Annotated in this window: 53 protein-coding genes and 1 pseudogene (1 of these 54 running past the window's edge); 23 read left to right on the top strand and 31 right to left on the bottom strand. The window is 62.6% G+C overall.

Features of this window, described 5'->3' with window-relative positions; translation table 11 throughout:
• The 9 genes from AC1Q61_RS27090 to AC1Q61_RS27050 all read right to left on the bottom strand — a co-directional run.
• Positions 1 to 372: the start of an SMP-30/gluconolactonase/LRE family protein gene (locus AC1Q61_RS27090; protein ID WP_492651256.1), read on the bottom strand. Its footprint begins 543 nt before the window's first position; the window shows 372 of its 915 coding nt (coding positions 1-372); its start codon is at positions 370 to 372; its stop codon lies off the left edge, out of view.
• Between the two features lie 31 nt (positions 373 to 403).
• Positions 404 to 1,603 carry a zinc metallochaperone GTPase ZigA gene (gene zigA, locus AC1Q61_RS27085; protein WP_042450649.1) on the bottom strand — a complete coding sequence of 400 codons (1,200 nt, stop codon included), beginning with the start codon at positions 1,601 to 1,603 and terminating at the stop codon, positions 404 to 406.
• 98 nt (positions 1,604 to 1,701) lie between these two features.
• Positions 1,702 to 2,340 (bottom strand): nitrile hydratase subunit beta, encoded by a 639-nt coding sequence (nthB, locus tag AC1Q61_RS27080; RefSeq protein WP_003946075.1) that lies wholly within the window; start codon positions 2,338 to 2,340, stop codon positions 1,702 to 1,704.
• Between the two features lie 26 nt (positions 2,341 to 2,366).
• Entirely contained in the window at positions 2,367 to 2,990 is a 624-nt protein-coding gene (gene nthA / locus AC1Q61_RS27075; RefSeq protein WP_042450854.1) for a nitrile hydratase subunit alpha, read from the bottom strand.
• A gap of 73 nt (positions 2,991 to 3,063) precedes the next feature.
• Positions 3,064 to 4,629, bottom strand: coding sequence for an amidase (locus tag AC1Q61_RS27070; RefSeq protein WP_445388236.1), 1,566 nt, complete (start codon positions 4,627 to 4,629; stop codon positions 3,064 to 3,066).
• Positions 4,630 to 4,743: 114 nt separating this feature from the next.
• Complete coding sequence (locus AC1Q61_RS27065) at positions 4,744 to 6,150, bottom strand: substrate-binding protein (RefSeq protein WP_492651255.1); 1,407 nt, start codon at positions 6,148 to 6,150, stop codon at positions 4,744 to 4,746.
• Between the two features lie 45 nt (positions 6,151 to 6,195).
• Entirely contained in the window at positions 6,196 to 6,564 is a 369-nt protein-coding gene (locus AC1Q61_RS27060; protein ID WP_070386716.1) for an ArsR/SmtB family transcription factor, read from the bottom strand.
• A gap of 115 nt (positions 6,565 to 6,679) precedes the next feature.
• Positions 6,680 to 7,741 carry an aliphatic aldoxime dehydratase gene (oxdA, locus tag AC1Q61_RS27055; RefSeq protein ID WP_020971427.1) on the bottom strand — a complete coding sequence of 354 codons (1,062 nt, stop codon included), beginning with the start codon at positions 7,739 to 7,741 and terminating at the stop codon, positions 6,680 to 6,682.
• A 204-nt stretch (positions 7,742 to 7,945) separates the two neighbouring features.
• Positions 7,946 to 8,926, bottom strand: coding sequence for a helix-turn-helix domain-containing protein (locus AC1Q61_RS27050; protein ID WP_472795775.1), 981 nt, complete (start codon positions 8,924 to 8,926; stop codon positions 7,946 to 7,948).
• A 175-nt stretch (positions 8,927 to 9,101) separates the two neighbouring features.
• On the opposite strand from AC1Q61_RS27050, the gene AC1Q61_RS27045 reads away from it, so the two are divergent.
• The 3 genes from AC1Q61_RS27045 to AC1Q61_RS27035 are packed head-to-tail and all read left to right on the top strand — an operon-like array spanning position 9,102 to position 12,981.
• Positions 9,102 to 9,737, top strand: coding sequence for a TetR/AcrR family transcriptional regulator C-terminal domain-containing protein (locus AC1Q61_RS27045; protein ID WP_007735239.1), 636 nt, complete (start codon positions 9,102 to 9,104; stop codon positions 9,735 to 9,737).
• 36 nt (positions 9,738 to 9,773) lie between these two features.
• Entirely contained in the window at positions 9,774 to 11,279 is a 1,506-nt protein-coding gene (locus AC1Q61_RS27040) for a class I adenylate-forming enzyme family protein (protein ID WP_472795774.1), read from the top strand.
• Positions 11,280 to 11,289: 10 nt separating this feature from the next.
• The gene (locus AC1Q61_RS27035; protein WP_472795773.1) at positions 11,290 to 12,981 is read left to right on the top strand and encodes an acyl-CoA dehydrogenase family protein; all 1,692 of its coding nucleotides are present in this window, start codon (positions 11,290 to 11,292) and stop codon (positions 12,979 to 12,981) included.
• Here the strand turns inward: AC1Q61_RS27035 and AC1Q61_RS27030 are convergent.
• Complete coding sequence (locus AC1Q61_RS27030; protein WP_031333904.1) at positions 12,978 to 13,856, bottom strand: LysR family transcriptional regulator; 879 nt, start codon at positions 13,854 to 13,856, stop codon at positions 12,978 to 12,980. The two genes, AC1Q61_RS27035 and AC1Q61_RS27030, sit on opposite strands and share 4 nt — an antisense overlap.
• A 146-nt stretch (positions 13,857 to 14,002) precedes the next feature.
• Between AC1Q61_RS27030 and AC1Q61_RS27025 the strand changes: the two genes are divergently transcribed.
• From AC1Q61_RS27025 to AC1Q61_RS27015, 3 genes are read left to right on the top strand one after another with little or no spacing between them, the layout of a single operon-like run.
• Complete coding sequence (locus AC1Q61_RS27025; RefSeq protein WP_021346126.1) at positions 14,003 to 15,373, top strand: MFS transporter; 1,371 nt, start codon at positions 14,003 to 14,005, stop codon at positions 15,371 to 15,373.
• Complete coding sequence (locus AC1Q61_RS27020; protein ID WP_492651254.1) at positions 15,373 to 17,088, top strand: acyl-CoA dehydrogenase family protein; 1,716 nt, start codon at positions 15,373 to 15,375, stop codon at positions 17,086 to 17,088. The genes AC1Q61_RS27025 and AC1Q61_RS27020 overlap by 1 nt, the downstream gene beginning before the upstream one ends.
• Complete coding sequence (locus AC1Q61_RS27015) at positions 17,085 to 18,314, top strand: CaiB/BaiF CoA transferase family protein (protein WP_492651253.1); 1,230 nt, start codon at positions 17,085 to 17,087, stop codon at positions 18,312 to 18,314. Before AC1Q61_RS27020 ends, AC1Q61_RS27015 begins: the two co-directional genes overlap by 4 nt.
• Here AC1Q61_RS27015 and AC1Q61_RS27010 read toward each other — a convergent pair.
• The 7 genes from AC1Q61_RS27010 to AC1Q61_RS26980 all read right to left on the bottom strand — a co-directional run bounded on the left by AC1Q61_RS27010 (position 18,236) and on the right by AC1Q61_RS26980 (position 24,475).
• Positions 18,236 to 19,030, bottom strand: a complete 795-nt coding sequence (locus AC1Q61_RS27010; RefSeq protein ID WP_030537640.1) for an LLM class F420-dependent oxidoreductase — start codon at positions 19,028 to 19,030, stop codon at positions 18,236 to 18,238. The genes AC1Q61_RS27015 and AC1Q61_RS27010 overlap by 79 nt on opposite strands.
• Positions 19,031 to 19,119: 89 nt before the next feature.
• A complete protein-coding gene (locus AC1Q61_RS27005) occupies positions 19,120 to 19,845 on the bottom strand; it encodes an ABC transporter ATP-binding protein (protein ID WP_003946013.1) in 726 nt (241 codons plus the stop codon).
• Positions 19,842 to 20,696 (bottom strand): ABC transporter permease, encoded by an 855-nt coding sequence (locus tag AC1Q61_RS27000; RefSeq protein WP_492651252.1) that lies wholly within the window; start codon positions 20,694 to 20,696, stop codon positions 19,842 to 19,844. The genes AC1Q61_RS27005 and AC1Q61_RS27000 overlap by 4 nt, the downstream gene beginning before the upstream one ends.
• Complete coding sequence (locus tag AC1Q61_RS26995; RefSeq protein WP_054831701.1) at positions 20,693 to 21,694, bottom strand: ABC transporter substrate-binding protein; 1,002 nt, start codon at positions 21,692 to 21,694, stop codon at positions 20,693 to 20,695. The genes AC1Q61_RS27000 and AC1Q61_RS26995 overlap by 4 nt, the downstream gene beginning before the upstream one ends.
• A complete protein-coding gene (locus AC1Q61_RS26990) occupies positions 21,691 to 22,044 on the bottom strand; it encodes a 4Fe-4S dicluster domain-containing protein (RefSeq protein WP_492651251.1) in 354 nt (117 codons plus the stop codon). Before AC1Q61_RS26990 ends, AC1Q61_RS26995 begins: the two co-directional genes overlap by 4 nt.
• Complete coding sequence (locus AC1Q61_RS26985) at positions 22,041 to 23,717, bottom strand: FAD-binding protein (RefSeq protein WP_492651250.1); 1,677 nt, start codon at positions 23,715 to 23,717, stop codon at positions 22,041 to 22,043. The genes AC1Q61_RS26990 and AC1Q61_RS26985 overlap by 4 nt, the downstream gene beginning before the upstream one ends.
• A gap of 56 nt (positions 23,718 to 23,773) precedes the next feature.
• Entirely contained in the window at positions 23,774 to 24,475 is a 702-nt protein-coding gene (locus AC1Q61_RS26980; RefSeq protein ID WP_003946017.1) for a Clp protease N-terminal domain-containing protein, read from the bottom strand.
• Between the two features lie 227 nt (positions 24,476 to 24,702).
• Here AC1Q61_RS26980 and AC1Q61_RS26975 point away from each other — a divergent pair, with 227 nt between their 5' ends.
• On the top strand, positions 24,703 to 25,311 hold the full coding sequence (locus tag AC1Q61_RS26975) for a ClpP family protease (protein WP_007735229.1): 609 nt from the start codon (positions 24,703 to 24,705) through the stop codon (positions 25,309 to 25,311).
• A gap of 4 nt (positions 25,312 to 25,315) precedes the next feature.
• Positions 25,316 to 25,903, top strand: a complete 588-nt coding sequence (locus tag AC1Q61_RS26970) for an ATP-dependent Clp protease proteolytic subunit (RefSeq protein WP_003945993.1) — start codon at positions 25,316 to 25,318, stop codon at positions 25,901 to 25,903.
• Here AC1Q61_RS26970 and AC1Q61_RS26965 read toward each other — a convergent pair whose 3' ends face one another.
• The 3 genes from AC1Q61_RS26965 to AC1Q61_RS26955 are packed head-to-tail and all read right to left on the bottom strand — an operon-like array spanning position 25,904 to position 27,649.
• Positions 25,904 to 26,272 carry a helix-turn-helix domain-containing protein gene (locus AC1Q61_RS26965; RefSeq protein WP_003946041.1) on the bottom strand — a complete coding sequence of 123 codons (369 nt, stop codon included), beginning with the start codon at positions 26,270 to 26,272 and terminating at the stop codon, positions 25,904 to 25,906.
• Between the two features lie 58 nt (positions 26,273 to 26,330).
• On the bottom strand, positions 26,331 to 26,828 hold the full coding sequence (locus AC1Q61_RS26960; RefSeq protein ID WP_042450620.1) for a TIGR04338 family metallohydrolase: 498 nt from the start codon (positions 26,826 to 26,828) through the stop codon (positions 26,331 to 26,333).
• Positions 26,825 to 27,649 (bottom strand): DUF2786 domain-containing protein, encoded by an 825-nt coding sequence (locus AC1Q61_RS26955; protein ID WP_030537724.1) that lies wholly within the window; start codon positions 27,647 to 27,649, stop codon positions 26,825 to 26,827. The genes AC1Q61_RS26960 and AC1Q61_RS26955 overlap by 4 nt, the downstream gene beginning before the upstream one ends.
• Positions 27,650 to 27,763: 114 nt before the next feature.
• Between AC1Q61_RS26955 and AC1Q61_RS26950 the strand changes: the two genes are divergently transcribed.
• From AC1Q61_RS26950 to AC1Q61_RS26925, 6 genes are all read left to right on the top strand, one after another.
• A complete protein-coding gene (locus AC1Q61_RS26950) occupies positions 27,764 to 28,837 on the top strand; it encodes an ABC transporter ATP-binding protein (RefSeq protein ID WP_003946073.1) in 1,074 nt (357 codons plus the stop codon).
• Positions 28,838 to 29,007: 170 nt separating this feature from the next.
• Positions 29,008 to 30,297, top strand: a complete 1,290-nt coding sequence (locus AC1Q61_RS26945) for an ABC transporter substrate-binding protein (RefSeq protein ID WP_007735225.1) — start codon at positions 29,008 to 29,010, stop codon at positions 30,295 to 30,297.
• Positions 30,298 to 30,317: 20 nt separating this feature from the next.
• Positions 30,318 to 31,493, top strand: a complete 1,176-nt coding sequence (locus AC1Q61_RS26940) for a carbohydrate ABC transporter permease (RefSeq protein WP_007735224.1) — start codon at positions 30,318 to 30,320, stop codon at positions 31,491 to 31,493.
• Positions 31,490 to 32,326, top strand: a complete 837-nt coding sequence (locus AC1Q61_RS26935) for a carbohydrate ABC transporter permease (RefSeq protein ID WP_003946046.1) — start codon at positions 31,490 to 31,492, stop codon at positions 32,324 to 32,326. The genes AC1Q61_RS26940 and AC1Q61_RS26935 overlap by 4 nt, the downstream gene beginning before the upstream one ends.
• Positions 32,327 to 32,345: 19 nt before the next feature.
• Positions 32,346 to 32,555 (top strand): hypothetical protein, encoded by a 210-nt coding sequence (locus AC1Q61_RS26930; RefSeq protein WP_019746112.1) that lies wholly within the window; start codon positions 32,346 to 32,348, stop codon positions 32,553 to 32,555.
• A 112-nt stretch (positions 32,556 to 32,667) separates the two neighbouring features.
• A complete protein-coding gene (locus AC1Q61_RS26925) occupies positions 32,668 to 34,857 on the top strand; it encodes a transglycosylase domain-containing protein (RefSeq protein ID WP_042926150.1) in 2,190 nt (729 codons plus the stop codon).
• Positions 34,858 to 34,881: 24 nt separating this feature from the next.
• Here AC1Q61_RS26925 and AC1Q61_RS26920 read toward each other — a convergent pair whose 3' ends face one another.
• Both AC1Q61_RS26920 and AC1Q61_RS26915 read right to left on the bottom strand, forming a co-directional pair.
• Positions 34,882 to 36,180 (bottom strand): T3SS (YopN, CesT) and YbjN peptide-binding chaperone 1, encoded by a 1,299-nt coding sequence (locus AC1Q61_RS26920; protein WP_003946055.1) that lies wholly within the window; start codon positions 36,178 to 36,180, stop codon positions 34,882 to 34,884.
• 139 nt (positions 36,181 to 36,319) lie between these two features.
• Positions 36,320 to 37,378: an SDR family oxidoreductase gene (locus tag AC1Q61_RS26915; RefSeq protein WP_492651249.1), complete on the bottom strand. Its 1,059-nt coding sequence runs from the start codon at positions 37,376 to 37,378 to the stop codon at positions 36,320 to 36,322.
• 91 nt (positions 37,379 to 37,469) lie between these two features.
• Between AC1Q61_RS26915 and AC1Q61_RS26910 the strand changes: the two genes are divergently transcribed.
• Positions 37,470 to 37,781 (top strand): ArsR/SmtB family transcription factor, encoded by a 312-nt coding sequence (locus AC1Q61_RS26910; protein ID WP_007735219.1) that lies wholly within the window; start codon positions 37,470 to 37,472, stop codon positions 37,779 to 37,781.
• 150 nt (positions 37,782 to 37,931) lie between these two features.
• Positions 37,932 to 39,323, top strand: coding sequence for an amidase (locus tag AC1Q61_RS26905; protein WP_042926157.1), 1,392 nt, complete (start codon positions 37,932 to 37,934; stop codon positions 39,321 to 39,323).
• Here AC1Q61_RS26905 and AC1Q61_RS26900 read toward each other — a convergent pair.
• On the bottom strand, positions 39,315 to 40,046 hold the full coding sequence (locus tag AC1Q61_RS26900) for an MBL fold metallo-hydrolase (RefSeq protein WP_030537720.1): 732 nt from the start codon (positions 40,044 to 40,046) through the stop codon (positions 39,315 to 39,317). The two genes, AC1Q61_RS26905 and AC1Q61_RS26900, sit on opposite strands and share 9 nt — an antisense overlap.
• On the opposite strand from AC1Q61_RS26900, the gene AC1Q61_RS26895 reads away from it, so the two are divergent.
• Positions 40,012 to 40,707, top strand: a complete 696-nt coding sequence (locus tag AC1Q61_RS26895) for an ATP-binding protein (RefSeq protein ID WP_235808504.1) — start codon at positions 40,012 to 40,014, stop codon at positions 40,705 to 40,707. The two genes, AC1Q61_RS26900 and AC1Q61_RS26895, sit on opposite strands and share 35 nt — an antisense overlap.
• Here AC1Q61_RS26895 and AC1Q61_RS26890 read toward each other — a convergent pair.
• From AC1Q61_RS26890 to AC1Q61_RS26880, 3 genes are read right to left on the bottom strand one after another with little or no spacing between them, the layout of a single operon-like run.
• Entirely contained in the window at positions 40,675 to 41,334 is a 660-nt protein-coding gene (locus tag AC1Q61_RS26890) for an enoyl-CoA hydratase-related protein (protein ID WP_007735215.1), read from the bottom strand. The genes AC1Q61_RS26895 and AC1Q61_RS26890 overlap by 33 nt on opposite strands.
• Positions 41,331 to 41,990: a TetR/AcrR family transcriptional regulator gene (locus AC1Q61_RS26885; RefSeq protein ID WP_003946066.1), complete on the bottom strand. Its 660-nt coding sequence runs from the start codon at positions 41,988 to 41,990 to the stop codon at positions 41,331 to 41,333. Before AC1Q61_RS26885 ends, AC1Q61_RS26890 begins: the two co-directional genes overlap by 4 nt.
• A 43-nt stretch (positions 41,991 to 42,033) precedes the next feature.
• Positions 42,034 to 43,221: a CaiB/BaiF CoA transferase family protein gene (locus AC1Q61_RS26880; protein ID WP_003946016.1), complete on the bottom strand. Its 1,188-nt coding sequence runs from the start codon at positions 43,219 to 43,221 to the stop codon at positions 42,034 to 42,036.
• 282 nt (positions 43,222 to 43,503) lie between these two features.
• On the opposite strand from AC1Q61_RS26880, the gene AC1Q61_RS26875 reads away from it, so the two are divergent.
• The 3 genes from AC1Q61_RS26875 (at position 43,504) to AC1Q61_RS26865 (ending at position 47,947) form a co-directional block, all read left to right on the top strand.
• Positions 43,504 to 44,619, top strand: a complete 1,116-nt coding sequence (locus AC1Q61_RS26875) for an XdhC family protein (protein WP_042926172.1) — start codon at positions 43,504 to 43,506, stop codon at positions 44,617 to 44,619.
• A gap of 102 nt (positions 44,620 to 44,721) precedes the next feature.
• On the top strand, positions 44,722 to 46,365 hold the full coding sequence (locus tag AC1Q61_RS26870) for a PucR family transcriptional regulator (RefSeq protein ID WP_042926160.1): 1,644 nt from the start codon (positions 44,722 to 44,724) through the stop codon (positions 46,363 to 46,365).
• 148 nt (positions 46,366 to 46,513) lie between these two features.
• On the top strand, positions 46,514 to 47,947 hold the full coding sequence (locus AC1Q61_RS26865; protein ID WP_215516208.1) for a uracil-xanthine permease family protein: 1,434 nt from the start codon (positions 46,514 to 46,516) through the stop codon (positions 47,945 to 47,947).
• Positions 47,948 to 48,060: 113 nt separating this feature from the next.
• Here AC1Q61_RS26865 and AC1Q61_RS26860 read toward each other — a convergent pair whose 3' ends face one another.
• From AC1Q61_RS26860 to upp, 4 genes are all read right to left on the bottom strand, one after another.
• Positions 48,061 to 49,572, bottom strand: coding sequence for a carboxyl transferase domain-containing protein (locus AC1Q61_RS26860; RefSeq protein WP_030537717.1), 1,512 nt, complete (start codon positions 49,570 to 49,572; stop codon positions 48,061 to 48,063).
• A complete protein-coding gene (locus tag AC1Q61_RS26855; RefSeq protein ID WP_007735210.1) occupies positions 49,569 to 50,795 on the bottom strand; it encodes a CaiB/BaiF CoA transferase family protein in 1,227 nt (408 codons plus the stop codon). Before AC1Q61_RS26855 ends, AC1Q61_RS26860 begins: the two co-directional genes overlap by 4 nt.
• 289 nt (positions 50,796 to 51,084) lie before the next feature.
• Positions 51,085 to 52,782, bottom strand: a complete 1,698-nt coding sequence (locus tag AC1Q61_RS26850) for a PucR family transcriptional regulator (protein ID WP_039973473.1) — start codon at positions 52,780 to 52,782, stop codon at positions 51,085 to 51,087.
• A gap of 92 nt (positions 52,783 to 52,874) precedes the next feature.
• Positions 52,875 to 53,498 (bottom strand): uracil phosphoribosyltransferase, encoded by a 624-nt coding sequence (upp, locus tag AC1Q61_RS26845; RefSeq protein WP_007735207.1) that lies wholly within the window; start codon positions 53,496 to 53,498, stop codon positions 52,875 to 52,877.
• 223 nt (positions 53,499 to 53,721) lie between these two features.
• On the opposite strand from upp, the gene bar reads away from it, so the two are divergent.
• The gene (bar, locus tag AC1Q61_RS26840; RefSeq protein WP_050655951.1) at positions 53,722 to 54,831 is read left to right on the top strand and encodes a barbiturase; all 1,110 of its coding nucleotides are present in this window, start codon (positions 53,722 to 53,724) and stop codon (positions 54,829 to 54,831) included.
• Here bar and AC1Q61_RS26835 read toward each other — a convergent pair.
• Positions 54,825 to 54,965, bottom strand: coding sequence for a hypothetical protein (locus AC1Q61_RS26835; protein ID WP_155277953.1), 141 nt, complete (start codon positions 54,963 to 54,965; stop codon positions 54,825 to 54,827). The two genes, bar and AC1Q61_RS26835, sit on opposite strands and share 7 nt — an antisense overlap.
• On the opposite strand from AC1Q61_RS26835, the gene AC1Q61_RS26830 reads away from it, so the two are divergent.
• Both AC1Q61_RS26830 and AC1Q61_RS26825 read left to right on the top strand, forming a co-directional pair.
• Complete coding sequence (locus tag AC1Q61_RS26830; protein WP_042926166.1) at positions 54,957 to 56,435, top strand: amidase; 1,479 nt, start codon at positions 54,957 to 54,959, stop codon at positions 56,433 to 56,435. The two genes, AC1Q61_RS26835 and AC1Q61_RS26830, sit on opposite strands and share 9 nt — an antisense overlap.
• Before the next feature lie 40 nt (positions 56,436 to 56,475).
• Positions 56,476 to 56,624, top strand: a pseudogene (locus AC1Q61_RS26825) (aspartate aminotransferase family protein); the annotation flags it as partial.

Below are 56,624 nucleotides of genomic sequence, written 5' to 3'. Positions count from 1 at the left end.
GGGGGCGGACAGCTGATCCGTCGTGGTGTCCAGTTGCCACAGCTTGCCGTCCTGTCTGGTGAGGAAGGACAGCCTCGAACCGTCGAGCTGCAAACCGCCAGGAGCAGCAATGCCGTCGAGGACGGTTCGTACCTGTCCTTCGGCGTCGACGTGATAGATCTTCGACTCGCCGGAGAGGTAGAACCCGCCGTTGTCATCGGTCTCGAGGTTTTCGAGCTGTTCCAACCCCTGGGCTACGGTCTCGACCTGCCAATCGCCGCACATCGGCGCGGTTGTCCAGGTGGCCTCCGCCGGCGTCGCCGCGGCAGCGGTCCCGGCTGCGATTGCCGCGACGATCAACAACGCCCGAGTTCGGTTGCGTGATAGCCCCATTGCGCACAACTTACGGCAAATCGGACCAATATCAAACGGTCTGGTCGGTATAGCCGACGCCCAGGGGGTCGCTCCAGGTGGTCCACACGTCTGGCCCGAGTTCGATCTCGGCTGTGGTGAGTAGACACGCGTCGAGTTCTCGGTGCAGTCGAGACGGGTCGATGGATTGGCCGATGAAGACGAGTTCTTGTCGGCAGTCACCGACAGGTTCTTCCCACTTGTCGAGGATTCCGTCGCGACGGTAGTCGTCGGCCGGCCACTCGTCACGGGGTAGAAACTTCCACCAACGGCCGACGTATCCGTGGCGAATGAGATGACCGGCCTGAGAAATACTCCCGATCTCGGTGAACCGGCCGGCATTCCAGTAGTAGCCCTTGGCCCGAAGTAACTTTCCGTTGGTCCACTCGCTGCTGAGGAAATCATGCAGCCGTTGGGGGTGGAAGGGTGCGCGCTCGCGGTACACCACCGAACTGATTCCGTACTCTTCGGTTTCGGGGATGTGTTCACCTTGGAGTTCTTGTAACCATCCGGGGGCCTGTGCAGCCTTTTCGAGTGAGAACAAACCGGTGTCGAGAATCGTGTCGAGTGGGATGCGACCGAGCGTCATCGGAACTATCGCAGCGGATGCGTTCAAAGAGCGCAGGACTGCGGTCAATTCGACCAGGTGCTGGTGCGAGACGAGATCGGCCTTGCTCACCAGGATGACGTCGGCAAATTCGATCTGATCGACAAGCAGATCCGCGATGTCTCGTTCGTCTTCCGGGGCATCGGCTTCGACGCGGCCCCCAGCCGTGTAGTCGCGCAGAAAACTGTGGCCGTCGACGACGGTGACCATGGTGTCGAGTCGGGCGACGTCGGCCAGGGCATGGCCGTCGGTATCGATGAAGGTGAACGTCTCCGCGACGGGCAGCGGTTCGGAGATGCCCGAAGATTCGATGAGAAGGTAGTCGAATCGGCCATCGGCGGCCAAGGCGCTTATCTCGGAAAGAAGATCCTCTCGCAGAGTGCAGCAGATGCAGCCGTTGGTCATCTCGACCAGTTTCTCCTCGGAGCGACTGAGCGAGATCTCACGCTCGACTTCTGCACTGTCGATGTTGATTTCGCTCATGTCGTTGACGATCACCGCAACCCGGCGGCCCTCCCGATTTCGCAGGATCTCGTTGAGTAGTGTCGTCTTCCCGGCGCCCAGGAAACCTGACAGCACCGTGACCGGAAGTCGTGTGTCGACCATGATTTCCAGTGTCCTTCCGAATGAGAGAATCGCTGTGATCAGGCGGCGGTCACGCGAAACGCTGTGATCGCGTGACCGCCGCCCGGAATGTTGGACGATCAGGCCGCAGGCTCGAGGTAACCCTCGAAAAGGTCGACTACGACGCTGCCGCCGTCGGTGTCGCTGCCGAACAATTCCTCCGCAGCGAACGTCACGTGGTAGGTGGGTTCTTCGCCGGCGTCGTTGCGGCCGTGACCGATTGCGTCGGGGAACGGCCACTTCTCGGTGGTCCGGTGAGCGATGGTCCCCACCCGTCCTCGGCAGTAAGCAGGCATTCGAATATGCCCGGGAACGTATTCGTCTCGCACACGTACTCGCTGACCGACCTCGAAGGTGGTTGTGTCGACGCGAGCCGGTCGGCCTTCGGATTCGCTTGGCCGTGAGAGTGGGAACGGTCCTCCTGCAAGGCTTTCGAGCTCTTCCTGCGTCAGGATTCCCTTTTCGACCATCAGCGCCGCGACGCCGATGACGTACCGCTCGTAGTACGGGGTCATCATGTAGTGGCGGGGCTCCATCCGCTCGACGACGTATCGAACTTCGTCGACGCTGAAGGCCCCGAGTTCGGCGACACCGGCGAACATCAGGCTGTACGGCAGGTGTTCCCACTCGGCGTGGAAGGTGGGGCCGATGTCGGCGTTGACGGTATGCGGGACTTTGCCGAAGCCTTGAACTCCGGCAAGATCGTGTACTCCATCCATGGTGTGCTTCTTTCTTGTCGGGGTGGTCAGACGGTGGGGACCTGCGGGACTGCGACGCCGATTAGGCAGTCCTTGGTGACGATTTCCTGCAGTTGTTCCTGGCTCCAGCCTTCGGTGCCTGCGGGACGTTGCGGTAGGACCATGTACCGAGTTTCGGCGGTGGTGTCGTAGACGCGGATCTCGACGTCCGACGCGATCTCGGTTCCCATCTCGGAGAGAACCTTCCGTGGCTCGCGGACCACGCGTGCACGGTATTCGAAACTCTTGTACCAGGTCGGCGGCAGACCGAGGATGGGCCACGCGGTGCATGAACACAGCGAGCACACGATCACGTTCTTGAGGGTCGGGGTGTCTTCGACTGCCACGATGTATTCGCCCTGGGGGCCCAGATATCCGTACTGGGCAACCGCGGCGGTACCGTCGGTGAGAAGCAGTTGCCGGAACTCGGGGTCGGTCCAAGCCCGCGCGACCAATTCCGCTCCGCGCCTTGGACTGAAGTCCTCCTCGAAGGTCTTCTTCCATCCCTCGACGTAACCGTCGGGTACCAATCCCTTACCGTCGAGTGCGCGGAACAGGGCCCACGCGCGATCGGAGACCGGCGCCTGGGCCGGTGCGGCGTTCTCCGTTGTGTGGTCGATCGTTACTGACATCTGGTTCACCTTTTCTATGCGGGCTGATCATGTGTGAATCGGTGGAATTTGTTGTGCAAGTGCGGATACAGGACTAGGTGAGGCTGAGTTGTGGTGCGGAGTCGGAGATGTGGTCGGCAGGCGTCGGAAACGCGCCGCGAAGCTTTTCGAATGCGCGCCCGACCCGGAGGACCGTCGCATCGTCGAAGGTTTTGCCGGTGATCATCATTCCGACCGGAAGCCCGTTTACCAGGCCGGCCGGAACGGACAGGGACGGATGTCCGGTCACGTCGAATGGTGCCGTGTTGGCGATCATCCCGAGAGCCTTCGTGATGAAGGTTGCACGATCCACGTCCTTCGCCGGCAATTCGGATGCGACGTAGGGCAGTGTGGGCATCACCAGGACGTCGAATTGTCTCAAGGCAGTGTCGTAGGCGGCGCGGGCGAGCGGTACGAGGTTCCGGGCTTTGCCGTAGCTCGCACCGCCGAGGGTGGTGATGCCGTGGTGGCCGGTCAGGGCCACTAGTTTGACGGTTTCGGACAGAGCGTCGGCGTGCTGAATGCGTCGAGAAGCAAAGTGTGCCATCAGTTCCGGATCGTACAAACCTTCGGCGTTCATGCCGTATCCGTTGCCGTCCAACATCTGGTAGGCACCGCCGTCCGTGGCGATCACGTTCCAGATGTGGAAAGCATGCAGGTGCCACGGGATGTTGACTTCCTCTACCGTGCAACCGATTTCGGTCAGACTGTGTGCCGCTGCGCGGACTGCGTCGTCGACCTCGGGCTGTGAGACCGCGTGCCCGAAACCTTCTCGAACGATCCCGATTCGCAGACCATCCACATCGGAGTCGAGGGTGGACAGATAGTCACCTGCTTCGACGCTGTCGGCTTGGCGTGGGTCGTTACCGTCGCGACCGGCGATGACCGAGAGCATCAGTGCGGCATCGTGGACCGTGCGTGTGATCGGGCCGAGATGGTCGATTGTTCGCTCGATGGGAAATGCACCGGTATACGGGACGAGCCCGAACGTCGGCTTGTGTCCGACGACGCCGCAGAATGCCGCCGGGATCCGGATCGATCCGCCTTGATCCCCGCCGATGGCAAAATCGACGTCACCGTTTGCAACGAGAGCTGCACTGCCACCGGATGATCCACCTGCTTCACGCTGTGGGTCCCATGGATTGCGGACCGGTCCGCTTGCCGGTGTGAAGCTCGAACCGGAGAAACACAGGTCCTCACACACAGCTTTGCCTGCGACGGTTGCACCGGCCGCCAGTAGTCGAGTGACCACAGTTGCGTCGCGAGACGGAGTGAATCCCTCTACCGTCCGAGATCCGTTCATCATCGGAACTCCGGCCACGGTCACGTTGTCCTTGATCGCCACGCGTCGGCCGGTCAGGACGCCGTCCGACGTCGGCGGGATGCTTGTGGTCACATACCAAGCGCTCAAGGGGTTTTCGTTCGCAGTTGGCACCGCATGCTCGCGTGACGTGGTCGGCGGGGTTGCCTCGTCGGCGTACAACTGGTCGACGACGTCGTAGGAGCCCAGTGCTCCGTCGATCAGTGCCGGCCACTCGAGCCGGGCTGATTGGTCGAGAGTGATGCCGTAATGCCTTGCAGCGGTGTCTATTGCATTGTCGTCAGGTCGGATTGTCGCCATGAGAAGTGTGCTCCTGATGTGATCGGCTTCACTTGTCTTTCAGACTAGGGCCGGATCAGTAATTGCGTCAATAGGTATCGACATATTGACTCGTTAAGTTCGGGTTACGCGCGCTCAGAGAGAGCGGGGGTACAGGCGCCCATGGCGTGATTCAGCGATCAGAATCGGCCGATGCAGTGGAACGCCGGTGTCCGTCGAGCTTTTCGACGTTGTGACAAGCTGCCGAAGTACTGTTTCCGGATCGCCCGCCGACGTTCGTTCGACTGTGCGTGCGTAAGCGACGATCGCTTCGTACGTTGTCTCCGACAGGGAACTGAGCGGAGGCAGGAGTTCGTTCGAGCTTGCGCTGTATCGTTTTTCGAGGTCGTGATCGCCGGCTGCGGATTGAAAGTAGCCGAAGGCCGCCCAGACTCCGTCGGCATCGGAATTGCCGATGAGCTGCTGAGTGGCCTCGTCGAGGACCAGCGCAAACGTCCGCGTGGTGGCCCGCAGTCCGTGCTGGGCGCATTGCCGTTCGAAAAAGACCTCGTCATGCCCCACCAGGGTGGAAAGAATCAGTTCGGCCCCGGAGTCGGCTATCGACTCGATGATCCGTGAGAAGTCGGTTGTTCCCAACGGTACGTAGACTTCGCCGGCCACCGAACCTGTGGATTCGGCGATCACACGCCGGGCCGCCCAATGTGCTCCGAACGACCACGAATACTGCTGACCGACCAGGAACCAAGTGCGAGAACCGGTCTCGGACATCATTGCCGGTATGCCCGCTCGCGTCTGGTCGAGTGGCCGCTCACCCAATCGAAGGATCCCCGGACGCGATCGGCCTCCTTCGTTGAGAACTGTGTGCACCAACAACACACCGGTGTTTTGCAACGAAGATGCAGCGGCATTGAAGGTCGACGACGTCACGCACGCAAAAATGGCGCGACATCCGCTTTTCGCCAATCGCAGTGCGGTCGCCGCTCCGGCCGCCGAGTCGGAAGCGTCATCGCCGATCACCAAGTCGACGAGAACGCCGCCGACACCGCCGTCGGCATTGATCTCTTCGACCGCCAGGGCAGCGAGTGTTTCTGTGGCCTGGGCGAATACAGCCGCCGAGCCGGATTTGCTGACCAGCAGTCCGATCCGATGTCGGTCGGAGCGCGGAGGTTCGGGTGGAGCAAATCCGCGCTTGTTGGCAAGCCAGGAAATGCCGTCCTGATCGAGGCTGGACTCGAGAACGAGTCGGGTGCCGGTGCCGTCGGGAAAGAACCGGATCGTCAGACGGCCGCGCCACGGTTGGTGGTGCACGATCACGACCGATCGGCCCCGCTTCACGCCGGCGACATACCCCAACAGAGTGATCGGCATTCCGGCTACATCTGCGCGTGCGCCGTCGCCGACGGGAAGGGAGATGGCGACGGCGGCCCCGACCGTCAGTTGCTCACATTCGAGTTCGAGCAGTTGCCCCGTTTCGAAGCGCTCGAAGGCTGACCCTGGTGGGTCCGTCGTCACGATCTGTGCCGTTACGGAGAGACCTGGCACGTTCTACTTCCTGCCTGAAATAGATGCTGGGGCTCAAACAGGGCCTCAAGCCCGGCGACGCACCGAAGCCGCGTCGGAATCCTCAGTCGCCGTGGTCGGCAACTCGGAGGCGTGAGAACCTGCTTCCAGCGCTCGCCCGAGGACGTCGCGCAGGAACTGGAGTGCATCGTTGGCGGGCCCAGACGGATCGATCGAAAACAAGCGATGACGTCCTTGACGGCGTTCGACGATAACTCCGGACAGTCGCAGCGCCTTGAGATGTGTGGATACCGTGGTGCGACCGACCGTCGAAATTTGATCGCTGATGAAGCCTGCGTTGCATTCGCCGTGGGTAGCCAGAGTGTCGAGAATCTGTCGGCGCACCTGGTCGGCCAGCACAGCAAACGCCAACTCTTCGTTTCGTTGAGTAGTCACTGTGTGCTGTCCGCGCTTCCTCGATGGCCTCTACTGAGATATGTCGACACTCGTCAACATATCTCGAGTTGCCTCCGAGGGAAAGAACGTGGCCGAAGTTTTCCGGCGGCTTCGGTCAGTGCGCGGCGGTGGTCACCGCGTCGCGCAGCATCCCGGTCCCGGGATGGCAGTTGATGTACTCGTACAGCTGATCGGCGGCATCGAATACCGAGACCTCATGGTAGAGACGTAATTTCGACAGGCCCTCGGCGACCCGGAAGAACGTCGTGAAGATCCGCAGATGGGTCGGGTGGGATTCCGACCACCGCTCGAGTTGGTCGAGTGAGGCCCAGTGACCGATGTTGTAGCTCAGGTCGAGGAAGTTTCCGTCGATGTCGATATTGCGTACGAAACGGTTGCTGTAGCACCCGACGGCCGGGCCGTTGTCGCGGAGGAAGTCCATGCCCGATTGAAGAGTGGGCAGGATTTCGTCCAGGTAGAGGCTGCGCTCGTCCGCTTCCGCGTCGGCCCAGTCCTGCCCGGATCTGATCAGTGCGATGTTGTCGTGCCCCCGCACTACTACGCGTCCACCTGCGGCGGGGTCACCGGCGACGACCCGTAGTTCGCCCGAGGCCTGCATCCAGTCGGTCTGAGAGATCGGAAAGCGCTCGCGCATCGAACCCCAGTAGCCATGCTCGTTGATCTCGCCGCTGACACCGTCCATGACGGCTCCCACTCCGGGGAGATCGTCCTGGAACGCGTAGAGCGTCTCGAATTGTTCGGCTCTCGGTGCCACGATCTCCCGGAAGAACCCCAATCCGTCGGACAAGCGGTCCTCGGACTCCCACCAGGAGGCCACCGGAGCTGATGTGCTCCAACGATGTTGGGAAGAAACATCTTTCCAGTACCCGACCACGATCAGATTCTCGTAGCCCTGGTTGTCGATGTGGTGGGTCAGATCGTGGTGTGCCGGTCCGTCCGGCAAGTCGAAGCCGGCGACGATATCCCGCATGGACTGCAGTGCTGCCGAGCGCTGATCCTCGCCGCGGAACTGCACGCCGAGATAGCCCATCGCGACCTGGTGCAATGTGTCGTCCGCACGCCCGACCCACATGGGAAATGGTGGCGAATAGGTATCCGGAACGCGCCTGGTCAGCGTGCGCGGGCATTGAAGATGTTCACCGATTGCAGATTCCATGAGTGCTCCCTGTGATGTAGGTGGTCGGATCGGGTGCCTGGCACTTGGCAACGCCGTGCCGAAAATCTACGCCCGCGAGGCCGAGCAAACTTGGCCGTCAGCGCCCGATACTTGGCCTACCGCGCCGAGAATTGTGGATAGGCGTCGGCGACCGAACGTTTTGAACATCATGTTGAATGGGTAAGTGTCCGAGGATGTTACAGATCAGCGAGCAGTACTTGTGGGGGCCACTGCTTGCGACCGGTATTGCCGCGGGCTGATCCCGAACTCCGCCTTGAATGCGCGACTGAAGGCGGCCAGGTCGGTGAATCCCCAGCGGTGAGAAATCTGGGTCAGCGACCGCTCTATGCCGTGGCGTTGCACGATCTCACGACGGCAACCGTCGAGTCGACGGCTGCGAATCGAACGCGACACCGTTGTGCCGTGTTCGGCGAAGGCTCGGTGCAACTGGCGAATGGAGACTTTGACTGATCCCGCGATGTCCACCGGTGACAGGGCCGGGTCAGCGATGCGGGCGTCTATGGCCGACAGAGCGGATTCGTACAGGCCACTTCGCCGGGAGACGATCGGACGCGCGGTTGCGTGAAGAACCGACTTGACCAGGCTGCCGATCTCGTTGACGACTTCCTCCTCGTCTCCGCTCGCGTCGGACGTCATGCGGACGGAGGCAAGATCGTGAAGAAAGCGACCCAGCAGGCCACTCAGGCCCGCGTGTCCGTCGAAGGCAATGGCGGTCAAGCTCGTGACCTCCGCGTCGCTGAGTGACAGGTATGACCGTGGCCAGGTGAACACCTCGAGTCCCCAGATGCCGTCGTGTGCGTGTCCCTCGATCTGCCAATCGAAGGGGCGCGTGGTGTCGTACAGGACGTAGTCGCCACGTCGCAGGACGCATTCGCGGTCGTCTTGCCGCACTACCGCGCTACCGCGGCGGATCATGCCGATTTGCAGATAGTCCGCACTGTCACTCTTGATCAGGCTGCTGCTACGGACTATTCGTTGTTCCATCGATTGAACTGCGGACACCCGAACGTGTGCGAGTTGGGCCGAGTGCACGGCCCCGCTGAATCCATCGCCGTCTTCGATATCGGATACGTCGAGCGCGACAAAATGCTCACGCAATAAATCTGCCCAGTCGCCCGTGAGAGTCGTGCGTGTGGGCAGGGAGAAGCCGGATCGCGCGAGCATTGCAGGGCGCCTCCTCGCAGAAAAGCCGAAGTTCTCGGGTGCTCGATGTTCAGAGAGTAATCCCGCACATCGGACATGTCGATAGGAGTCGACATGTCATCACGTCGGGAGAAATTGTTTGCCATACAAACAACGCCGAGTTATTGTTTGTCATACAAACAAGTAGGAGTTCGTGATGGTCACCGAGTCAGTTCCCGCAGCGCGCGCGACGCGTGAGTCGGGCAAGCAGACGCGCATGGCACTGTTCAACGCTGCAACCGAGCTCTTCCTCGAACATGGCGACAGCGTGTCCATCGCGCAGATCTGCACCGCCGCCGGCGCCCATCCAAACCAGGTGACCTACTACTACGGCTCAAAAGAGAAGCTCTTCGTCGAGGTGGCGTGTGCAGCCGTTCTGCGCGCAGGCAAGCGTGCCGAGGTCGATGCCGCCGACGCCGACACCGTGGGCGACTACACCGAGAAGCTGGTCGGATCACTCCTCGGCTCGGGCGCTCCCAGTGTCGAACTGTTCGTGGAAGCGATGATGATGACGGGTCGCCGTGGTGAACTCCGCGATCTGATCTCCGAGACGCTTCGCACTCTGCATTCCTCGGGTGAAACAGCCCTCCTCCGTACCTTGATCCGCACCGGCTGGCAGCTGCGCGCGGGCATCGACGTCGAATCCAAGGCCTTCTGGTCTGCGATCTTCGGCCTCGTCATTCAGAAAACTGCCACCGGCGAGAGCTTCGGTTACTCCCTCGAGGAGGCGGTCGCCGTCATCTTCGCCACTCTCCAGATACCCGACGCCGTACTCAACAGCTCGATGGAATGAACTCTCTTCGAGCGTGATTCTCCGACAAGGACTTCGATGAACATCGTTCGCGTATTCGACAGCAACGTCACCAAGACCCCGGACAAACCCTTCCTGATATTCGACGGTCACGATCACACGTACTCCCAGGTTCAGGACGGAAGTCGACGCGCCGCAGGCTATTTGCAGTCGCTGGGCGTGCAACTGGGCGACCGCGTCGCGCTGATGTGTTACAACACTCCGGGATTCGTGTACGCGATGCTCGGTGCCTGGCGCTTGGGCGCCGTCGTGGTCCCCATCAACCACAAGATGCAGACTCCGGAAGTTGCCTACGTGCTGGGACACGCGAAGGTGTCGGTGTGCGTCTTCGACGGTGAGTTGGCGCCGGTTGTCGGTCGACTGGAGACAACGGCCAAGCTGATCAGCACGGACTCTGTCGCAGACGGTTTCGACTTCTTCGACGACGCCATCACCCGCCAAGAGGGCGTTGACGGTATCGACATCGACGAGAACGATCCGGCTGAAATCCTCTACACCTCGGGGACCACCGGCTCGCCCAAGGGCTGCGTCCACAGCCACCGCAACGTCGTCGGTGTTGCCGTCACAGCGGCCCTCGCCGTGTCGACGACTCGGGACGAGCGCCTGCTCATGGCCGTCCCGATCTGGCACGCTTCCCCGCTCAACAACTGGTTCATGTCCACGCTCTACATGGGCGGAACCGTCGTGCTGCTGCGCGAGTACCATCCCGTCAAATTCCTGGAAACTGTTCAGGAACAACGTATTACCCTCTGCTTCGGCCCGCCGGTCATCTACACCACTGCACTCAACCTCGTGCCGAACTTTGCCGACTACAACCTCGGTAGCGTTCGTGCGTGGTTGTACGGCGGCGGACCGATCGGCGCGGATGTCGCTCGGCGACTGGTGGAGTCGTACGGCACCACCGAATTCCGGCAGGTCTACGGCATGACCGAGACCGGGCCGGTGGGCACTGTGCTGTACCCCGAGGAGCAGTTGAGCAAGGCGGGCTCGATCGGCCGCGTCGCGCTGGCCGGCGTCGACCTGCGCCTGGTTGCCGATGACGGCACCGACGCGGAGCCCGATCAGATCGGTGAGATCTGGCTGCGCGCCGACACCGTCATGCAGGGGTACCTCGACGACCCCGCTGCCACGAAGGCTGCTTTTGCCGACGGAGGTTGGTATCGCACCGGCGATCTGGCGCGCAAGGATGCGGACGGTTACCTCTTCATCGTCGACCGCGCGAAGGACATGATCATCACGGGCGGTGAGAACGTCTACTCCAAGGAGGTCGAGGACGTGATCTCCGGCCACCCGGACGTCGTCGACGTCGCCGTTGTCGGAAAACCCAACGAAGAATGGGGCGAGACCGTCGTCGCACACGTCGTCTGGCGTGAACCGGATGTCATCAGCGCCGACGACATCAAGGACTACCTCTCGGACAAGTTGGCGCGCTACAAGATTCCGCGTGAAGTGGTGTTCGCGACCATTCTTCCGCGTACACCGACCGGCAAGATCCAGAAGCACCTCATCCGCGCAGCGAGCTGAAAGGCCTGTCATGACTGATATTTCCGAGAAGACCGTCACCCACCCGGCTCCGCATCGCACCCATGCAGTGCTCAACCAGTCGGTACCGCGCACGGACGTCAACGAGTTCCAGCTCGATGCGGTCCTGGTCGAAGGCGTCGCGCGCCACGACGCCGATTGGGCCACAAGCGAACTCACCGATATTGGTGAACTGGTTGGCAGTGCTGGATTCCAGCACGACGCCGAGTTGGCCAACACGGTGATCCCCGAATTGAAGACCTTCGATCGCTGGGGAAACCGCATCGACGAGGTCGAATACCATCCGTCGTATCACCGGATCATCTCTGCTGCCGTTGCGCACGGTGCGCACACCTCTGCCTGGGCTGACCCGAAGCCGGGTGCCAACGTGGCTCGGGCCGCGGCATTCATGCTCTTCTCCCAGGTCGAACCGGGCCACGCGTGCCCGATCTCCATGACGCACGCCGTGATCCCCTCGCTCGAGCTGCAACCGGACGTGGCCGCTCTCTGGACGCCGCGAGCCCTTTCTCGGAGTTACACCCCCGAGTTGGATGCTCCCGGAAAGGCATCCGCGATATTCGGAATGTCGATGACGGAAAAGCAGGGCGGCTCCGACGTGCGAGCCAACACGACCATCGCCAAGCCGGCCGGACGTGGCGGTCCGGGTGCGGACTACCTGCTCACCGGACACAAGTGGTTCTGCTCCGCGCCGATGTCCGACGCGTTCCTGGTTCTTGCTCAGGCCGAAGGTGCTGCCGGTGAGGGACTTTCCTGCTTCCTTCTCCCCCGCATCCTGCCCGACGGCACACGCAACGTCTTCCGCATCCAGCGTCTGAAGAACAAGCTGGGCAACAAGTCCAACGCGTCGTCCGAGATCGAACTCGACGGCACCGTCGGCACCATGATCGGCGAACCGGGTCGTGGCGTGCGGACCATCATCGAAATGGTGTCCCAGACGCGACTCGACTGCATCCTCGGCAGCACGGCAGGTATGCGTCAGTCGGTCGCCGAAGCAGTGTGGCATGCACGGCACCGCAGCGCTTTCGGTGCCGTCCTGGCAGATCAGCCGGCGATGACCTCGGTGCTTGCCGATCTGGCTCTCGAATCCGAAGCCGCCACCATCACCGCACTGCGATTGGCTCGCGCGCAGGACGAGGACGCGGACGAGCAGGAAAAGGCGTTCCGCCGACTCGCGACGGCTGTTGCGAAGTACTGGATCTGCAAGCGCGGCCCGCACCACTCCTACGAGGCACTCGAGTGCCTGGGCGGTAACGGTTACACCGAGGACTTCCCGCTTGCCCGTCGCTACCGTGAGCAGCCCGTCATGGCCGTGTGGGAGGGGTCGGGCAACGTCATCGCACTCGATGTCCTGCGCGCCATGACCCGTGAACCCGATTCCGTTGCCGCCTTCGACCACGAGGTCAACCTCGCTCGCGGCAACAACCCGGTCCTCGATCAGCACCTCGATCGGGTACGACGCCAACTCGGTGAGCTCGCCACGATGGCACCCGCCGACGCCCAGCTCCGCGCTCGGACCGTCGTCGAGGCAATGGCGTTGGCGCTGCAGGCTTCGCTCATGGTGCGCCACTCCCCGGCCGCCTCGTCCGATGCGTTCATTGCCGCTCGCCTCGGCGCCGACCGTGGTCACGAGTACGGAACTCTGCCTGTGGGAACAGATTTCGCGGGAATTATCGCGAGAGCCTAAGGCTGCTCCCTCAGTACCCTGGTGACGGTGTGTACTGCCGGCGTCGGATTGTTGGGTCGCCATGCCATCGCGATTTTCAGGGTGGGCGTGGCCCCGGCGATCGGCAGGTACACGACCCCGTCCATGGACAGATGCGCCGTCGACTCCACGACGACGGCGATCCCGACCCCCGCTCCGACCATGGCCAACAGGCTGTACGGATCGGGGGCTTCGTGCGCGACGGTGGGCGTGAAACCTGCTGTGGCGCAGACGGACAACGTCGCATCGCGCACCACCGAGCCGTGCTCGGCGGGATACATCACGAATCGCTCGGTTGCCAGGTCTTCCGGTGACACCGAGTCCCTGGTACTGAGGTGATGCCTGGCCGGGACCGCGACCATCAAGGTTTCCTCGCGCACAGTGTGAGTCTCGAATCCGCGCGGAATGGGCAGGCCGACTATGCCCATGTCGAGTGTTCCGCGTCGGAGAGCGTCGAGCACCTCACCCGAGTACATCTGCGGCCGTAGGTCCAGTTCGATTCCCGGATGGGAGTCGGCCAGCGATCGTGTCAGGGCCGACAGCACCGTGTAGCCGCCCGTTCCGCCGAAACCCACCGTGACACGGCCTGTTTCCCCGGTTGACGCCGCCGATGCGATATCTCGTACGACGGCGATCTGCGCTTCGATGATTCGTGCGGGCGTGACCAACGCCTCGCCGGCTGCGGTCAATTGCACTGATCTGGTGGTCCGGACAAACAGGTCGGTGCCGAGTTCGCGCTCGAGCGCCCGAATGGTCTGGCTGAGCGGGGACTGCCCGATGTGGAGGCGCTCGGCGGCCCGGCCGAAATGAAGTTCGTCGGCGACTGCGAGAAACGCGCGCAGCTGACGCAATTCCATGTCGCTCCTCCCGGGTTTCATTATGTGGTTCTTCCACATAAATGAGTCGAACTAAGTCTTGGACTCTACATGGATTTCGGACGATAGTGATTCACGCCTCACATTGCATCCCTTGGTGATGCCCGACGCGAGAATCAGGGAGAACCGTGGATCAACACCCAGGTCAAGACACCAATCCGCCTGAATACAACACCAAACAGGCACGCAAGGCCGGAATCACGGCGTTTGTCGGAACGACTATCGAGTGGTTCGACTTCTACATCTACGGAACCGCATCCGCCTTGGTGCTCGGCCCGCTGTTCTTCCCGGATGCGTCGCCGGCGGTGGGAACACTCGCAGCCTTCGCGACTTTTGCCGTGGGATTCGTGGCTCGTCCGGTCGGCGGAGTGGTGTTCGGTCATTTCGGAGACAAGTTCGGTCGCAAGAACGCCGTGATCATCACCCTCGCGCTCATGGGGTTGGGAACTGTCGGTGTCGGCCTCCTCCCTACGTACTCCCAGATCGGGATCTGGGCACCGATACTGCTTGTGGCACTGCGTGTTCTCCAGGGCATTGCCATGGGCGGCGAATGGGGTGGCGCCGTATTGATCGCCACCGAGTTCGCTCCCCCGAAGAAAAAGGTGCTCTACGGTGCGTTTGCGCAGCAGGGTTCACCGGTCGGCAACCTGCTCGCGACGCTGGCCTTCCTCGGCCTGACGTTGATGTCGGATTCCGTGTTCGAGTCGTGGGGTTGGCGTCTGCCGTTCCTCGGATCCGCAGCTTTGGTGATCGTCGCTCTCTACATCCGACTGCACATCTCCGAGACACCCGAGATGAAGAAGGCTGTTGCGGCACAGGAACGTACACGGATGCCGCTGGTCGAAGTGTTGCGTTCGCATCCCGTCGAACTTGCTCTCGGCGTCGGCGCTGTGGTTGCCGGTGTTGCCATCACGTACGTCAAGACAACCTTTGCGCTCTCCTGGGCGACAACGGATCTCGGCTTCGAGCGCAGTGACTTCCTCCTCGTGATCACCGTGGCACTGGTAGCCCAGGCGCTCGTACAGCCTTTCGGCGCTGTGCTGGCCACGCGGATCGATCCGTCGAAAGCGGTCCGCTGGATGCTGCTTCCGGAGATCGTGCTCCTACCACTGATGTTCGTGCTGGTTCAGACGGGCTCCGTGCCCTTGGCGATTCTGGGGATGGTCCTCGCGACGGCGCCTCACGCAATGTATTACGCCGCGTTGGCCGGCATCCTGGCGCAGGTTTTCCCCACCAATGTTCGGTATACCGGCATCTCTCTGTCGTACCAATTGTCGACCGCCGTATTTGCCGGAACGGCCCCGATGGTCAGCCAGTATCTGCTGACGCGAACCAACTCGATCTGGCCGGTCGTCGCTCTTGGGCTCGTGTATGTCGTTCTCTCCCTTGTCTGTATGACGGCTTTGTTGCGCAGGAGTGCGCTGCACGCGCAAGGGCCGGATTCGACGAGTTCCTCGAACATGACCGATGTTTCCACCCTGAAAGGCGTTGACCACTGATGAACTTTGCACACACCGACCCCGCTCTGACAGCGGTAGTGGACAGATGGACCGCCGGGGCGGACCGAGAGACGTTGAACGGATTGCTCGACCGACTGGGCCGAGATGCCGCCGGCCGCTTGTCCGAGCTTGCCGACATCGCAGACAAGAACCCGCCGGTGCTGCAGCAATTCGACAAGGCCGGTGACCGCGTCGACCGGATTTCCTATCACCCGGCCTACCTGGAACTGTGCCGGGCGGCGTACAACGAGTACGGCCTGTCCGCCATGTCGCACCGAAAAGGGTTGCACGGATGGGCCTCTGTGCATCCGCCACTCGCGAAGTACCTCGCGTCGTACATCTTCGTGCAGGCCGAGTTCGGGCTGGCCTGTCCGGTGTCGATGACAGATGCTGCTGCGCGGACCCTGCGTATGTTCGGTGATCCGGCCGTGTTCTCGCCCTGGATCGACGCGTTGACGTCGACGGACCCCGAGCAGGCGAAGACGGGTGCGATGTTCATGACCGAGATTCAGGCAGGCACCGACATCGCCTGCACCGAAACACGCGCCGAGCGCGACGGTGACGGATGGGTTCTGACGGGCAAGAAGTGGTTCGCCTCCAACCCGGATGCCGATGTGATCATCACCCTCGCAAGATTCCCGGGCGGACAGGATGGTTCGACGCGTGGAGTCGGAATGTTCATGGTGCCCAAGACCTTGGGATCCGGCGAGCGCAACAACCTCACGATCGATCGTCTCAAGGACAAGCTGGGTACGCGTTCCATGCCGAGCGGCGAGGTGACGCTGAACCGCGCGCACGCACTCCAGGTCGGCGAACTCGATCGAGGATTCCGCCAGATGGCTGAGATGGTCAACACGTCTCGCCTGTCCAATGCGATGCGTTCGAGCGCTCTCATGCGCCGAGCAGTCCGCGAAGCCGTCGAACATTCGAAGAGCCGAGTCGTGTTCGGTAAGAAGCTCTTCGACCAGCCGCTGATGCGGGCGACGCTTCTTCCCCTTGCACTCGATGTCGAGGCTTCGCTGGCCCTGGTCGCGTACAGCGCACAGTGTCTTCAGGCAGCAGACGGCGGCGACGAACAGGCGCGCGCACTGATCAGGGTACTGACGCCGATCGCCAAACACTTTGTCTGCAAACGCGCGCGGGTGGTCACTGGCGAGGCCATGGAGGTGCGCGGAGGAAACGGCTACATCGAGGATTGGGCCAACGCGCGACTAGTGCGGGATGCCCACTTGGGCTCGATCTGGGAGGGCTCGAGCAATGTCATTGCGCTGGACGTACTTCGGTGCCTACGCAAGTTCAACGCGCACCGCACGGTCGCGGGAGCGATGACGGACATCTTGTCCACCGTCGGACCGGATTGCGAAGCCGGGTCCGGAGTTCTGTTGCGGCGCTGGGAGGAACTGGTAGAGGAAGGAGATCGTCTGATCTCCGGATCTGACGATGCCGCCCAGGCCGCCAGCGCAAAGTATGCCGACGAGTTGGCTCGTGCCGTCATGGCGACCCTGCTTTTCGATCTTGCGGATCACGGCATCCGACACGGTAATGGGTACCGGTCACTGCTGGTGGCGAATTCCTACCTGGCCGGTCTTGCGGGGAAGGTGCCGTCGGCTGCACTCGGCAATCTCGACGTGATGACCGACGGCGGTGACGTCGAACTGGATGATGCACGTGACGTCGTAGCCGAGTTCCTCTCCGCAGCAGGGGTTCACCGGTGAATTGTCCAACAGGCCCCACACCCCTCGCCGGCGTCCGTGTTCTGGATCTGTCGAAGATCCTTGCCGGGCCGTACGCAACCATGTCGCTTGCCGATCTCGGTGCCGACGTCACCAAGATCGAACACCCTGAAGGCGGCGACCCCACGCGTTCGTGGGGGCCTCCCTTCGTCGGGGTAGATGCCGCCTACTACCTCGCGATCAACCGCGGTAAGAAGTCGGTCACGATCGACCTCAAGTCCACCGAAGGACAGGAGATCATCCACCGCATGCTCGAAGAGACCGATGTAGTCGTGGAGAACTTCAAGCCGGGCAGCGGATTACAGAAGATCTTCGACTACCAGGCGCTGTCCGAGCGATACCCGCATCTGATCACCCTGCACATCTCTGCCTTCGGTGAAGAAGGACCGCTGCGCGACGAACCGGGGTACGACATGATCGCGCAGGCCGCGGGTGGGCTCATGTCGCTCACCGGTGAACCGGGTGGTGCTCCGATGAAATCCGGGTTTGCGTTGGGAGACTTGGGTGCAGCGCTTTTCGGACTGGTCGGTGTCCTGGCTGCATTGGTCGAGCGAGGCCGGACCGGACGCGGACAGTACGTGACCACGTCGCTGTACGAGTGCCAACTCGCGATGCACGTCAACTGGGCGACCAGTTACTTCGCCACCGGTGAGCGCCCAACTGCGTTGGGCTCCGGTCATCCGAATCTTGCTCCGTATCAAGCATTTCCTGCCAGCGACGGGTACTTCGTCGTCGCTGTCGGCAACGACGCGATGTGGGCGTCGCTGTGCGAGGCCATCGGAAGGAGTGAACTGGTCACCGATCCGCGTTTTGCCCACAACCGCGACAGGGTGGAGAACCGCGAGAGTCTGGAACGAGAACTCACCAGCGCCTTCGCATCGGAGACCGTCGAACACTGGTGCGCTCTTCTCGCCGAACGCGCCGTACCGGTCTCACCGATCCGGCATCTCGACGAGATCTACTCCGATCCCCACACCGCCGCGCTCGGCATGGTCGGAACCGTCGACCATCCGACGCTCGGACCGTTGAAGCAAGTGGCCTTTCCGGTCAACTTCTCCGGCCAGAGGCCACGTCTGACGTCGGCGCCGCCCGTTCTCGGCGCCGACAACGACGAAGTCCTTGGTACCGCTCAGGCCAGCCCGCTCAACGCAGGCGGCGTGTTGTCGTCGCGCCAACCGATGGCCTCGGCAAGCGTCGTGAGGTCGTAGTCCGGTCCGCTGACGCCGACGGTGAAGAGTGAGACACCGTCGGCGACCAGGTCGGCTGCATTTTCGAGCCCAGGCCACGGAACCGAGTGCTCTACTTCCAGCGGGTTCCGGCCCACGTCGGCGCAGTGGTCGGAGAGGATGTCTGACTTGCGCAGGTGTGTCTCACGGTCGCCGAAGCTGTGCCAGACGTCGGCGTACTCGGCGACCAAGCGCAGGGTCTTCTTCTCGCCGCCACCGCCGATGAGGACCGGGATGTTGCGCGTCGGCGGCGGGTTGCCCTTCGCCAGGCGGCCCGTGATGCGGGGGAGGTATTCGCCAAGCAGTTTCAGCCGTGAACCGGGAGTGCCGAAGTCGTATCCGAACTGGTCGTAGTCCTTCTCGAACCAGCCGGCACCGATACCGAGGATCAGGCGCCCGCCGCTGATGTGGTCGACGGTTCGCGCCATGTCGGCGAGTAGATCCGGATTGCGGTAGCCACCACCGGTGACCAGGGCGCCGATCTCGACGCGTTCGGTTTGCTCGGCCCAGGCGCCGAGCATGGTCCAGCATTCGAAGTGGGCGCCGTCGGGATCGCCGGTCAACGGGTAGAAGTGGTCCCAGTTGAAGACGATGTCCACCCCGGCGTCCTCGGACCGCAAGACGGCGTCGCGTATCAACCCGTAATCGGGTGCGTGCTGGGGTTGGAGTTGAACACCGATGCGTACCGGACGAGTCATGCCACGCTCCTGACGAGAGGAATGGTTGTCTTCTCCCATCATGGCCGGGTGTGCGCGGTACCGCTACCGCCGCAGGGTCGGCGAAACGATCACGCGCCGACAGCTTCGTGTACTCCCAACTCTTCGAGGAGTCGAGTGCGCAGCGCGGCGTATCCCGGCTGTGAGGGACTGCGCGGCTTCACGAACGACACGGTCTCGAGAATGCTGACCCGGCCGTCTCGCAGCACCGCAATACGATCGGCCAACAGGATTGCCTCGTCGATGTCGTGAGTCACCAGAAGGACCGCGGGGCGATGTTTGCGGCACAGCTCCGCAACCAATGCCTGCATGCGGAGACGCGTAAGCGCATCGAGTGCAGCAAAAGGTTCGTCCAGCAGAAGAAGCCGCGGGTTACGTACCAGTGCTCGTGCCAGGGCCACGCGCTGGGCTTCACCACCGGACAGGGTCGTGGGCCAAGCACGTTCACGCCCGGCGAGCGACACTTCTGCCAGCGCGGCCGCGGCCGCTTCGCGGTTCTTCCGGGTGGAGCGTTGTCCGAGGATGACGTTGTCCTGGACTCGCTTCGACGCAATCAAACGAGGCTCTTGGAAGACGACGGTCCGGGCTTCCGGTGCACGGACCTCACCGGCATCGAAATCCTCGAGTCCTGCAAGGATCCGCAGAAAGGTCGTCTTGCCGCTACCACTGGCTCCGAGAAGTGCCACGAACTCCCCCGGTCTCACGTCGAGTGAGAAACCGTCCAGAATTGTCCGATCGCCGAAGGTCTTCACGACGTCGACAGCATGGACACCCGAATCCGTATGTTGGACGGTCATGCGCTCTTCCCCCACTGCTTGTAGGGCATCAGGATTCGCTCGATACCCCGAACGAGGAGGTCGACCGACAACCCCCAGATTGCGTAGATGATGACGACGACCACGAGGACGTCGGTCTGGAAGTATTGCTGCGCAGAAGTCATGAGAAATCCCAGACCCTTTGGTGCATTGCTTAATTCGGCGACGATGAGTGCGAGAAGTGACACCGACAACGAGACCCTCAATCCGACGAGCACCGAAGGAATCATTTCCGGCAGAATCACCTGACGAATCAGTCCGAGACCCCGTAGTCCGAACACACGTCCGGCCTCGATGACCTTGCGGTCTACATTGCGGACTCCACTGTGAGTGTTGATGTACAGCGGAAACAGTGCTGCGGCCGCGATGATGATGATTTTGGGACGCTCGTCTATGCCGAACCACAGAATCAACAGCGGTGTGATCGCAAGAAACGGGATCGTGCGGAGCATCTGGAGCGTGGGGTCCACAAGCTTGTCGGCGAGAGCGAACAATCCTGACACAATACCGAGCGAGAGTCCGAGGGCACCGCCGATGGTAAACCCGATGGCTACCCGCGCAAGTGAGACCGAAAGGTTCTCCCACAGAACACCAGTCGTCACGAGTTCGACAAACGCCGACCACACGGACCAGGGAGACGGGAAGACCTTTTCGTCGATTCGGCCCGTCGCTGATCCGAGTGCCCACACGGTGACTAATGCGACCGGAACACTCGCGCGAAGCGCAGTATCGGAGAGCCGGCTTCGTCGACGCTTGGCAGTGCGAGGCGCGATTCTGTCTGCATCCGAGACTGCCGCTGCCGCTGCAGGTAACTGGGGTGCCTCGACGCTCACGAGACAGCCCAGGTCGTGACGTCGAATGCGTTGGGGGCCTTTCCGGACTTGACCAAGAAGTCGAGAGTCGAACGGACGGTGTTCAATCCGTCAGGGTCGACAGGCTCACTCTGAAAGTTCCAAAGCGTTGCTTCCTTGACAACGTCCACCGGTGATCCCGTTGCGTCGAAAACGAACTGTGCGTAGGCGTCGTGATCGGCATCGATCGCCTTGTCGCCTGCTTGAATGACTTCCCAAACAGCCTTGCCCAGATCGGGATTCGAGTTCAGCGTATCCCGCGACGTCAGCGCCACGCTGGTCGCGAGGAGATCCGGATCGTCGACGCTGGCCTTGGACAGGACAGGAAAGTCGATTTGTTTCCTCCAGATGCCGGCTGTCGTGGCCGGAAGGGGCACGGCGTCGATGTCACCACGTTGCAGAGCGGGGAGTGCATCGGCAAAGAGCAGATTGACCAACTCCACCTTGTCCGCGACACCGGCTCGTTCGAGGACCGCCCGGCCGTACTTGTCGAAGTTCGACCCGAACTGCAGTCCTACCTTCTTGCCTGCCAAGTCTTCGATCTTGGATACTCCGCCCTCACGGCCGAGGAACCAGATATCCGACGACGGTTTGTCGATCACGAGGGCCGGCACGTCGATTCCGCTGGCCTTGGCCTGAACCGCGGGGGTATCCCCGATCAATCCCACCTGCACGTCACCGGTCTGCAGCGCCTGCACCACCGGAGGGCCGTTGTTGAAGCCCACGAAGGCTTTGTACTCGAAGCCGTACTTCTCGAGGATGGGTTGCGCCAGGCCTTCGTGCACGGCGTACCCGAACGAGGTGGTGTCGGTAGGACTCTTGCCTGCAGCCCCGTTCCAGGGCGCCCCGACCGTCAGTGGGACAAGGTCTTTCGAACTGCTGTCGGAAGCCGCGGAGGTGGACGAGCATGCCGCTGTCGTCGCGAAAAGCGCAATTGTGAGTAGGGCTGTCAAGCCTTTGGCGCGAGATCGGGTTTTCATGGTGTTCTCCTGGCGTTCTGGGCGAGCTGGTGATAGTCGGCTGTGGATTGGGTCGGACGAGGGGACGATTTGCGCCATCCGACCCGTTCGCGGTACATCCCGAGCAGGTTCTGCCCGATCAGATGCTCCTCGTCGCGTAGTTCGGAGTCGTGAGGCTCAGGAGTACGCGACGGTGAGACGAAGATGGCGTCGGCGGGGCAGTACGCCTCACACTGGAAACATGTCTGACAGTCCGAATGCCGCGCGATCGCGGGTGGTGAATCCGCTACGGCTTCGAAGACGTTCATCGGACAGATGCGGACGCAGATGTCACACGTCGTGCACCGGTCGATGCTGATCAACTCGATCATGATGCACTTCCCTGCTGAGCCAATGCACTGCCGACGCAGGGCAACTCGGTATCGGGGGCAACCCAGATGTCGTTCAAGCCGCCACTGAGCAAGCGATGGGTTTGGTCCACGTCGGTGGCGGGAAAGTCGATGCGAGTATGCATGCCGCGAGTTTCGGTCCGTACCAAGGCCGAACGAACCGCCCAGCGGCTCATCGCGAGCATCCCGGCCGCTTCGCGTTGCGCGATAGCCTCTGTTCCGGCGGTTGTGTGGTCGAGGTCGCGAGATGCGCTCTCCCAGAGACGATCAAGTCGAGTAGCCGAATCGATCAACCCGTCGTTGCTTCGGAACACGGACTTGTCGATCGGGAGCATCTCGGACTGAATGGCGCGAACAGAGCCGCGTACGTCGTCGAAACCTCGATCTCTCACACCGAGCGTTCCTGACGATCGAGTGTCGGATAGGTCTGTCGCTCTTCGGCTATCGGAGAAGGACGCGGCTGCTCGTCCCGCCCAGGTGCCGGTCGCAATGGCCCACGACAGGTTGGGGCCACCCGCTCCGGTGGCTGCGCCGACGATGCGATCCCGTGCGGCGATGTCTCCAGCGGCGTAGAGTCCGGAAACTCCGGTGGACGCGTCATGGTCGAGGATATGTATCCCACCGGTGCCTCGGACCGTTCCTTCTTGAACCCAGTCCATCGGGAAGCGTTCGTTGAACGGATCGACCCCCAACTTGTCCGTGACCATGAAGAAATTGGGCATGGCGGCTCGCAATGCCGGTTGCACTTCCTCGCCGAACTGTGTGAACTGTGCGGTGATCGTGCCCCTCAGCGATGCGCCGAGAAGCTCTGCGCGGCTTTGATGTAAATCGTGATAGTGAATCGGTTCACCGAGATGATCCCAGTACGAGGCAGTGACGAAGAATCCATTCTTGTCCATGCTGGTTCCGAACGGCACCATTCCGTAGAAATTGGAGAACTCCATGCTCGAGAGGTGCGCGCCCACCTCCGCGGCCATCAGATGCCCGTCTCCGGTATTGACGTCTCCGCCGAGGGAATGGCTCTTCCACGTCGTCCCGCCGGTTGCCAGGATCACCGCACCGGCATCGACACGCCACGGCCGTTTCACTTGGCGCTGGTAACCCGTTGCACCGGACACCGTCCCACCGGCATCTACGAGAAGTTCCAGTGCCGGACTGTGATCGAGTACGAGTACACCGGACTTCTTCACCTTCCCCCGAAGGAATCGAAGGTAGTCCGGAGCTGCACCGGAGAACGATCGCTCACCGGGGCGGGCGCCGAAAAGTGTTCCGGAACCGCGCGGCTTCGTACTGGGTTTGTAACCCCATTCGGGAATGAGAGCGGTTCGCGCCCAAGCCTCGTCGAGTACCGCTTCAGTCCAGATGCGATCGGTGATGTATCCACCTGAGCGTTCACGCTTCGAAATCTCCTCGTCGCGGCGCTCGACCACCGGCGGCACGAGCCAATGGCCGACTCCTGCAGTGGCGGCGACTCCGCTGGCACCGACATAGCCTTTGTCCACCAACGTGACGGCCGCGCCGGATTCGGCGGCGGCGACGGCCGCCCACGTAGCGGCCGGACCCCCGCCGACGACGAGGACGTCAGTCGACACGAGAAGGTTTTCGACGTCGTCAGTGACCACGTGCCCGCGAAAACGTGGGAGTGAGCGCGCCATGACAGCGCACCTCCGATCTGGAATGCGTTGGGAGAGAGAAGTACGAGATGTTCGCTCTAGCTACACGACGGTGAGAGGGAGGCCTCGAGGCGTTCGAGTCGGTCGGTGATCTTTGCCAATTCCGTGAGGATTCCGGCTTGCCCGGCCGGTGCGTACCGATTGGCGTGTGCAACGCCGACCTCGATCAACCCCAAGGCTTGATGGGTGGTTACTTGGAAGAAACCGAGCTGATCCAAGACTTCCGCCGCGTATCCCGTTGTCGCGTTGGCCAACGCCCACACAAGATTTGCTCCGTTGACGATGGAATTGCCGACGAGTTGCGCGTCGGTCACAGCCGCTTCGAGGATGGCTCTCGCCTCGGGGCCGAACGTCACGTCGTTGTCGTCGAGTGGGGTACCGTCGGGCACCACAAGGTCGAGAGTCTTCTGGATCGACGTCCGTGTCAGGCCGAGGTGGTCGAGGCCTCGCAATATCAGGTTCTCTTCCTCGTCTAGCAGCGCCTGCAACAAGTGTTCGGAATCGACTGTCCGTGAGCCTTTTCCAGCAGCTGCCGCGGGTGCCAGAGAAATTACCGACGCAAGATGTGGGCTGAAGGGTAGATCGGTGTCGATATGCTCGGTGATACGCACGGCAGAATCAGGAATTTCGCGATCGAGTGTTCCGCGGAGTGCCATCTGGCAGATTGCCGAGACAGGCAGTCCGCGTGCGCGTACAGCAGCAGCGAGGTCATCCGGGAGATAGATGTTGACCTTCGGCATCGATTCTTCCTCTTCTACCTGATCTCGACCGCTTGACCTGCACTGATGTGCATAACCCCATATAACCCCCACGGATGGTGTCGGGCAATCGTCGGTGCCGTTGTTCCGGCAGGAAAGCCCAGTTCAGGGGTTTGGTTCAGGCTGGTCCGAATCTGGTCGCGTGCGCACGGTCTGCCCACAGCAGACAGGCGGGGCCGCGGCACTGCCGCGCCGGTAGGAATGGATTCATGACTACTGAAGCGCCCACCGATACCGGCTACCGTGACCTGTTGACAGACAGGCTCTTCCGACAGCGAACCATTCTGCTCACCGGCGAGGTCAACGACGCCATGGCCGAACGTGTGTGTTCGGAACTGGTGCTCCTCGCCACCACCGACCCCAAGCGCGACGTCGTGCTCTACATCAATTCACCTGGCGGATCGGTGTTTGCCGGTCTGGCCATCTACGACACTATGAAGCTCATCCCCAACGACGTCGTGACGGTCGCGATGGGCTTCGCCGCCAGCATGGGCCAGGTGCTTCTCTGCTCCGGCACCCACGGCAAGCGAATCAGCTTGGCGCACAGCCGCATCATGATGCACCAACCTTCGGCAGGTATCGGTGGCACTGCGGTGGACATTGCGATCCAGGCCGAAAGTCTCGAGCTGATGAAGCGTCAATCGCAGGAAATCCTCGCCGCCGAAACGGGCCGGACCGTCGAAGAGATCGAGACCGACAGCGATCGGGATCGCTGGTTCACCGCCGAGCAGGCGCGCGAGTACGGAATCGTCGACCGCGTCGTGACGTCCTTCGCCGAGATAGCACCGCAAGCCACCTTCCCCAAGATCGGATTGTGACGTCATGTCCCAGTACACGATTCCCAGTGTCATCGAGCGAACACCAACGGGTGAGCGATCTTTCGACATCTTCAGCAGGCTGCTCAACGAGCGCATCGTCTTTCTCGGCACAGAGATCGACGACGGCGTCGCCAACGTCGTGATGGCTCAGATGCTGCATCTGCAAGCCGACAACCCGGATCGCGAAATCGGTTTGTACATCAACTCTCCCGGCGGTTCCACCACGGCGATGCTCGCGATCTACGACACCATGCAGTTCTTGAAACCGACGATTTCCACGTACTGCATGGGTCAAGCGGCTTCGGCTGCTGCAGTGCTTCTGGCCGCCGGCACTCCAGGCCATCGGCATGTTCTCGCCCATTCGCGGGTGCTGCTGCACCAACCGTCGACGCAAGGTAGCGGCACCATCTCGGACCTCGCGCTTCAAGCAGCCGAGATCCTGAGAATCCGGGAGCAGACCGAGGCGATTCTGAGTAAGCACACCGGTCAGAGCGTCGAGCGGCTCCGTAAGGACACCGATCGCGACAGGATCTTCACCGCCGACGACGCTATCTCCTACGGACTGGCTGACACCCTCATCGAAGGGAACTGACTAGGCCGCCATCAGGACGGGACCCGAGATCGGTGCGGGAGAGTGCCCGAAGGTGAGGGAGTTGAGCGCAACGATCCGGTTGCCCGCTCGGAACAGCAGATGCTCGAGCGGCATCCCGAGCGCTTCGCAGATTGCGCGCAGAATTTCCGACGACGGTTCCTTCTTGCCCCGTTCGATCTCGGAGAGGTATTGCTTCGACATCCCGACCTTTGCGGCTACGTCGTCGAGAGTTCGGTCCTGATCGCGTCGAACCTCCCGCAGCACTCGTCCGTAGGCTTCACGAATCAGTGGGGGTTTGCGCACGGCAACAGCCGGATCGGGGAGTTCCGACTCACCCTTGACCAGGACCAGTCTGCGCGGCGCATCCATAGGCCGAGTATTCCAGCCGACCGGTACGGACACCACCGGGTTCGCCGAGGGCTGACATCTAGTCCGTTCGAACACCACCGGCAAGGAACATCGCTCGAAGAACGAAGGCCGCCTCGGGCCCGATGATCTCGCCGACAAGGCTCGTGTAGCGGTCGACGAACTCGGGCCCGTGGGAAGCCTCGTCGGAGGCGGGGTCGCCGAGGTGGTGCGCAAGTTCGTGCAAGACAACGAATTCGCGTAGCGCCCACCGGCCGTCACGGTCGTCCGGGACGGCGATGACGTCGTTCGAGTAGTGAGCGGCGGCATTGCCGCCGCGGGACCGTACGGACACCGGAATGGTTGCGCGAGTCCAGGTCTCCCGTACCCAATTCAGCCCGAGTAGCTGATCGCAGTACGCCTGGACCGACTCCACGGAACCGAATTTGCGCTCGACCGGCAAGGTGATGGTGGAACCCATGACCTCGACGCTCCGAAGTCCACGCTGGTCGGCGCGATCGAACATGGTGCGCACCAAGGTCTCTGCCTCGTAGACGGCGCTCCGCTGCGTATCCCTCACGAGTCCAGCTGCCCGCGCACCCCGCCGATCTCCGGAAGGTTCCCCAGACGTGCGGAGCGCGCAGCCCGATCACCCGCTCGTCGAGCATGCGAGGAATGCCCGGCGCTTGCGCGGCCGCCGCCCCGCCACGTCCCACGCGCTTTGGAGTTGGACGAGTAGTAGTCCTTCAGCTCGATTTCCTTGTTACGCAGCACGAGTGCGGTTTCGGAAGACGACGTGGCAGATTCTGCGATCGCGGTCTTCTCCGTCTCCTGCTTCGTCTCGGCCAACCGAGCGCCGATGCGGGACGCGTACGCCATCTGGAAGTTCAGGCGTGCCGTCACTCCGGCCACCGGCTTGCGGACCTGCGTGCTGACGCGTCGTCGTCCACGAGTTTCGACGACGGTCCGCACGGACGTTTCGCCGCGGTACGCCCCGGAACGCACGTACGCGTCGGAGTCACGCACCATCTGGAAGAGCAGGCTCGAATACAGGGCCTCACACACGTCGATGTCGCCGGCGAACCCGTAGGCGTAGATGACGGCCGACGTCTGCGCGATGTCGCATTGCACGTCGTTGGCAGCGGCGATGGCGATGAACAACTGGGCGTACGTTCGCAGTCCGCGCTTGCCCGGTTCGCCGATGGTGATGAGCCGTTGAGTGGGCGTCGCACGCTTTTCCGAAGACGCGGTGTGCGCACGCGCGACCGCCAGGTCGATCGCGGAACTGGTGGCCAACCGCTGAGCGGCAGCCATGAAGGCTTCACCTTCGTGTGGATTGTCGGTGGACTCCGCTTGGCGAAGCAGCGCACCGATGCGGGTCAGCATCTTCTCCGAACTCACCGTGAAAGACTACGCTCGCGCGCCGACACGGACGTTTATGCTGCTAGCGCACACGCTCACCCTCGACTTGGATCGTCCGGCACGTTCCTGCCGGTAGAAGGGATCAACCCCGTCATGGCTTCAGTGACTTTCGAGAGCACCACCTGCCTGTTCCCCGGATCGAACACTCCGGCAGTGGACAAGCTCGACCTCGAGATCGAGGACGGCGAGTTCCTCGTCCTCGTCGGACCCTCCGGCTGCGGAAAGTCGACCACCCTGCGCATGCTCGCCGGGCTCGAAGACGTCCACAGCGGACGCATCCTCATCGGCGACCGCGACGTCACCGGTCAGGAGCCGAAAGAGCGCGACATCGCGATGGTCTTCCAGAACTACGCGCTGTACCCGCACATGTCGGTGGCCGAGAACATGGGTTTTGCGCTCAAGCTCGCCGGAACCAACAAGACGGAGATCCGCGCCCGCGTCGAAGAGGTCGCGAAGATGCTCGATCTCGAGCCGTACCTCGATCGCAAGCCCAAGGCGCTGTCCGGTGGCCAGCGTCAGCGAGTGGCGATGGGCCGCGCCATCGTTCGCCAGCCGCAGGTCTTCCTGATGGACGAGCCGCTCTCGAACCTCGACGCGAAACTCCGTGTGCAGACACGTACGCAGATCGCTCAGCTGCAACGACGCCTCGCGACGACGATGGTTTACGTGACCCACGACCAGGTCGAGGCCATGACGATGGGTGACCGCGTCGCCGTCCTCGAAAAGGGAATCCTGCAGCAGTGCGCCTCGCCGCGCGAGCTGTACAACAAGCCGAAGAACGTCTTCGTCGCCGGCTTCATGGGTTCACCCGCGATGAACCTCTTCACCCTCCCCGTCGTCGACGGCGGCGTCGCATTCGGTGACGGGATCGTTCCGGTTCCGCGCGAGACGATGAACGGCGTCGTCGAAACCGAGGTTGTTCTGGGTATTCGCCCCGAGCACCTCGAGATCGCCGCCGAAGGCCTGCCGATGGAGGTCGACGTCGTCGAGGAACTGGGCTCGGACGCCTACGTCTACGGCCGGACCACGATCGGCGGACGGTTGCAGCAGATCGTCTCGCGTGGTGACTGGCGCAATCCGCCGCAGAAGGGCGAGCGCGTCAACCTGCGCGTCGACCCCGAGAAGGTGCACATTTTTGCCACCACCGACGGGCGTCGCCTGGGTTAGGTCGACCTGTCAAACGACACATGACCGATTCAGGTTCGGCGTAATACCCACAAGTACGGGTGTCTCGTGCCACAGTAGGGGCCGATGCCGGGAGCCGGCACTCATGGCGCATGCCGTGAGCAGGCTCTCGGTGACCGTCTATTTGTCATACACATACGGGGAGCGAATCCATGGTTCTGAACTCGAAGGCGATGCGCCGCGCTGCAATTGCAGCCACGGCAGCGTCCATGCTGGTACTGGCAGGCTGTTCGTCCGATTCGGACAAGGACAGCGGAACCAGCACCACGGCCGCATCCGGGGGATCGTCCTCGAGCGAAGGCCGCGGACCCATCACGATCGTCGAGGGGCAGGATGCCCTGAACGAGGCGCTCGAAAACATCATCTCCGACTGGAATGCCGAGCATCCGGACGAGAAGGTCACGCTCAAGCCGCTGGCGAAGGAAGCCAACGCGCAGGTCGACGACATCACCCAGCGCATGCAGGCCAAGAGCGACGAGTACGACCTCATCGGCGTCGACGTCGTCAACACCGCTCAGTTCGCCGCAAACGGTTGGCTGCTGCCGCTCGAGGGTGACCTCGCGATCGACGAGTCCGGCCTCCTGCCGTCGACCGTCGCTTCGGGCACCTACAACGGCAAGCTCTACGCAGCGCCGAAGAACACCAACGCCGCATTCCTGTACTACCGCAAGGACCTCGTCGAGAAGGCCCCCACCACGTGGGCCGAGCTCAAGGAAAACTGCCCGAAGGCTGTCGAAGCCGGCATCTCCTGCTACATCGGTCAGTTCAAGAACTACGAGGGCCTGACGGTCAACACCACCGAGATCACCAACGCCTTCGACGGCCCGTGGGTCGGCCCGGACGGACTCACCCCGGCCATCGACGACAAGACGAAGGCAGGCGTTCAGTCGATCGTCGACAACTTCGCCGACAACACGATCCCGCAGGAAGCGCTGACCTACTCCGAGGGCGAGTCGCAGACCGCGTTCGGCGACGGCAAGGCACTCTTCATGCGCACGTGGTCCGGCTTCTCGGTCGACGGTGAGAAGACCTCGGTTGCCGGTAAGTACGGCTACACCGTTCTTCCGGGTGTCGACGGACCGGGCGCTTCGACCGTCGGCGGCTACAACGTCGGCATCAGCGCGTACTCGGACGCACCCGCCACGGCTCGTGACTTCCTCGAGTTCATGCAGACCAAGAAGTCGCAGACGTACTTCACCGAGGTCGGCGGCGCACCCGTCCTCTCGGCTGTCTACGACGATCCGGCAGTGCTCGCTCAGTTCCCGTACTTCGCGACCCTGAAGGAAGCACTCGCCACCGCTCAGCCGCGCCCCGTCACGCCGTACTACACGCAGGTGTCGAAGTCGATCTCCGACAACACCTACGCTGCTATTCGCGGCGAGAAGACCGTCGAGCAGGCCTTGGCGGACACCAAGGCCGGCATCGAAACCGCCGGTAACTGATCTACCAGGAGCAATAAGCAATGGCAGAACCGCAGGATCCTTCCGCGGCTGTGCCTACCAACCCCACGGTCGGGGCCGGTTCAACCGGTCCCGACCGTTCGGGCGTTGGTGGGAGACACCGTGCACCGGAACCGCTAGAAGAGCCGTCGGCATCCGAGGCAGCAGGGACATCCCTGACCAAGGTTCTGCCTGACCTTGCAGCTACTCCACCCCCACCGACCTCGCCCCCGCCTGCGTCGGCCGACAAGCCGAAGAAGCGTCGACGAGTTCCCGTGTGGGCGTTCGTCGCACCGTCGCTGATCGTTCTCGCCGTCATCATTCTGTATCCGCTCGGACGAGCGATCTGGATGTCGATGCACAGCGACGGCAAGAAGCTCGATCCCGAGACCGGCATGTTCGTCACCGGTCAGTTCACGTGGTTCGACAACTACAAGAACTGGATCACCCAGTCCTGCAACACCGCCAACGGCTCGATTCCGTGCCCGCCCGGCACACTCGGATCGCAGTTCTGGCAGTCGATCGGAAATACGTTCGGCTTCACCGTCGTCACCGTCCTGCTCGAGACGGTGATCGGTCTGTCGATGGCGTTGATCATGGCCAAGACGTTCCGCGGACGCGGTTTGCTCCGCGCTTCCGTGCTGATTCCCTGGGCCATCCCCACCGCCGTCACCGCGAAGCTCTGGTTCTTCATCTTCGCCAACGACGGCATTGCCAACAAGATCCTCGGCACCAACATCCTGTGGACGGCGGACCCCTGGCCGGCGCGATTCGCGATCGTCGTCGCCGACGTCTGGAAGACCGCGCCGTTCATGGCGTTGCTGATCCTTGCGGGTCTTCAGATGATTCCCGCCGACGTCTACGAGGCCGCCAAGGTCGACGGTGCGACGGCGTGGCAGCGGTTCCGCATGATCACGCTTCCGCTGGTCAAGCCCGCACTCATGGTGGCGGTGCTCTTCCGCACGATGGACGCTCTGCGGATGTACGACCTGCCCGCGATCATGATGGGATCCAACCCGGCCACCTCGACCATCTCGGTTCTGGTGGTCGATCAGATGCGCGTCGGCGCCAATTCGGCGTCGGCACTGTCCACCATCACGTTCCTCATCATCTTCGCTGTGGCCTTCATCCTGGTCCGATTCCTCGGAGCCAATGCGGTCAGCACGCAGGAAAAGCAGCGGAAGGGGGAGCCGGTATGAACAAGGCACTACGCGGCAAGATCGGCACCTACATCGGCGTCGTACTGATCATCGTGTGGGGACTCGCTCCCTGCTACTGGATGATCGTGACGGCGCTGCGCGACCCGGCGGACACGTTCTCGACGTCGCTGTGGCCCACCAATCTCACGCTCTCCAACTTCACCGCGGCGCTCGATCCCGACGCCAAGGTGAACTTCACCCGTGCACTGATGAACAGCCTCATCATCGCGGGCGCGACCACGCTGATCGCCTTGGTCATCGGCGTGTTCACGGCGTACGCGCTCTCGCGTTTCGATTTCCGTGGCAAATACTTCGTCACCGGAATCATCCTCGGCGCGTCCATGTTTCCGGTTGTCGCCCTCGTGACTCCGTTGTTCCAGTTGTTCACCGACATCGGCTGGATCGGCAGCTACAAAGCGCTGATCATCCCGAACATCTCGTTCGTGCTGCCGCTGACGGTCTACACGCTGACGTCGTTCTTCTCCGAACTTCCGTGGGAGCTCGAGGAGGCGGCGCGTATCGACGGCGCCACCCGTGGCCAGGCCTTCCGTCTGATCATGCTTCCGCTCGCCGCGCCGGCACTGTTCACCACCGCGATCCTCGCCTTCATCGCAACGGTCAACGAGTACCTGCTCTCGCTCCAACTCTCGAGTGACAAGACCGCACCCGTCACCGTGGCGATGGCCAAATTCTCCGGAACCGACCCATTCGTCACGCCGTACACCTCGATCATGGCCGGCGGAACCCTCGTGATGGTCCCGCTGGTCATCATGGTTCTCATCTTCCAGCGACGCATCATCGCCGGTCTGACCGCAGGCGGCGTCAAGTCGTGATGCGGGCCGCACGGTTTCGATGAGGCGGGCTTCGCGCGCCCAGCGTATGGAGCTGATTGCCGGCTTCATCTCGGTCTTCGCCCTCATGGCGTTGATCGGCGCTGTGGTCGCGATCGTCAAGGGAGACCCCGGCGTGATGCCGTCTTTGGTGCTGCTCGGTTGCGTCGTCGCTCTCGGGCTCGCGTTCCGCGGATATCGGAACGCGGTCCGAGCAGAACGTCGCGAGTAGCCAGCCCGGTAGGGTGACATTTCGGTATCGCAGTTGCCGGGAGTTATCTGATCGAGATATCACCCTGGTGGAATGGTGCCGGTAAGTCCGGATCCACGACCGGGAGTGTTGAGTGAGTCCATCGAACAGATCGAGTGCGACGGGTGGCGATCAGTCGTCTGCTCGATCGGGCAAGTCGGCTAATTCGCCCCGGTCGAACAAGTCGGCCAAGCCCGCGAAAAAGCAGCGCTCGAAGTGGCGGTACGTCCGGCGGACCATCTACGTGCTCGTGCTCCTGATGGTCATCGTGCCCGCGTCGGTTTTTGCTGTCGCGTACAGCCGGACCGACGTCCCGCGCCCCTCTGACATGCAGACCAATCAGGTGTCCACCATCTACATGGCCGACGGCACGACCGTGCTCGGCAAGGTAGTGCCGGCGGAGGGAAACCGCACCGAGGTCGCGTTGTCGGCCATCCCGATTCACGTCCGCGATTCGGTGCTCTCGGCGGAGGATCGTAACTTCTACACCAACCCCGGGTTCTCGATCTCCGGATTTGCTCGCGCTGCCCGCGACAACGTGATGGGCAAGGAAAGCGCCGGCGGTGGCTCGACGATCACTCAGCAATACGTGAAGAACGTCTTGGTCGGTGACAAGCGCAGTATCGACAGGAAGCTGCGTGAGCTCGTCATCTCCGCCAAGATGGCGCGCGAATGGTCCAAGGACGACATTCTTGCCGCGTATCTCAACACCATCTACTTCGGTCGCGGTGCGTACGGCATCGCCGCCGCGTCGAACGCGTACTTTGACAAGCCGGTCAGTGAGCTGAGTGTCGAGGAAGGCGCAGTTCTCGCGTCCGTCATCCAGAGCCCGTCGTTCCTGGACCCCGAGACCAATCTGTCCGCGCTGCAAGCGCGCTGGGACTACGTTCTAAACGGCATGGTGGAACTGGGCAGCCTGACCAAGACGGATCGCGACGCGATGCAGTTCCCGGTCGTCGCCCCCGCCAATCGGCCGACCGATCTGAACCAGGCGCCAGGACCCGAAGGCCACATCAAGACCCAGGTACTCAAGGAACTGGCCGAGGCCGGTATCAGCGATCAGACGCTGAACACCGCTGGTCTGCAGATCACGACAACCATCGACCCGGTTGCGCAGGAAGCTGCGCTGAACGCCGTCAGGCGGAATCTCGAGGGCGAGCCGGAAGACCTGCGGACCGCAGTAGTGTCCATCGACCCCAAGACCGGTGGCGTCGACGCCTATTACGGCGGTGACGAAGGAGCCGGCTTCGACTACGCCCAGGCGCCGCTGCAGACCGGTTCAGCGTTCAAGGTCTTCGGTCTGGTCGCAGCATTGATGGAAGACATTCCGCTGTCCGCACGGTTCGACAGTTCACCGCTCACGATCAACGGCGTGACCATCGGAAACGTCGGCGGCGAATCCTGTGGTCGATGCACCATCGCCGAGGCACTCAAGCGTTCGCTGAACACCAGCTTCTACCGGTTGATGCTCTCGATGGAGAACGGTCCCCAGAAGATCGCCGACGCCGCCCACCTGGCCGGCATCCCCGAGCACATTCCCGGACTCGACTACCCGACGCTCACACAGGAGGGTGGTCCGCCGGAGAACGGAATCGTGCTCGGCCAGTATCAGTCTCGCGTTATCGACATGGCGTCCGCTTACGCGACGCTCGCCAATTCCGGTGTGTACCAGCAGCCGCACTTCATCCGGAAGGTCGTGACGGCCGAAGGTGAAGTCCTGCTCGATCGCCCGGTCTCTCCCGGTGAGCGTCGTCTCGATGCTGCCGTTGCCGACAACGTCACGCAGGCAATGCTCCCGATCGCGTCGTACTCGAACGGTCACGCGCTTGCCGGTGGACGCCCGTCTGCTGCCAAGACCGGCACCGCGCAGTTGGGTGACACGGGGCAGAACAAGGATGCGTGGATGGTCGGTTACACGCCGTCGCTGTCCACCGCGGTGTGGATCGGAACTTCCGACGCTCAGGCCATCACCAACTCCTACGGTGGTTTGATCTACGGCTCCGGAGTGCCTGCGGACATCTGGAAGAGCACGATGGACGGCGCGCTGAAGGGATCCGACTGGGAGAGCTTCCCGTGGCCGGACCCCATCGGCGGGCAGGCCGGCGTTCCCGCGAACTCCGGCGTGACCTCGGGGGACGGGACGGGCACGCCCACGACGGGCGCGGTCGCTCCCCCGGCGCCCATCGAGGTGCCCGGCCTACCGCCGATCGAAGTGCCGCCGCTCCCCCAGTTGCCGCGTCAGATCGAGATCCTGCCGGGCATCGTCATCCCACTGCCGGGCTGACAAGCAGCGCCCGATTTCCGGTTCTCAGGCCTGATCGTCGAAGAGACCGAGTTGGGTGGGCGCTGCATCCTTGGCGGGCAGTACGACGACGCGCAGTCCGCGCCTGAGGTTGCGGATCGCGTGCGTCCACGCGCGCTTCTCGCCCGCACACAGGTCGGTGTCGTCGTCCTTGCGGCGGATGGACTCGGTCAACGCCTCGTGCCAGGCAGTCTCCTGCTCCTGGCTGATCCGCAGGTAGTCGAGAATGGTGTCGCGGTCGTGCTCACAGATCACGGCAACCTCTTCGGCGCTGAGCTCGCCCGTTCCGTCTGCGTCGAGTTCGAGGAGCGCCATGAGAGCCGGCGGAAATTCGTGGCACTCGTGTGACTCGTATTCGGCACCGGGATCTTCGTGCTCGGAGGCCATGCCGTCGTTGAAGGCGGTGTCTCCGGTTGCGCGGATGGGTTGCCCGCCCAGTTCTTCGGCGAGTTCGTCGGATGCTTCGGCCAGTTCGGCGAACGAGCGCAGAGCCCGCAGCAGGTGCTCGGCGACGAAGGGTGCGCCGTCCACGCGGACCACGCCCAGCACACTCTGCTCGACGAGAATGAGCTTGATGGTCGGCCATTGCCGATTGAGCTGAGCAAGAATTACAGCAGCGTTCTCGAGGTTCTCCACCGAATGCACGACCCGCGAGAACACCTCTACGTACTCGTCGTCCTCGAGAACACGAACATAGGTGACCTGCTCACCGCGGACCAGCGGGATATCGCCGTCGTCGTCACGCTTGGGCGGATGACCGAGAAGGCGCTCGACGGCCCCGTCGACCAGGATCCGCAGCATGTCGCCCGAACCCGAGGGAGCGTGAGACGGCGTCGTGGCGAACGCCGGCGTCGACTCGCGCCCACTGGTGCTGGCACGCAGGAACGACGGGTGCGCAATGCTCCACATTTCGCGGAATACGCGCAACACCTTTGTCACCAGTTCCTCGGGACGAGCGCGGTCGACGTCGATGTAGAAGGACATGGACCCATTGCCCTCGGGTTCGTGCTCGCACAGATCGGGAGCGTTGAACCCCATGTCGAGCAGCGCTGAATGGTCTTCCGGTTCGAGCATGCGCAGTGGATGCAGAAACCTGTTGGAAGGAACTTCACAGCGCACGGAGGTCTGGTTCCACGCGAAGAACTGGATGCACGCGGGTGCGTCGGCCAGTTCGTCCATGCTGTCGTAATGCGACTCCACCACGAGGGTGTCGTCGTCCTCCATCACGGAGATGTAGCGAGCGAGATGAGTCTCGAAAGTAGTCCAGGCACTCAGGATTTCCAGATCGAAAGTATTGTCCGACATCGTCGCTCCTCTGGTCCGGGGGCGCATGGGGCCCTACCGACGACTCGCCGAAACCCCTGCTTTTCAAACCCCGCCTACGACGTTAGTCGTGGGGTCCGACAGTGACAGTGTTCGTAGGATCCGAGTGACCGTGTTTCAGTCAGGGGATTATCTTCCGAGCCTGCAGATTGGCGAAGATGTCGAGGAACATCGCTTCGGTGTCGACGTGGCGGTGAAATCCGAACCGCCGAGCTTTCGATCCGTCAGCGAAAAAGTCGTAGTCCCATCCGAATACGAAGTCACCGAACCCCCAGGACGAGACATCGGAATACGGGGTCCGAGCAAGTTGGTGTTCCTCGACGAGTTCATCCCACACCGACTCCTTGTCCGCCATTGCGACATCGAGGGACATCGGGAGCGGAGGTGCGACGTCCATGTCGAAGAAGGCTGCGATCTTCGGCCACATCTCCTGCCAGCGGAACAGGTCGCCGTTGTTGATGTTGAACGCCTGATTTGCGCACTCGGGGTTGGTCGCGGCCCAGACCGTCGCTTCGGCCAGGAGTCCGGCGTCGGTCATCTCGATCAAGCTGGTGTACGCGCCGGGTTTGCCGGGGAATCGGAGTGGGACACCCAGTTTCTTCGAGATGGTCGCGTAGACGGCGATGACCATCGCGAGGTTCATCGGGTTACCCAGTGCGAATCCGGAGACGACCGAGGGTCTGATCGCCGACCATGTCCACGACTTGCCGAGCTGCCGACGTTCGAGGAACTGCTGTTGGTCGACGTTGAACTCGGGTGGCATGTGCGGTGGATCGCTCTCGCGGGCCGGAGTTTTGAACGGTCCGAGGTGTGCCCCGTAAACCTTGTAGCCCTGCATCAGGCTGACGTGCTCGAGTCCGCCCGCAACGGGCTCGATGGCGTCGAGAGTGTTGACCAGCATCGCCAAGTTGGGCGGAACCAGCTCGGCCCATGTCGGGCGGTCTTGATAGGCGGCGTAGAAGACGTGAGTGACGTCGCCCAGTCCGCTCAGTGCCGCTGCAGTCCGGTAAGGATCGAGCAGGTCGACTGCGATGTGTTCGACCCGGTCGGTGTCCGTACCGCCTCGCCGCGAGAGTCCGATGAACTTCCATTCTCCGGTCGACTCGAGGTGATCGATCAAGTTCCCACCGATCACGCCTCGGGCTCCGACCACGAGTGCCACTTTGTCGTGCTGCACCATTTCAGCCTCCCATTGGTATATCGCGATGTTGCGATATAGGGAGTGAACCACACATATCGGCATTTCGCGATCTAGCGGTATGCTCACGAACATGGAAGACGCAACAACCGAGTGGGAAACGGCGTTCAAGGCGCTGGCCAACCCGATGCGTGTGCAAATCCTGCAGTGGTTGAAAGACCCCGGGAGCTTTCCCCCTCAGCTCGAGCCTGCTGAGGAGGTCGGAGTGTGCCTCAAGCACATTCAAGCGAGGGCGAAGGTGTCGCAATCGACGGCGTCTCAGTACATGGCCGCACTCCAGGCCGCGGATCTGGTGACCACCACACGAATCGGTCAGTGGCGGCATTACAAGCGAAACGAGCAACAGATCGAGAAGCTTGCTGCATTCATCAGGCAGGGTTTGTAGGTACCAGCACCTGACCGATCCCTCCGGGGCCGCCAACGTTGTGGCAAAACCTCACATCGCCGGCGCCGTCGGTATGTGCATTGTGGTCGTTTCTCGGGTTGCTCGTTGTCCTTACGCTCGGCAGAGGGTACTGGCAAGGAGAGGCGTGCGATGAGTCGTGAGAGCTGGGTGGGCCGTGATGCCCGATCCATCGCCGAGGCCGTGCGGTCGGGTCAGGTGTCGGCGCGGACCGTCGTCGAAGAACATCTCGCACGGGTCGGCGAATGCAATGTCGAACTCAACGCACTGGTCACCGTGTGCGCCGAGGAGGCTCGCACGGCCGCGGATTCCCTGGACGAGCGACGCCTTCTCGGTGAGACACTCGGCCCCCTTGCCGGGGTTCCGTTCACGGTCAAGGACCTGATCGCCACTGCCGGCGTGCGCACCACTGCCGGTTCTCGCACTCTGGCGGACAACGTCCCGGCCGTCGACGCCCCGGCCGTCGCGGCATTCAAGGCTGCCGGTGCGATTCTGATCGGCAAGACCAACACCCCGGAATTCGGCGCGTGCGGCCTGACTCGAAACGAACTGTTCGGAACCACGGCCAGTCCGGTGCGACCGGACGGCGTCGTCCGGTCCCCCGGCGGATCGAGTGGCGGCGAGTCCGCGTCGGTTGCTGCCGGAATGAGCGTGCTCGGACTCGGTACGGATTTTGGTGGCTCGGTGCGTTGGCCCGCCCACTGCACCGGCCTCACTTCGGTTCGCCCGACGCTCGGACGTGTCGATCCGGAAGGTCAGTATCCAGGCGTGCTTTCGGATGGACGGGTACTCGCCAACCCTGCGACGATGCACGGCACGATCCAGACCATCGGCCCACTGGCCCGCAACCTCGGTGATGCGGCGCTTGCGTTGCGCGTCCTGTCGAAGCCGCATTTCTCGTGGACCGAGCCTGATTCGGTCGACGTCGACGACCTCGACATCCGCTGGGCCACCGGCGAGGGAACGATTCCCGTCGACGAAGAAATCCGGTCAGCGGTTCGGACGGTGGCGATCAGCCTGGACGCGAGCGAGTGCGACGGTCTGGCTCTGCCGCGGGCCAACGCGCTTTTCGGTGCGTTGCGATCGGTCGAGACCCACGCGGACATCTACTCTCTCGCAGCAGGTTCAGCGCACGCTTTCGACGCGGACATCACCGCCATGCTTGCGGCAGGCCGTGATCGCAGTTCCGCCGAGGTGGAAGCGCTGTGGGCGGATCGCGCGGTGTTGATCAGCGAATTCCTCGGCGAGATGGGAGACGCACTGATCCTGCCGGTTGCGTCGGTGCTCGCTCCGCCGCTCGGTGTGGAGAGCTTCGAGGTGGACGGTCGCAAACTCACATGGATGGATGCGCTCGCGAGTTGCCGGGCGATCAGTGTGCTCGGTCTTCCGTCGGTCGTGGTTCCGGTAGGACTCTCCCGCAACGGTTTACCGATCGGGGTGCAGGTGGTGGCGAGACCGTTCCGCGAGCACGTTGCGCTGTCCGTGGCGGCGCGAATCACGTCGAAGGCGCAAGCTCTAGTCTGACTTCCATTTTTCGGTTTCGGCTGCGAAACGTGTTGCGTACGAGTCGGCAAGGTCGTGAAGAGTGGTGACGCAATCGCCGTAGTACGTCGGTGCATGCATGGTCGCCAGAATCCGCGGCTCGAGGTCGGCCAGGGCACGGATCGTGGGTTCGAGATCCGGGGTGAGGCAGGTGGCGTGGCCCAAGTCCTCGGCTTCCAAAGCGGGGCCGACGATTTCGTGCTCGGTGGTCGCGGGGTGGTGCCCGAACGCGGTGAACAGATCTCCGCAGAACAGCGTCGACGTCGTCTCCTCGAACATCAGGCCCGCGTCCCAACCGTGTGGGACGTGTGGGGTGTCGATGTGCCGGACTCGGCGGCTGCCGGTTTCGAGTACGTCGCCGTCCTGCAAGGGAAGTGGCGCCCGATCGGCCAGATCGTTGACCTGGACGAAGCACCCCATCGCACCGTGTGCAACTTGCGCTTCGGGGGCCGCCGCAAGCCAGGAGTTCATGGACCCGCATTCGTCGGCCTCGACGTGACCGAACGTGATCCATTTCAGACGGTCGATGTCGATCAGCGTGGAGAGTGCGTCGGAAGCCGAGGTGAACAACGCTCGCTGCCCGGTGTGGAAGAGCAAGGGTTCCTCGCCGTCGACGAGAAACTGGTTCATCGTGAGGTTCGCTTCGTCCACGAAGGTCGACAGTCGGTAGATGTCCGGCGCGATTTCGGTGATCGTGGTGGTCATCGCTGTGCTCCGATCAGGGCTGTTGTACATGTCGAGCTGTCTTCTCCAGCCTTCTCGCCGCCCCGCGCCTGCACAAGGTTCTGGACGTGCTTACGGCTCTGCAATAGTGGAGGACGTGTTCGTACTGCTGCTGACAGGCCCGCCGGGCGCGGGGAAGAGTTCCGTGCTGACCGCGCTTCACGATCGACTCGGCGAGGCCGGGGTGAGCAACGCGATGATCGAGGTGGACGAACTCGAGCGGTGCTATCCGCCGCTGGGGACCGAACGGGCAATCGCACACGTCGGGATGCTGTGTGCGTCGTACCGGGAAGCGGGGTACGAACTCCTGTTCCTCACGGCTACCGTCGAAGACGACGACTACGGGCGCGCCCTGCTGGCCGCGACCGGCGCCGAGGGGCACCTGCTGGCGCGCCTCGAGGCCGATCCGGATACGTTGCGTACCAGAATCATCGAACGTGAACCGGCCGGCTGGGCCGGGTTGGACGAGTTGGTGGAGGCGTCACAACTGCTGGCCGGTTCGATGCCGACGCTCAGTGGAGTCGACGTGGTTCTGAGCACCGAAGGCCGCGATCCCGAAAGTGTTGCCGACGATCTGGAAGCGGCTCTGCGAGAACACAGTCCGTCGCTTCTAGCCGTCGGTGTTCAGAGCGGTGACCACTGAAGCGAACATCGTCGACTTGATTGCCCCCAGTGTGCCCGCATTCTTCGGGCCGATCGGTGCAACCATTTCGATGGCCTTGGCGGTCAAAGCGTCGACGGATGCGGTGAAGTCCACCAAACCGGCTGCGAATGCGTCACTTCCGCCGTATCGCCGCCCCGTGGTCATGGCGACGATTGCCGACGCCGGGCTGAGTTTGGCCTGGATGAGAGCTGCCATTCCTTCGGTGAAGGGGATGTTGATGTCCACCTCCGGGAAGCAGTAGTAGCCGCGATCATCGCGCATGACGCGGTAATCGTGCGCGATGCCGAGCATGGCGCCGGCTCCGAAGGCGTGGCCGTTGATCGCCGCGACGGTGGGCATCGGGAACGTCAGCATCCGGGCGAACAGCGACTGCACCTGCTGCACATACCACTTCGCCTTGTCGCCGTTCGCGCCCAGCCAGTCGAGGTCGAGTCCGTTGGAGTAGAACTTGCCCGTCGCCGTGGTGACCAGGGCATGTGCGCTTTCGCTCAAAGCCTGGTCGAGTAGCTTGTCGACGGAATCGAGCCACTCCGGCGAGAATCGATTCTCGTCCTCGCCGAGATCGAGAACGGCGATCTTGTCTTCGAAGCGCAGAGTTGCGGTCATGATTGGCCTTTCCTGTTGCGTGGCTTGGGCAGTGGTGGGTCGAGATGCAGAACCGCTCGAACGGCGGCATCCAACCGCGCGCGTGCTGCGGCGTCGGGGACTCGCCAACCGTCGGCGCGTTTGGCGGGATGAATGAGTAATCCGGTAGGCAGGCCGACAACACAGGCCTCGATTGCCTCGACGGCTCTGCCGTCCTTGCGGCCCCAGAGCGCGGTCGACAACCGGATGAACAACTCGACCAGAGACCGGTCGAGTTGTGTGAGTTGCTCGGCGATGTCGGCAGGGACGTCGGTGCCGAGCAGTTCGTCGCGCTGGATCGTCAACAGCAGCAACGCGGATTGTGGGTAGTCGAGCGCGAAGACGGCCGGAACTTCGGCGGCTGCGACGACGGCGGAAACCGCCGAAGTCGGCGACGGGTCCGCGAGAGCGTCGTCCACTCTCGATTGTTGAAGCGCGAGAAATCGTCGCGCAGCACGCAGCCACGCGCTACCGACCAGTCCACTGCGAGAGCCGAATGCGTGATAGATCGCCCCGTTGGATACACCGGTGGCGTCGGAGACTGCCCGGACCGTGACAGCGCTCGGTCCGGCAGTGGCGGCAAGTTTTTCGGCAGCGTCGAGCAGGGTGTCGAGGTCGTGGACGCGTGGCCGAGGCATGAACGCACAGTAACAGAGCGTCTGCTCTGTTACTAGTGTGCGGTCAGATCACCGAATTTGCGCGAAGATCCTCGATCTCCTCCGGGCGCAGGCCGAAGTCGGTGAGTACGTCGTCGGCGTCACCGCCGAGAGTCATGGGTGGCGCATTCCTGACGGGAAGGGTCTTGCCGTCCACCCAGAACGGTCCGCGGACAACGGGAATCGACGTTCCGTCGGCGCTCTGGGTCTGCTCGACCATCTGCAATGCCTCGACCTGCGGGTCGGAGAACACCTGATCGATCGAATGGATGGGGCCGCAGGGGATTCCGGCACCGCGGATCTCGGAGATCCATTGCGCCGCGCCCTTCGTGGTCAGTAGGTCCTCGAGTTCTTTGGTCAGTTGGTCTCGGTGCGCCAAACGTTCTTTACCCGTGGCATATTCGGTACGGAAGGCGAGCTCGGGGTCGCCGAGTACCGAGCACAGTGCGATCCAGTGCTTGTCCGAGCCGGTGGCAATGTTGATCGGGAAGTCGGCAGTGTCGAAAGCGCCGTACGGCGTGATCGTCGGGTGCGTATTGCCGTTCGGCGTCGAAACCCGCCCGGTGCTCAGGTAGTCCTGCGCCTGGAAGGTCATGATCGAGATCGCGGATTCCAGCAACGAGGTCTGCACGCGGTGCCCACGACCATCGCGACCGCGAGAGGCAAGCGCCGCCGTGATGCCCAGCGCTGCGTAGATGCCCGAGACCGTGTCGATGATGGGGATACCGACCCGCATCGGGGTCTGTTCCCCGGCACCGGTGACCGACATCAGCCCGGACATGCCCTGGGCCACCTGATCGAGTCCGGGCGCGAACTGGTCAGGGCCCACCGGGCCGAAACCACTGATGCTCATCACGACGAGCCCTGGATTCTCCTGCTCGAGCGAGTCGGGATCGAGCCCCATGTCGGCCAGTACTCCCGGACGGAAGTTCTCGACCAGCACATCTGCGTCGAGGGCCAGGCTGCGAAGCAGTTTCCGCCCGCGGTCACTGCGCATGTCGATGGCGATCGACCGTTTGCCGCGGTTCACGGAAGCGAAGTAGAGGCTTCGATCGCCGTCGAACGGCGGCCACTGACGCGAACTGTCGCCGGAGCCACGGGTTTCGACCTTGACCACGTCGGCGCCGAAATCCGAGAGCAGCGACGTGCACAGAGGCCCCGCGAGAGCACGGGTGAGGTCGAGAACTTTGATACCGCTGAGCAATTGGTCCATGGGAGAAACCTCGGTTCTGTGGTGTGCAACGTCGCCCACTCGATCCGTCGCACCATCTGCGTGAATTGCCGCTGCAGTGATCGTCGGAGAGGGGAAGAATGAAGGTCAGGCCTGCTTTCGGCTGGGCTCGGTGACAACACTGGTCGAGAGCGCAAGGTGATGCGACGGCGACATTGCACAACTGCAGGGCCCGGATTTAGGCGCATTGTGTGACAGGCAGGATTGCGGTGGGCCGATACCGTGAACTCTCTACGGACGGCGATGCAAGCGGGAGGCGAGGCGATGCGCGACATTTCCACTCAGCTGGCGCAGTGGCACGCCCGCGGCGAGGATTTTGCACTGGCGACGGTTGTCCGTACCTGGCGATCCTCACCGCGCATGCCCGGTGCTTCGATGGCCGTCTCACGCTCCGGCGAGGTGGTCGGCAGCGTCTCGGGCGGGTGCATCGAGAGTGCACTGTACGAGATCGCCCAGGAGGTTCTCGCCGACGGCACCAGTCGCGTCGAGGTCTTCAGTGTCTCCGACGACGACGCCATCGGGGTGGGGCTGACCTGCGGCGGAACCATCGAAGTGTTTGTCCAGGCTGTCGGAGCCGATTTCGCCGAGTTCGGTCAGGTCTGTGAACGGATCGAGGCCGATACGCCCGTCGTCGTGGTCACCGAAGTGCGTCCGGGAGCGCCGGCGCGGCACCTCGTCGTCGAGCACGGCCGACGCAGCGGGGATCTGGATGCCACGGAGGACGAGGTCTCCATCCTGCTGCGCACGATGGACACCGGTGAGTCCGTAGCCTTTGTCGCGCCGGCGGGAACCCTCATCGATTCGCAGCACGACCTGTTGGTCGAGATCTTCGCGCCACTACCGAGGATGTACGTGTTCGGGGCCATCGACTTCGCCGCCTCGATGTGTACGTTGGGCGCCTTTGCGGGTTACCGAGTGACCGTCGTGGACGCACGGCCGGTCTTCGCGACACGGGCGCGCTTTCCCGACGCCCACGATCTGGTCGTCATGTGGCCACACAAGTTCCTCGAAACCGCACCGATCGACAACAAAACCGTCCTGGCCGTGCTCACTCACGACGAGAAGTTCGACATCCCGTTGCTCGAGATCGCGCTGCGTTCGCCGGCTGCGTACGTCGGCGCGATGGGAAGTCGTGCGACGCATGAGCGTCGGGTGGCGCTGTTGAAGGAGCGAGGCGTCACCGACGTCGAGTTGGGGCGTCTGCACTCACCGATCGGGTTGGATCTCGGCGCGAGGACACCGGAGGAGACTGCAGTGTCGATCCTCGCCGAGATGACCAAGACCCTGCGCAATGCCTCCGGTTTGGAACTGCGGGATCTGCAGGGGCCGATCCACCCGCCACCTCAGGAGAATCCGACCGCCCTGCATCGAACGGCCTGAGTCGACTGCGCTGAATTCGGACATCTTGTGTTCGGTGGGGATAGGATCGTTTCTTTCGTGAACCATCTTCCGTGATCCGAATGAAATCGAGGTGCCTGCCAAGTGGCAAACCCGGCCGTACCGGCATCCGAGGTGAATGCTGTTCTCTCCGAACTTTTTCGAACCCAGCTCCTTCCTGGTGTTCGAAAGGTCGCCGGCGGCTGCGAAGACCCGACGGTAGCCCGGGTGGGATTCATGGCGGTTCCGGACATCGGACCGTGGCTGCGGCACGGACAGTTGCTGATCACCACGCCGGAAACCCTCGCCAGGGTCACCGAAACCTTCAAAGCATTTGTCGGACGGTTGTCGACGCGAGGTGTTGCGGCACTTGCCGTCCAATTCGGCGCAGACGGGGACACTCTCGCGCCGGAGCTGGTCGACGCGGCCGAAAGCGCCGGCTTCCCGCTCCTGGTTTTTCACGGTGCGTGTGATCACCCTGCGGCGAGAGACCGTGAGCAGACGGAGTCGGCCCAGATCGACGCCATGTTCGGGGCCGAGCGCTTGCGACGGCTGCTGGTCGACGTCGTGATGGGCGGCGGCGGCCTCCCGCAATTGACCGAAGTCATCGCACGGGAGATGAAGGGCGCCGCCCTGATCACCACCTCGGACGGACGCGAGATCTGCCGCGCCGGGGACGCCGCGGAGCGCAAGCATCTGTCTGCCTGTCCCGCCGTCGATTCCACCGGTCGTCTGCGGACCGACACCGTCGAGGGCGGATTGGGTCTGCACGAGTTCGACGGTCAATTCATCGCGGTGTCCGCGATTTCCGCCAATCACATCGACCACGGGCGTCTCGCGTTGTTCACCGGTGAGCGCGTCATGACGAGTTACGACCAGTACCTGGTCGAGCGGGCCGCGTCGGTGTGTGCGTTGGTCATCACCCGCGAACAAGCCGTGGCGTCGGTGGAAGAACGCCATCGCGCCAACTTCGTTCACGACCTGCTCCTCGGCCGGGCCGGGGACCACGATCACGTTGTCTCCCATGCCAAGACATTCGGTTGGGACTTCGACCGCCCGCTGGTGATCGTCTCGATCGAGCCTGACCCGATCGACGAACCGGCCTCTGCGGCGCCCGCTCGGCTGCCTGTTGTCGATCGCCAGGCGATGGCGTTCTCCGGGGCGATCGCCCACCGCGATCCCGGTGCGGCGGTGACCGCGCTGACGGGCGAGACGGTGATCGTGATGGGCGTCGGCACCGACACGATGGCATTGGTGCGGGACCTCGTCACGGTCGTTCGCGGTGAAGGTGGCGGCGGGAGAAGGCCGTTCAGTGTCGGGGTGTCCCGGCCGACAGCGGCGATCGACGCCGTCCCCGCGCTCTACAGTCAGGCGCGCACCGCACTGACCGTCGGACGCCGGATCTCCGGTCCGTGGACGGTGACTCAGTTCGACGATCTCGGTGTGTACAGACTGCTCAGTCTGGTCGAGGACGAAAACGAGCTGGAGACGTTCGCGCGGGAGACACTGCGGGAACTGACGGAGGAAACTGCCGAAGCGCAGGACATGCGCAAGACATTGGAAGTCTTGCTCGCGACCAACATCAACATCGCCGAGACAGCGCGCAAGCTCCACTTCCATTACAACACACTGCGTTACAGGGTCGTTAAGCTGGAGAAAATGCTTGGACCCTTCACGGCGCAACCCGAGCTCCGGCTGGATCTGTCTCTAGCACTGAAGATAACCGCGATGCGCGGCATCAATCACTAATATTGCCAATCCGAGTCCGTGGGTTCTGGCAGATTGTCATCACGTCGATACCCCTGCGCTGTAATAGCGTTTCACTCCAGTCACGGTGTTTTGTGAGCTGGAGCACACTCAGCGTTCGGACACCTTCCTCTGCACGAAAGGTCCCATCATGCCGATTTGGACGTTGCACGGAGATGGAAAGAACATCAGACCGGGTGAAGTGGTCGCTCCCGGCGAGCGGCTCAGCTGGGGAAGAACCATCGGGCTGGGCAGCCAGCACGTGGTGTCGATGTTCGGCGCGACGTTCGTCTTCCCGATCATCATGGGGCTCAATCCTCAACTTGCCGTGATGATGTCGGGCTTTTGTACGCTCTTCTTCCTGCTGGTGGTCAAGGGACGCATTCCTAGCTACCTCGGTACGTCGGCGGCCTTTGTCGGCGGTATCGCCGCCATTCGTGCCCAAGGCGGAACGTCCGCAGAGGTGACCGGCGCGATCCTGGTGTCCGGACTGGTCCTGGCAGCCATCGGTATCGCGATCCACTTCCTCGGTGGCCGGGTCGTATTCAAGGTTCTTCCCCCGGTGGTGACCGGCGCAGTGGTGATGCTGATCGGATTCAACCTGGCACCCGTCGTCGCGGGGCTGTACTGGCCACAGGACCAGTGGGTGGCTCTGATCGTCATGGTGGCCCTGATCGTCATGAGTATCGCGCTACGAGGCTTCATGGCGCGCATCGCCATCTTCCTGGCGCTGATCTTCGGCTACGTCCTCTCCTGGATCCTCGACCGGGTCTCGGGGACGATCACCTCCTACGACGCAGGCACCGGTCAGATCACCGAGCACTTCCGCGTCAACTGGGATTCGGTGCAGTCGGCGTCGTGGTTCGGCCTTCCCCCGTTCTCGGACGAGGCCAACGGAATCGTCGGCATCCACGCTCCGTCGTTCAGCCTCACGTTCATCATCCTGGTCCTTCCGGGTGTCATCGCGTTGATCGCGGAGAACGCGGGCCACGTCAAGGCCGTGGCCGAGATGACCGGGGACGACCTCGACCCGTACATGGGACGTGCGCTCGCCGGTGACGGTTTCGCCACCGCTATCGCCAGCAGCGTCGGCGGTTCGCCCACCACGACGTACGCCGAGAACATCGGTGTCATGGCAGCGACCCGTGTGTACTCCACCGCCGCCTACGCGGTTGCCGGCATCGTCGCCATGATGCTCGGCTTCTCCCCCAAGTTCGGTGCCGTCATCTCGGCGACGCCCGGCGGTGTTCTCGGCGGAATCACCGTGGTGCTCTACGGCATGATCGGTCTGCTCGGCGCGAAGATCTGGAAGGAGAACGACGTCGACTTCGGCAATCCGCTCAACCTCATGCCGATCGCGGCCGGCCTCATCATCGGTATCGGCGACACGGCTCTGAAGTTCAGTGACACGTTCTCGCTCAGCGGGATCGCGCTCGGCACCATCGTCGTGATCGGGATGTACCACCTGTGCCAGTTCATCGGTTCGAAGAACCCGGAACTGAATGCGAAGAATCCGGAACCGAACAAGCCGGATTCGAAGACTCCCGGCGGCGATCGGGAGGAACCCGCCAAGCAACTCACGTGACGCTTGGCTGAGTGTGCTCGATCGACGAAGGCCGGACATCCTCCGCGGAGGATGTCCGGCCTTCGTCGATCGCGTGCCCCCCCCCCCTTTCCGGTGTTCTGGGTACTGATCGATCAGACGGAGGTACTGGCTTCGACCAGGCCGATACGGTCGATGCGTTCGGTGCGGGTGTTGAGCCGTTCAGTCGCATCGGTAGTACTGAGCACGCTCAGCTCGTAGTGCAGTACCGCTCCGACGCGAGTGCAGAAGGCGGCGGATTCGTCCGCGGCATCGGGAAATTCGGGGATGACCCGATCGACGATGCCGCCCGCGAGCAGATCGAAGGACCTGATCCCTTGACTGGCTGCCATGTCCGGCGCGTGCGTGACGTCGTGGAACATGATCGCGCTCGCACCTTCGGGAGGTAAGGGCGAGAGCCAACCGTGGCGGGCCGCCAGCACTCGATCGGCCGGAATCAGTGCCAGGGCGCCGCCGCCCGTGCCCTGCCCGAGCAGGAGGGAAATGGTGGGGACCTCGAGTGAAATCATGTCGGCTATGCACCGAGCGATCTCGCCCGCCAGTCCACCTTCTTCGGCCTCCTTCGACAGTGCCGCGCCCGCTGTGTCGATGATCGTCACCAGCGGCAGGTCGAGTTCTGCGGCCAGCCGCATACCTCGCCGAGCCTCCCGCAGAGCGCCGGGGCCGAGTGGGGAGTGAGCAGTCTGTCCGCGCCGGTCCTGTCCGAGAAGGACGCAGGGCATGTCGCCGAAGCGAACGAGCGCGAGCATGATGCCGGGATCGTTCTCGCCTTGGCCGGTTCCGTTGAGCGGGAGCATGTCCGAGGCGGAATTGAGCAACACTTCCCGTATCCCCGGTCGGTCTTCGCGCCGGGATGCGACGACGGATTCCCACGCCGACGTATCGGGTGGGCAATCGTACGAGCACGGGTCACTGGGCAATAAGTACCCACGATGCGCCCCGGTGATGATGCGCAATGCGCGTTCGACGATTTCGGCGAGCTGGTCTGGCGGCCTCACTGCATCGATGAGTCCGTGCTCGTGAAGGTTCTCCGCTGTCTGGACACCGGCGGGGAAAGGTGAGTTGTACAAGGCCTCGAACACTCGAGGGCCGAGGAATCCGACGAGGGCCCCCGGTTCCGCGATCGTCACGTGACCGAGTGATCCCCAGGACGCGAATACGCCTCCGGTGGTGGGGTTTCGGAGATAGACGATGTAGGGCAGGTGCGCTTCTTTGTGCTTGATGAGCGCCGCGGTGATCTTGACCATCTGCAAAAACGCCGTCGTCCCCTCCTGCATACGCGTTCCCCCGGACGTGGGAAGCGCAAGAAGGGGCAGCTGCTCTTGAGTGGCTCGACGGATGGCGACGACGAGGCGTTCTCCCGCCGCCACGCCGATCGAACCACCGAGAAAACCGAACTCGCAGACGATGATTGCCACACGGCGGCCTCGGACGGAGGCGCTTCCGGTCAGGACGGACTCGTCGAGCCCGGTCTTCTCCTGGGCCCGCAGAAGTGCTTCGGCGTAGTCGGAGTCGGTCGCGACGGGAATCGGAGGGGTATCCCACGACTCCCAGGTGCCGGCATCGATTACCAGGTCGAGCAAGTCGCGAGCCGTCAGGCGGTTCATCGGGTGAATCCTTGTAGCCATGACATGATTTCGTCAGTGTCTTCACCGAGAACCGGAGGTGCAGTGTGGCGGGTCTCCGTCACCTCGGTTCCGTCCGGATCGAAAAATCGTAGCGGTGGACCGGGCAGTGTGATGTTTCCGAGCGTGCTGTGGTCGACGTCGACGAGCAATCCCTGTGATCGGGTCTGCTCCCATTCGTACACTTCGGAGATCGTCCGAACCCGTCCTGCCGGTACTCCGATGCGGTCGAGTTCGGTCAGAAGCTCGTCACGCGAGTACGGCTTGAAGGTACGTTCGATCAATTCGACGACCTGGAAATGATTTTCGACGCGTTCGGCGTTTGTTGCCATACCCGGGGCGTCAGGGTCGAGGTCGAATCCTTCGCAGAATCTTCTCCACAGGCTTTCGCTGCCGACCGAGATCTGCACTGCGCCATCGCCGGTACGAAAGAGCCCGTACGGTGCGATGGAGGGATGGTGGTTGCCCTGCGCTGTGCCTACCTCACCGGCGACGGTCCACTTCGTTCCTTGAAACGCGTGAACACCGACCACGCTGGCCAAGAGCGACGTTCGGACAACGCGGCCTTTCCCCGTCTGTTCGCGTTCCTTCAAAGCCGCGACGACACCGAACGCCCCGTACATTCCGGCGAGAAGATCGGCGATCGGAACTCCGACTCGTTGAACGTCGTCCGGACTCGAGCCGGTCAGCGACATGAGTCCGGCTTCCCCCTGGGCGATCTGGTCGTAGCCGGCGCGACCGCCTTCCGGGCCGTCGTGGCCGAAACCGCTGATGGACAGAACGATCAGTCGAGGATTGAGTTCGGCCAGCCGCTCGGTCGAGAATCCGAGTCGATCGAGAACTCCGGTGCGGAAGTTCTCCATGAGAACATCGGCGCGGCAGACGAGATCTTCGAGGGTCGCGCGCCCACTGTCGGATTTCAGATCGAGCGTGATCGACTTCTTGTTCCGGTTCGTGGACAGAAAATACGTCGATTCCCGTTGTGTGTTCGGTGGTTCCAACGTGGGCTCCACAAAAGGCGGCCCCCACCCACGGGTGTCGTCGCCGCCGTGAGGTGATTCGACCTTGATCACGTCGGCACCCAGATCGCCGAGCATCATTGCCGCGTGAGGACCCGCGAGTGCGCGCGTGAGGTCGACGACTATCACGTCGTGTAACGGACCACTACGAGCACTTGTGTTGTGAGGCTTCGAAGTCGAGTTCATGTCGCACCGCCGTGTTCTGGTGTAATTGGCTGAGCCAGTTGGTGGTTGAGGCCTCCGTAGTTCGGTCGACTCCGGTCCGCTGGACCGAGAAACCGGCCAGGGCCACTGAAGGAGGTATGTGCGGCCCGTCTTTCGAACCGTAAGCGGGCACCGGTGAACGGCACATGGGTAACCTTGCCGACGACGGGTGTCAGTGGTGGGTAAGAAGTGACGAACGCTCACCGGGCGGCGCGATTGCGGTTGTATCGAACCGTTATCGGGACGTTCTGTCAGCTCATATCGTGCGAAGTCATGACATTTCGTGCATCTTCATGACCTGCAGGGCGAGTGAGACGTTCAATCGAAGGACGGGGTCGTCGGTGAACGATCCGACGACGCTCTCCAGCTTTCCGATTCTGTAACGCAAAGTGTTGTAGTGCATGTGCAGCGCCCGGGAGGCCTCGGCGACATTGCAATTGCAGTCGAGCAGGGTCTGGAGTGTCAGACGCAGGTCAGCGGCTTCGGCGTTGTCCGCCGACAAGGACTTCAGAACGTCATCGGTGAACGAACGCAGTTCGCTCTTGTCCGTCTGGAGCGAGAGGAGTCGGTGTACACCGAGTTCGTCGAAGTGTGCGATCTGCCCCGGCCCGTTGATACGTCGGCCGACGACCACGGCTGTACAGGCTTGGTCGTAGGCCGCGGGTAGATCGGCCAGGGAGTAGATCACCCGGCTCACTCCCGTGCTGAAGGATCGGCGGCCGCTGGTGCGATCGCCGGCAACCTTGCGCACCAACCCTTCGATGTCCCGAACCGCACGGTCGGTGCTGGTCGGGAAAAGCGTGACCACCTCGTGTCGAAACCCGACGGACGGCGCTGTCCGCTCGTGTGTTCGTACCACTTGTTGCCAGCCGTCGCTGAGTCGATCTTGGTCCGTGCGAGTGGAATTCGCGTGCTGGGATTCCGGGTGATCGACGTCGAGTTCTGCAACCACAACGGTAAGTGGACGAGTGACATCCCACCCCAACTGGGTGAAGTGCGCGCTCACTTCCGCCGGCGAGCCGGCTTCGCCTATCAGTGCGTCGCGGAGGAAGTCGCCGCGGAACTTGGATTCCACTGCCGCAACTGCCAGCTGTTTGGTGACGGCCAGCGCGGCAACGGTGGCCGCTCGCTCCAGCGCTTGAACGACAACTGCGCCGAGTTCGTGGGTGCCGGCGTACGCCACCATTCGGCCGTGGTCGGTGCCGCCGGCCACCACCCGGGTGAGCGCCAACTGACCAGGAAATCCTTTGGGCGCGTTCTGTAAACCGACAGCGACCCGTTCGGTCAGGAACCGACCGGTGCTTTCGAACAACGGAAGCGCGTTCAGCGCGGCTGAATCTCCGGCCTCCGTCAACACTCTTCCGTCCGGCGAGCAGATGAGAACGCTGACGTCGAAAAGCGCGGCGAATTCTGCGGCAATCTGAGGTAGATCGCCACCTTCCAAGACGATCGACGTCAACGAGCGGTGAAGTCGATCGGCAATGTCGAGTGCCGCGGACTGCTTCGCCACCAACTTGGTGAAGACCTCCGAGATCACCTCGTCGAATCCCGCGGTGACGGGAAGAACCAACAGCGGAAGCCCTCGCTGCTCTGCCATGTGCAGCATCGCCTCGGGCAGCTCGTCGAGATAACGGCCCGTTTTCACGGCAAGTGCCGCGACTCCTCGACGTGCAAGACCGTCGACGAGGTCACTGAGATCTGTGTCGTCGAGAAGCTCGCCGGTTCGCCCGTAGCGCAGCGGGAACCCGGTTGTCACCAACAACTCGTTCGGCTTCACCCAAGCGAGGATGTCCGGTACTTCCATCACGTTCACCGATTGAACGAGGTGGCGCAAGCCCCCGTGCCCGGCAAGGACTTCGGCTCCACGCAGACTGGGCAGCTCGAGGACATCCCGAACTGTGAGTCTGTAGTCGCCACCTTCTGGCAAATGTTGAAGCTCTTCGCTCGAATATTTGGCAGATCTATCCATGTCGCGAGACTACGCTCGATCACGCGACGAACATTGTCAACAGTTGACGAAAATAGCCTCTCGGAATGAGCGGTTCTCCGTATGTCTGCCAACTACCGCGGCCCGAATTGGCGATCGCCCGCGTCTCCGAGTCCAGGTATCAGGAAAGCATTTTCGTTCAGGCCGTCGTCGATGCTCGCTGTGAGGAGCCGGACCGGATGTCCGGAGTTCTTCAGTGCTTCGATCCCTTCCGGAGCCACGACGACACATATTGCAGTCACATCGGTGGCTCCGCGTGCAATGAGCAGATCGATTGTGCGGACGATGGATCCACCGGTCGCCAACATCGGATCGAGGACGTAGACGGGGGTGCTCGACAGATCAGCTGGCAGGGACTCCAGATACGGAACCGGCTGGTGTGTCTTCTCGTCTCGTGCCATTCCCACGAAACCGACGCCTGCCTGCGGAATAAGGGCACTCGCCTGTTCGACCATGCCGAGGCCCGCTCGCAAGACCGGGACCAGGAGCGGTGGATTCGCCAGCCGCACCCCCAGCGTCGGAGCAACTGGCGTCTCGATGTCGAACTGTTCCAGTTCTGCGCCGCGCATGGCCTCGTAGACCAACATATGGGTCAGTCTGCGCAAGGCGGACCGGAACGTTGCGTTGTCGCTGCGAGCGTCGCGCATGGTCGTGAGCAGCGATGCCGCCAGCGGATGGTCGACAACAGTGGTGTCCATGGTCGAATCGTAAGTGAGAACCGATGTGGCGGCGCACAACCGGTGAATCGGAGTCGAAATAACCAATCGCGGTTTTCGTTTGGGCAAGTATTGACGATGCCGATGGGTTCGAGTCGTCATAGCGTGGTCGACACGGCAGTTCCGAACCGCTCGGCTGGACTGAGCGCCCGGAGCTGTCAAGGCCCAATTTTGCCTCCACGATTCCCTATACAAGGAGATGCCAATGCCCGAAGCAATCGAGGTCCGTAAGGTTCCGCTACACAGCGTCTCCGACGCCAGTGAGCTCGCCAAGCTGATCGACGACGGTGTCCTCGAGGCCGACCGCGTCATTGCAGTCATCGGCAAAACCGAGGGTAACGGCGGCGTCAACGACTACACACGCATCATCGCGGACCGAGCGTTCCGAGAGGTTCTCTCCGCCAAGGGTAATCGCAGTCCCGAAGAAGTGGCGGAGGTGCCGATCGTCTGGTCCGGCGGCACGGACGGCGTGATCAGCCCGCACGCGACGATCTTCGCGACCGTGCCGGCAGACAAGGTCACCAAGACCGACGAGCCGCGACTGACCGTGGGTGTCGCCATGAGTGAGCAACTGCTGCCCGAGGACATCGGCCGTACGGCCATGATCACCAAAGTTGCTGCGGCAGTGAAAGACGCGATGGTCAATGCCGGCATCACCGATCCCGCCGACGTGCACTACGTACAGACCAAGACTCCGTTGCTGACAATTCACACCATCCGTGACGCCAAGAGCCGCGGCAAGACTGTGTGGACCGAACAGACTCATGAGTCGATGGACCTGTCCAACGGCGGAACGGCTCTGGGGATCGCGGTTGCGCTCGGCGAAATCGACATGCCGACCGACGAGGATGTCATGCACAGCCGCGAACTCTTCTCCTCTGTCGCATCCTGCTCGTCCGGCGTCGAGTTGGACCGCGCGCAGATCGTCGTCGTCGGTAACGCACGTGGCGTCGGCGGACGCTACCGGATCGGCCACAGCGTGATGAAGGATCCGCTCGACCAGGACGGCATCTGGGCGGCGATCCGTGACGCCGGACTCGAACTTCCGGAGCGGCCGCACCCGAGCGACCTGGACGGTCAACTCGTCAACGTGTTCTTGAAGTGCGAGGCCAGTCAGGACGGAACGGTCCGTGGCCGTCGTAATGCGATGCTCGACGACTCCGACGTGCACTGGCACCGCCAGATCAAGTCGTGTGTCGGCGGAGTCACGGCAGCTGTCACCGGCGATCCGGCAGTGTTCGTCTCGGTATCGGCAGCGCACCAGGGTCCCGAGGGCGGCGGCCCAGTCGCTGCCATCGTCGATCTCGGTCAGTAGTAGGCAAGAACCTCGCTGGAAACCTCGACAGTCGCGCCGCCACCGGCAATTCGTCCTCGAATCAGTTGCCGGTGGCGGCGAGTCCGCCGCGGCGTACCCCACTTCACTGCTTGAAAGGATTCACGATGGTTCATGCTGCTGACCCTGTCGACGAGAGCGTTTCCGGTGCGCCCGAGAATCGCGAACTCGTCATGGCCGATGCGGTCACGCTCAGTGGTCTGATACGCAGGCGTGAAGTGTCGTGTGTCGAGGTGATGGACAGCTTCCTCGATCAGATCGAATTACATAACCCGGCGGTGAACGCGATCGTCGCATTGCGGGATCGGGAAGCGTTGACGGCGGAGGCGCGCGAGCGTGATTCGCAGTTGGCGAGTGGGGAGTATCTCGGTTGGATGCACGGGTTTCCGCATGCGGTGAAGGATCTTTCGGCAGCCAAGGGTCTGCCGTTCACGTCCGGGTCGCCGATGTTCGCGGATCGAATCGCCGAAGATGACGAACTGTTCGTCAAGCGGATCAGGTCTGCCGGTGCCATTGTGATCGGCAAGACGAACACACCGGAGTTCGGACTCGGATCCCAGACGTACAACCCGGTGTGGGGTACGACGGTGTCGCCGTACGACAATTCGCGCACTGCCGGCGGTAGCAGCGGTGGCGCCGCAGCGTCGTTGGCGCTCCGCATGTTGCCGGTGGCTGATGGAAGCGATTACATGGGTTCGCTCCGAAACCCGTCGGCATTCAACAACGTTGTTGGGTTTCGACCATCCTGGGGTCGGATACCGGAGACGGGATTCATCGCTCAGGGCGCCGTTGTGGGCCCGATGGGCCGAACCGTCACCGACGTGGCTCACCTGCTTTCCACGATGGCGGGGCCGGATGCTCATGCACCGTTGGGGATTCGTGAGGATCCCGCGGTATTCACCGAAAGCCTCGCACGTGATCTGAAGGGCTCTCGGATCGCATGGGTCGGTGACTGGAACGGTTACCTGGCAACCGAACCTGGAGTTCTCGAGTTGTGCGAATCCTCGTTCGAGGTCTTCGAACAGTTGGGGTGCCGCGTCGAGGCGGCGCTTCCCGACTTCAAACCCGAGGACATCTGGCAACTGTTCTTGCGGTGGCGTTGGTGGGCACAGCTCGGCTTGATCGATCAGTACAACGATCCGAGCTTGCGCGAGTTGATGAAGCCCGAACTGTTGTGGGAACTCGAGCACGCGGTCACACTGTCGGCTCTCGACGTGACCAAGGCCGCGGAGGCCCGCAACGGCTGGCTGTCGGCCATTACCAAGATGTTCGAAACCTACGACTACATTCTTGCGCCCAGTGCCCAGGTGTTTCCTTTCGACAAGAACACTCACTGGCCCGAGACCGTCGACGGCCGATCGATGGACACGTATCACCGGTGGATGGAGACGGTTGTTCCCTGGACGATGGCCGGGGTTCCGGTTGCGGGGATGCCGGTCGGCTTCGACGATCGTTCGCTTCCCATGGGTATCCAGATCATCGGTCGGCACGGAGCCGACTTGGACGTACTCCAACTCGCCTACGCATTCGAGCAGGCAACCCAGTGGGTCGAGCGGGTTCTTCCGCCCGCACTCCGCGTGAACTGACCGATCTATTTCGAACGTATCCAGTTGGGAGAGAAAGACGATGGCTTCGGCATTGTGGCACGGGTTCGCGGACATGGGCGCTGTGGAGAAGAACGGCGCGTTTGTCGTCTCTCGCGGTGAGGGCGCGTACATCTGGGACCGCGAGGGCACTCGGTATCTGGATGCGACGGCGGGCCTGTGGTTCACCAA

The organism is Rhodococcus sp. MPR-R1B (genome assembly GCF_058793255.1).
Note: the sequence above shows the minus strand (reverse complement) of the source record. Positions and strands in the feature narration are given on the sequence as shown.

Coding starts and splice junctions, on each gene's coding strand:
- zigA (WP_042450649.1), bottom strand. CDS start 1,603: ATGGTCGACACACGACTTCCGGTCACGGTGCTGTCAGGTTTCCTGGGC.
- nthB (WP_003946075.1), bottom strand. CDS start 2,340: ATGGATGGAGTACACGATCTTGCCGGAGTTCAAGGCTTCGGCAAAGTC.
- nthA (WP_042450854.1), bottom strand. CDS start 2,990: ATGTCAGTAACGATCGACCACACAACGGAGAACGCCGCACCGGCCCAG.
- AC1Q61_RS27070 (WP_445388236.1), bottom strand. CDS start 4,629: ATGGCGACAATCCGACCTGACGACAATGCAATAGACACCGCTGCAAGG.
- oxdA (WP_020971427.1), bottom strand. CDS start 7,741: ATGGAATCTGCAATCGGTGAACATCTTCAATGCCCGCGCACGCTGACC.
- AC1Q61_RS27050 (WP_472795775.1), bottom strand. CDS start 8,926: ATGCTCGCGCGATCCGGCTTCTCCCTGCCCACACGCACGACTCTCACG.
- AC1Q61_RS27045 (WP_007735239.1), top strand. CDS start 9,102: ATGGTCACCGAGTCAGTTCCCGCAGCGCGCGCGACGCGTGAGTCGGGC.
- AC1Q61_RS27040 (WP_472795774.1), top strand. CDS start 9,774: ATGAACATCGTTCGCGTATTCGACAGCAACGTCACCAAGACCCCGGAC.
- AC1Q61_RS27035 (WP_472795773.1), top strand. CDS start 11,290: ATGACTGATATTTCCGAGAAGACCGTCACCCACCCGGCTCCGCATCGC.
- AC1Q61_RS27030 (WP_031333904.1), bottom strand. CDS start 13,856: ATGGAATTGCGTCAGCTGCGCGCGTTTCTCGCAGTCGCCGACGAACTT.
- AC1Q61_RS27020 (WP_492651254.1), top strand. CDS start 15,373: ATGAACTTTGCACACACCGACCCCGCTCTGACAGCGGTAGTGGACAGA.
- AC1Q61_RS27010 (WP_030537640.1), bottom strand. CDS start 19,030: ATGACTCGTCCGGTACGCATCGGTGTTCAACTCCAACCCCAGCACGCA.
- AC1Q61_RS27005 (WP_003946013.1), bottom strand. CDS start 19,845: ATGACCGTCCAACATACGGATTCGGGTGTCCATGCTGTCGACGTCGTG.
- AC1Q61_RS26995 (WP_054831701.1), bottom strand. CDS start 21,694: ATGAAAACCCGATCTCGCGCCAAAGGCTTGACAGCCCTACTCACAATT.
- AC1Q61_RS26990 (WP_492651251.1), bottom strand. CDS start 22,044: ATGATCGAGTTGATCAGCATCGACCGGTGCACGACGTGTGACATCTGC.
- AC1Q61_RS26985 (WP_492651250.1), bottom strand. CDS start 23,717: ATGGCGCGCTCACTCCCACGTTTTCGCGGGCACGTGGTCACTGACGAC.
- AC1Q61_RS26980 (WP_003946017.1), bottom strand. CDS start 24,475: ATGCCGAAGGTCAACATCTATCTCCCGGATGACCTCGCTGCTGCTGTA.
- AC1Q61_RS26975 (WP_007735229.1), top strand. CDS start 24,703: ATGACTACTGAAGCGCCCACCGATACCGGCTACCGTGACCTGTTGACA.
- AC1Q61_RS26970 (WP_003945993.1), top strand. CDS start 25,316: ATGTCCCAGTACACGATTCCCAGTGTCATCGAGCGAACACCAACGGGT.
- AC1Q61_RS26965 (WP_003946041.1), bottom strand. CDS start 26,272: ATGGATGCGCCGCGCAGACTGGTCCTGGTCAAGGGTGAGTCGGAACTC.
- AC1Q61_RS26950 (WP_003946073.1), top strand. CDS start 27,764: ATGGCTTCAGTGACTTTCGAGAGCACCACCTGCCTGTTCCCCGGATCG.
- AC1Q61_RS26945 (WP_007735225.1), top strand. CDS start 29,008: ATGGTTCTGAACTCGAAGGCGATGCGCCGCGCTGCAATTGCAGCCACG.
- AC1Q61_RS26940 (WP_007735224.1), top strand. CDS start 30,318: ATGGCAGAACCGCAGGATCCTTCCGCGGCTGTGCCTACCAACCCCACG.
- AC1Q61_RS26935 (WP_003946046.1), top strand. CDS start 31,490: ATGAACAAGGCACTACGCGGCAAGATCGGCACCTACATCGGCGTCGTA.
- AC1Q61_RS26930 (WP_019746112.1), top strand. CDS start 32,346: ATGAGGCGGGCTTCGCGCGCCCAGCGTATGGAGCTGATTGCCGGCTTC.
- AC1Q61_RS26920 (WP_003946055.1), bottom strand. CDS start 36,180: ATGTCGGACAATACTTTCGATCTGGAAATCCTGAGTGCCTGGACTACT.
- AC1Q61_RS26915 (WP_492651249.1), bottom strand. CDS start 37,378: ATGGTGCAGCACGACAAAGTGGCACTCGTGGTCGGAGCCCGAGGCGTG.
- AC1Q61_RS26910 (WP_007735219.1), top strand. CDS start 37,470: ATGGAAGACGCAACAACCGAGTGGGAAACGGCGTTCAAGGCGCTGGCC.
- AC1Q61_RS26905 (WP_042926157.1), top strand. CDS start 37,932: ATGAGTCGTGAGAGCTGGGTGGGCCGTGATGCCCGATCCATCGCCGAG.
- AC1Q61_RS26895 (WP_235808504.1), top strand. CDS start 40,012: ATGTCCGGCGCGATTTCGGTGATCGTGGTGGTCATCGCTGTGCTCCGA.
- AC1Q61_RS26900 (WP_030537720.1), bottom strand. CDS start 40,046: ATGACCACCACGATCACCGAAATCGCGCCGGACATCTACCGACTGTCG.
- AC1Q61_RS26890 (WP_007735215.1), bottom strand. CDS start 41,334: ATGACCGCAACTCTGCGCTTCGAAGACAAGATCGCCGTTCTCGATCTC.
- AC1Q61_RS26885 (WP_003946066.1), bottom strand. CDS start 41,990: ATGCCTCGGCCACGCGTCCACGACCTCGACACCCTGCTCGACGCTGCC.
- AC1Q61_RS26880 (WP_003946016.1), bottom strand. CDS start 43,221: ATGGACCAATTGCTCAGCGGTATCAAAGTTCTCGACCTCACCCGTGCT.
- AC1Q61_RS26875 (WP_042926172.1), top strand. CDS start 43,504: ATGCGCGACATTTCCACTCAGCTGGCGCAGTGGCACGCCCGCGGCGAG.
- AC1Q61_RS26865 (WP_215516208.1), top strand. CDS start 46,514: ATGCCGATTTGGACGTTGCACGGAGATGGAAAGAACATCAGACCGGGT.
- AC1Q61_RS26860 (WP_030537717.1), bottom strand. CDS start 49,572: ATGAACCGCCTGACGGCTCGCGACTTGCTCGACCTGGTAATCGATGCC.
- AC1Q61_RS26855 (WP_007735210.1), bottom strand. CDS start 50,795: ATGAACTCGACTTCGAAGCCTCACAACACAAGTGCTCGTAGTGGTCCG.
- AC1Q61_RS26850 (WP_039973473.1), bottom strand. CDS start 52,782: ATGGATAGATCTGCCAAATATTCGAGCGAAGAGCTTCAACATTTGCCA.
- upp (WP_007735207.1), bottom strand. CDS start 53,498: ATGGACACCACTGTTGTCGACCATCCGCTGGCGGCATCGCTGCTCACG.
- bar (WP_050655951.1), top strand. CDS start 53,722: ATGCCCGAAGCAATCGAGGTCCGTAAGGTTCCGCTACACAGCGTCTCC.
- AC1Q61_RS26830 (WP_042926166.1), top strand. CDS start 54,957: ATGGTTCATGCTGCTGACCCTGTCGACGAGAGCGTTTCCGGTGCGCCC.
- AC1Q61_RS26835 (WP_155277953.1), bottom strand. CDS start 54,965: ATGAACCATCGTGAATCCTTTCAAGCAGTGAAGTGGGGTACGCCGCGG.